Genomic DNA, 57,169 nt, shown 5'->3' on the forward strand with positions numbered 1-57,169 from the left:
CTTCCATGCCGGATTACCTGATTTTAGATGAACCCATTGACGGGCTGGACCCTATTGTCCGCAAGCTGGTGTGGAAGTACATTGTGGAGGATGTGGCAGAACGGGAAATGACTGTGCTGGTATCCTCTCACAATCTAAAAGAACTGGAAGGCATCTGTGATTCCATCGGTATTCTCTCCAAAGGCCATATGGTCATGGAACGGGATTTGGACGAATTGAAATCCGATGTGCACAAGATTCAGGTGGCTTATAAAAACAAACCGTCCGAACCTTACAAGCAATTAAATGTACTTCACCGGGAAGCCCGGGGAACAGTAGACCTGCTCATCGTGCGGGATAAGCGGGAATTTGTGGAGCAAATTATCCTGGCCGGAGAACCGGTACTCTTTGATATGCTGCCCCTGTCCCTGGAGGAAATTTTTATTTACGAATTAGGAGGCGTTGACAATGAAATCCAGAACATCATATTTTAGTGTGTCCATCCCTCTGGTGAAGGAAAATCTTCGGCGGTTCTGGGCTATACCTGCTGTGGGCTTTCTGGCTTACTTTCTATCAGGCATATTTCCTATCCTTATGAGCTATCGGACCATCGACCACATGTATTCCTACATAGATATGTGCCTGAGCAACAGCCAGCCCTTTTTCATGGCGATTCACTTGATGCTGCCCATCATCACGGCGGTGATTATCTTCCGCTATTTGCAGACGTCCAGCTCCGTGACAACTATGCATGCCATGCCCTTTACCAGGGCCCAGCTGTTTAACAGCAGTTTTCTGTCGGGCTTCATTCTGATTCTTTTGCCCTTGCTGGCCAATGAAATCATTTTTCAGCTGATTGTCAAGCCTACCTATGATCCTTACATGTATAAGGACTATCCGAGGATGACCATATTGGATGAAAGTGCGATAAATATTTTCACTCATGCCAATGTGTTCCAGTGGTTCTGGCATTCTCTGCTGATTCTGATGGTAATTTACGCCATCTCCATATTTGCAGGTCTGGTAACAGGAAATTCAGTCATGCATCTGTCTCTGGCTGTAGGTTTTAACTTCCTGGCCCCGGCACTATATCTGACCTTTGTCATGTATTGCTCCAACTACCTGTTTGGATTCACTGCAGAAGGAATTCACGGGAAGATTCTTGCTGGTCTCTCCCCTTTTGTGCAGTCTGCCGTCGGCGGAGGAGAATTTACACCGGCCTTCCAAGTCTATTATCTGCTGCTATTTGTTGGGATTGTCGCCCTGTCCTCCTTCCTATACCAGAAGCGGCAGATGGAAAAAGCCGGAGACCCTATTGTCTTTCACTTTATGATTCCAGCCATCTGCTACTTAATCGCTTACTTCGGCATGTCTCTCATGTCCTATTACTTTACGTCCCTGGCTACTGCCAACAGTGAAGATGGAGGGCAAAATGTCGACGCCTACTTTTATTCCGGCCTGGCCGCTGGTGGAGTAATCTCCTTTATTTTAGGACGGATGATCGTACTGAAGACCCCCCGGATATTTAATAAAAGCAGCTTGAAGAGCTTTGGTATTTTCGCCCTAGGTGCCGCACTCTTTATTTCATCTATCACTCTGGATTTGACCAACTTTGAAGACCGCGTTCCCAAAGAGAGTTCGCTGAAAGGCGTATATTCCAACAGCTTCAAATCTTTCAACAGCGATAGCCGCTATACGGCACATCTGTTTTCCAAACAACCCGGTCAGTATGATAAGACGGCCTTTCGCTTTACTGACCCAAAGAATATTCAGGCGCTGACCAACCTGCACCGGCAAATCGTCAAAGACAAGAAGCAGATTGAAAAGGAGGAAAGCCTCAATGTACAGTCCTACTTGATTGACCTGTTTTATGACATGTCCACCCCTCTGGACCTCCAGCGGGCCTACAACTTGACGTATAAGCGCGTACACGCCAATCCGTATTTTAAACAGGTTTACGAATCTCAGGAGTTCAAGGATTATTTCTCCTTCAACCGCCTGAATCATCAATCGTTTACCAAGATTACCCTGGAAAACAGCTTTTACTATGATGATAGCCTGGCTTCACACCTGCTGATTACAGATCAGAGTAGAATCGGTGAATTGCTGGCAGCCATGGAAACAGACTTCCAAAACAGGACGTATGAACAAGAGGTAAGCAGCCTGCACTCTTATTGTACCCTGTATTTGGACTACACATATCTGAATGAAAAACATAAATTGGAAAGGACTACCTTGGATTTAAGCATTTTATCCACTGACGTTCAGACGATTAAATGGCTGCGAGATAACGGCTACGGAACTTATCTGGAATTCGCTCCGGATCAAATTGCCAGCATCATTTTCACAAAACAGGATGTGAAGAAGAATGAAGAAGAGGCCGCTGAACGGGCTGCCTTGGACACGAAGGAATTCACCACCGCTGAAATGACAGAACAGGCGGCGGCAGAAGAGACTGAAAACCAGTTGATTATCACCGACCCGCAGCAGATTCAGCAGATTTTAAACTCCTTCTCCGGCTGGAATAACAATTACGATCTGTACTATGAGGGAACTATCGTCTTTAAGCCGAGAGATGGTATCCGTAGCGCGTATTCAGACACCATTTTCTACGATCCGGAAAACGTCCCGGCCTTTATCAGCGGGTATTTTGAATAATGGCTTTGATCTATCAAACAATCAAATCAACATAAAAAAGGAGGCAGTCTGCTGGGAACCAATAGGATTTCAGCAGACTGCCTCCTTTTTAATTTTTATTATTCCGCAGGCCTTCCGCCAACGGCCACCTGCCCCGATGGGCTCAAACCCATGACCGTCTGTCCAGCTTCTTTCAGGGCCTTTACGTAAGCGACGGCCTCCGAGCTGATCACCTCTCCCGGGCAAACTAGTGGAATACCCGGCGGATAAGGGATGATGGACAGTGCACAAATCTGCCCTACTGCATCGGACAAAGAGACCAGTTCCTTCCTTTCAGGCAGCGGATACAGCTTTTGTGGCTCAGGAATGGCCCTAGCCAGTTCCATCAGCCGTCCAGCCGGAACCTTAGCGTTTGCTGCTCTTCCATGGTCCCTTTTATGACATAGGTCTTCCAATGTTTGTAGCAATCGGTCGTAGTCCGACTTTACGTTGCCGATGCCACTCATACACATGAGAATATTTCCCGTCACCAGCTCCGCAAAGATGTTCTGTTCCAGAAGCAAAGCCTCCGCTTCATGGCCTGACAGGCCCCAGGCGCTCATATCCAGATTGATCTTGGTCCAGTCCATGGCTGTCCCCTTATCAATCAACCTCAGACCCGGAAGCTGCCGGGCCTCTTTATAGAATGCCAGCAAATGATCCCGCCATTGACCCATGAGCTGAGGCCCTTGCTCTAGCAGCAGGTTCGCATTGATATCCAGCGAGCTCATCAGCAGATAGGAAGGGCTGGTGCTCTCCACTAGCTGCAATTTGTCTTCCAGCAAATCCAAATCAATGCGCTCAGATACTACGTTCAGTACAGCACTCTGGGTAAAAGAAGCAAGGGTTTTGTGAATGCTGTTGATGACCACATCGGCTCCGCATTCCTCTGCTGCTTTTGGCAGCGGGTTTCGGCCGTTTCCCTCGTCTTTTCCCTCTTCGTTGATTGGTGACACCCTTGTCCCAGTACCTGTCTCCTCACCGGAAAATCGGCTGAAGAATTTCAGATGGGCGCCGTGAGCCTGGTCGATAATAAGAATTTTCCCGGCTTTGTGAACCAAGTCCGCAATCTGCTGAATATCGCTGCAAATGCCGTAGTAGTTGGGGCTGGTCAGAATAACCGCCTCCGCATCCGGATGAGCCAGCAGCTGCTGCCGGACCGCCTCTGGCTCCACCTGACCGCTGATGCCAAATTGATCCAGCATTTGCGGGTAGATGTAGGCCGGCTGAATACGTCCTAGGGACATGGCATTAAATACGGACTTATGGCAGTTTCTAGCCAGGAGCAGCTTACCGCCCGGTTTGACGGCAGACAGAATGGCCGCAATCAACCCACCGCTGGTACCGTTTACCAACAAGTAAGATTTTCGCACCTGATAAAGCTCCTCATATTTGGCCATAGTTTCCCGAATGATGCCTTCTGCTTGAAACAAGTTGTCTGCTCCTTGAATTTCCGTAATGTCGCAGTCCATCAAGTGATCTAAAACAGAGTCATAACCAAACTGCCTGTAAAGGCGGGCCCCCTTATGCCCCGGCATGTGAAAGGAAACGGGATTGCCCGACCGGTGTGCCATTAAAAAGCTCGTTATTCCTCTCTGCTCCTTCATGCTTTTACTTCCTTCTTTCCCTGTTTTCTATCATTACGCCTTTTGCGCATATAATTCTAGAATCTTTAGTACCACATCTCTGGATTTTTCCATCGCCTCAACGGAAGCAAATTCTGAAACGCTGTGATAATTATGCCCACCCACGAAAAGATTCGGCGTTGGCAGTCCTCTTCTAGATAAGGTGGAACCGTCTGTGCCCCCTCGCACCGCCACCACACGAGGATTCAGCCCGCACTGCCGATAAGCTTCCAGTGCCGTCTCCGTAATGTGTTCCTGATCTTTCAGGAAATCACTCATATTATGATACTGCATCTTGATGTCGACAGTCACGTAATCCTTTCCCCATCGCTGGTTAATCTGAGCTGCCGTGTCCTTCAGAAAAGCCATCCGCTTCTCCATGCTGTCTTGATCGAAATCTCGCAGAAGCAAATCAATCTTAGCCACATCCGTATCTCCAGATATTTCATAGACGTAATAGAACCCTTCCCGGGCCTCTGTCGTCTCCGGGGCCTCTGTCCTAGGCAAGGCTGATAAAAACTCATTTGCCAAAACGATAGGGTTAACCATCTTGTTCTTGGCCGCTCCCGGATGGATGCAAACTCCGGCACACTCCACATGCGCATCTGCCGCATTGAAGGTCTCACAGTTGAATTCACCTAGTCCATCCCCATCGATGGTAAAGGCGAAATCGGCTCCGAAGCCTTCAATATCAAACAGCTCTGCCCCGCCCTGAACCTCTTCGTCAGGCGTAAAGGCCACGCAGATATCTCCATGCCTGAATGAAGCATCGGCTTTCACATGAGTCAGCATGTCCATGATGATGGCAATACCTGCCTTGTTGTCAGCACCCAACAGCGTAGTTCCGTCTGAGGTGACGATGGTATGACCGACGTAATCCGTCAGTTCTGGGTTGGTGTTCGGACTGATGGAAATCTGCTTTTCCGAATTAATGAGAATCGTACCTCCATCATAATCCGAAAAAATCTGTGGCTTCACATCCTTGCCGGAGCAGTCCGGCGCAGTATCTAAGTGGGCGATAAAACCAATAGCAGGCACGTTCTTTCCCGGCTCCAGATTGCTGGAAACCTTTGCCGTCACACAGGCATGCTGGTCTACTTTGACATTTTCCGCTCCCAGAGCCTTCAATTCTTCAGCCAACTTGTTAGCCAAGTCAAACTGCCCTTTTGTACTAGGAACCGTTCCTGCATCTTCCACCGATTCCGTGTCAATTTTCACATACTGGATAAATCTCTCTAAAATAGGTTTCATGTTTTCTCCTCCCCAAATTTGCTGTAATTATTTTAGCTGCTCTTCCGTCCCGCCGCATAGGCGCTGGACCAAGCAAACTGCAAGTTGTAACCGCCGGTATCACCATCCACATCCAGAACTTCTCCAATGAGGAATAGTCCCGGGTATTTCCTGCATTCCATGTTTTTCAACTGAATCTCTGTCAAAGCTCCTCCGCCTGCTGTAGCCATGGCTGTATTGAAGCCCCCTGTTCCACTGATGGAAAAGGTGTCTCTGGATAAAAGCTCCCCCAGTTTTTTCAGCTGACTGCCGCTCAAGCTGGAAGCTTTCGCCGTGCAAGGCACTCCGGCTCGTTGGCAGATGGTCTCCGCAAAGCGTTTTGACCCGGCTGTCCCTACATATTCTAACAGAAAATGTGCCGCCTGTTTACTACTTTTTGGAACATTCTTCTTTAATCCGGAAATAATTTCCTCTGTGCTTTTTCCCGGGAAATAATTAATTTGTAAAGTCCCTCCTGTTTTTGTATATCGGGATAAATTCAAGATAGACGGACCGGAGAATCCAGTGTGAGTCAACAACAAGCCTCCCTGAATCTCCTTCCCCCCGATTTTGACAACAGCCTGAGTAAAAGAGGTGCCCGACAGATCTCCATAAGGATAGTCCTGTACAAAGATGGGCACCAAAGCCGGTTTGGGCGGCACAATTTCCAGGCCTAGCTGAGCCAGAAGTGGAAAGATGCTGCCGTCGGAGCCAGTAGTGGGATAGGAGCAGCCTCCAGCAGCTACCACCAGTTTGCGACAGCAATAACGGCGTTGAATGTTGCTAGCTTCGTCTTCACAGAAAACAGTATAGCCGCCATCTACTGGCTCTATACGGCAGACCTTTTGCTGGCAAGCCAACTGGAAGCCTTTTTGGCTGCCACAGTCCAGCAGCAGCTTCAGCACATCTTTAGCGGATAATGAACGCGGAAAGACTTTGCCGTCCTCTCGCTCAGCAAGAGGCAGTCCTCTGCTTTCAAAGAAGTCTCGCAGGGCCTGATTATTGAACTTGTATAGAACACTGCGGATCTTTCCACCCTTATCCCCATAGTGGTTCACAAAGTCTTTGATGTCGCCGCCATGGGTCAGATTACACTGCCCGCTGCCAGACATGAGCAATTTTCGTCCGGCAGAAGGCGATTTTTCTAAAATCAGGCCTCTGACTGGCACTTCATATGAAGCGGCACAAAACAGGCCAGCGGCCCCTGCTCCAATAATAATTACGTCGTATGTGTTGTTGTCCTCCATGGTCTTTCTCTCTTTCTAGCTCTCTGCCGTCCATATTTTCGTCAAGGCCTGAATGGTCTCTTCCATCTGGTTCAAAGGAATCTGGTTGTAGTAGAATACCAGGGCTGTAGATTGCCTGCCCGGGGTATCATCTGCATAAATAGACACCGGGGTTGCTGCTACCCCCAGCTGTCGAGCTTCGTTGCACAACTCCTGCGGTTCTTTTTTGCTTTCTACATTGATAATCATGTTAATGCCCGAATAGGTGTTGGTAGGGCGGATCACATCCTTGCCGTACAGATTGATAGCACTGAGCACTCGTTGCAGCTTGCGGGCGTATAGCTGCCTCAGCTTGCGGATGTGAGTCTGATAGAGGCCCTGTTCCATAAACAAAGCCAGCGTAATCTGCTCCGTCTTGGAACAGGTCTGGGTATAGCCGTGGCTGATATCTCTAAAAAATTCTGCCATATATTCCGGCAACACCATGTAGCTGATTTTGATAGAGGCGAACAGCGTAGAGGAAAAAGAGCCCAGATAGACTACGCTGTGGTGACTGTCCAACCCCTGCAAGGCAGGAATAGGCTTTCCGAAATATCGCAGTTCGCTGTCATAGTCATCCTCTACGATAATGCTGTCGTTGTGGGCAGCCCATTCTAACAACTGATATCGCTTGGCGATGGGCATGACAGCTCCAGTGGGAAACTGGTTGGAGGGGCTTACGTAAACCGCTGATTTAATATTAGCCGGCAGCCGATGAATCTGTATGCCGTCTTGGTCTACATCCACCGCCGTCATAACAAATCCCCGGTCCCGAAAAATATTTTTTACCGGCAGATACCCCGGTTCCTCTACCGCCACGTGATTAATGCCCAGTTTAGCCAAAATCAGGCACAGGTGGCTGGTGATCTGCTGTGTTCCAGCACCGATAACAATCTGCTCTGGGCTGCACACGACTCCGCGGGAACGATAAATATATTTGGAAATCTCATACCTCAGCGCTAACTCCCCCTGAGGGTCGCTTTCAAACATCAGCAGCTGGGGATATTCCGTCAGCACTTTGTTCATGCACTTCTTCCATTTATTAAAATCAAAACAAGACAGATCATACTGAAAGACTGCCGACTGATCCCTCTTTTCTACATCCACGGGAAATAAAGAATACTCCTTTCCTTCCCTGGCAACCATTGCGCCTTGACCTTTATGCTCTTCCTTTAGTATGTCACTAAGGCGGGAAATATTGCTTACGTAATATCCTGACTGGGGTTTGCTGTAAATATAGCCTTCCACATTTAGCTGACTGTAGGCCAGGTTTACCGTGGTAATACTCAGCTTTAACTTTTCTGCCAGACTTCGCAGAGAGGGCAGCTTTTCGTCAGGCTTCATCTCATGAACTAAAATTTCTTTCTTGATGTGATCATACAGCTGCAAATAAAGCGGCCGAGATGAACTTTCATCAAGCACCGGAATGATTGCTTTCATACGCCCTCCTACTCCAATAAAAAACGACCGCATATCAGAATGCACCATTCCTTCTATGCAGCCGCCACCATTCAGCCTATTTTTACGCCTATGCGTATATATCTAGATTGAAACCAAGTTCTCCCGGTGCCACTGGCACAGGTTGAACCGTCTCCGGTATATTGGCCAGCATGTCCTCCATAACCTGGCTCTGAGAGCCCATCGCCATATTTAGTACAGACATAGACACTGCCTGCTGGAGCTGCTGAGCCTGCATACCCATATACGAAGATAAAATTCCATCCATTATCAAACACCTTCTTTACACCGCCGCCTGTCGACATCCATTAATTGCGTTGTTTTGCTCTATTCTTATATGATATACTATTTTTCACTCAAAATCAATATCTTCTATGTCACATTCTTCCAAAGGAACGGGTACAATAATGTTTCTGGCATCCTCTAAGGTTGATTCCGGCACATAAATATCGATGGGATAGGCGCTGTTTGCACCCAGCGCAATCTCTAAAAAGTTGCTGGCTCCCTGATACCGTTTTTCACACGGAATATTCTCACTGCGCAGTTTAGATTCTAGTAAGTCCGCTTCAAAACTATCCTTAGCTGTGCACAGATAAACACCGCTGCGCCACTCTTTTTTCTCTTTTTTATTCCACATCCTGCGGCCTCCTCCCCTTTATAAATCGATTATAGCCGGAATGATGATAAATTACAACAAATAAAGCAACAAATATGTGCCGAAAGTCAGGCTGTTTTCAAGCCCTGATTGGCTTCAGAAACACCGTTCTTCCTGCTCTGTCATATATTAAGTAGAGTGGGGTTTTCTTGCTTATAAATAATAAAAGCTGCCTCACAACCTATTATATATAATAAAATATACCTCAAAGGAGGGTTATGATGTTTCTAAATTCTTTCTGCCATGCCAATGGTGATTTGACATACGCACAATTACGAATATCCAATATGAACCGCCAACTTTGGATGGAGCATGTACTTTGGACCCGATTCTTCATCCTCAGCACGGCATTTGGCTTGCCGGATTTACCGTTTGTGACCCAACGACTGCTGCAAAATCCTCAAGATTTTGCCGATGCGCTCCGTCCGCTGTACGGGGAACAAACCGCTGCTCAATTTGCCAATCTCCTCACCGAACATATTATGATTGCCGGACAACTAGTCAATGCGGCCAAAGTTGGCAATAAAGCCGAGGTCGAAAGTCAGAAAAAGAAGTGGTATGCCAATGCGGAAGACATCGCCCATTTTCTAGCCTCTATTAATCCGTTTTGGAAGGAGAAGCTTTGGCAGGATCTGCTCTTTGATCACTTGCACATGACCAAGGAGGAAGCCGTACAGATTCTGACCGGTCAATATGAAGCCGGGGTTGAACAATTCGGCAGCATTCAGGCGGAGGCATTAGCAATGGCCGATTTGATGACTTGCGGGATTCTGAAGCAATCCTGTATCTAATCTTTACACATATCTTTTTTGGCCTGAAAAATCACTGTGCAGCCTTCACCTACATGTAAAAATTCCCAGTTCACCTTTAGGTGTCTGGGAATTTTAGCTTATTCTGCAATCCATTTCAAAAGATAGCCATAACCCTCTTGCTCCATAGCATCTCGAGGGATAAACCTCAGAGATGCACTATTAATGCAGTATCTCAATCCGCCGGTATTCTTCGGTCCATCATTAAATACATGACCTAAATGAACATTGCCGGTACGGCTTCGAACCTCCGTCCGGTACATGCCATGAGAAGTATCTTGCTTTTCCTGAACGACATGTGGATCGATGGGTTTTGAAAAGCTGGGCCAGCCGCAGCCGGATTCAAATTTGTCGCTGGAAGTAAAGAGCGGTTCTCCCGTCGTAATATCTACATAAATCCCCGGCTGGAATCGATCCCAGAATTCATTTTGAAAAGGCGGTTCGGTAGCACTATTTTGTGTCACTTGATACTGGGTTTCTGTCAGGTTTTTACGCAATGTATCCTGCTCTGGCATTTTATAGAGGGTCGGGTTTACAATAGCCTTTGCCGCCATTTCAAACTTTGCCCTTGGAATATGACAATAACCGCCTGGGTTTTTATCTAAGTATTTTTGATGATATTCTTCCCCCGGGGCGAAATTACTCAGCGGCTCTACTTCAATGGCAATCGGTTTGCTGTATCGTTCTTGCAGTTGTGCAATGGCTTGTTCAATCACTGGCAGGTCTTTATCCTCCACATAGTAAATCCCTGTCCGATACTGCATACCCACATCCCCGCCCTGTTGGTTAACGGAGACCGGGTTAACGGATTCAAAATATAACTCCAGTAAAAATGCTAACGGAATGATTTCGGCATCATAAACAACGTACACCGCTTCCGCATGTCCCGTATTTCCCCGGCACACTTCTTCATAGGTAGGGCATTTGGTTTTACCATTTGCATAGCCCACCTGGGTAGACAAAACCCCTGGAATAGATAACAGATATTTTTCGGTTCCCCAAAAGCAACCGCCCGCAAGATAAATTTCTGACATGATACACCTCTTTTCATAATTTATATTTCTTTTATCGCTTTCCCGTCTTTAACACAGGCATATCCGAAGAGTGCAACACGCCTTTTGAGAAAGCAAAGCATACCAAACCGGCGAAGAGCTCCCACAATGCCAGTGCTCCGCATCCAAGCAACACACTGCCTCCACCGGATAGAAAACTGATGACAAAAGCAGCAACTAGTCCGGGCAGCATGATAACAATGACGGCAATCATATAAATAACAATCAACAGCCCCGCACTGATATCCGCTCCCGTAAATCGCAGAGAAAGATAGTTGATGCCTAAAAGCAAAAATGAGAATAATGTGTAGACGGCAATAGCGGTTAAAATCAGTAGAAACGATGCCTTCATGATAAAACCCGCAATGCAGAAAACAAAAATACTTTCCACCAAAACTTTAAACATAATCTCCAGATTGCTCCAGACAATTTTACGGAAAGAGCTATCTGGAATCAAATAGATATAATGCATATAAAGCTCTTTCAAGCCTCGGCCTGTTCCAATCAGAAAAATCTGCATCCACATCAGCACCTGTAGGAGCGTGATCAATCCGCCTCCCTCGCCTCGCAGAAAAAGAGCAAACAAGGCTGCACCAAGTACGGAGAAAACGGACGACAGCCCCCAAAGACCAAATCGATTTGCGCGGAAAGACTCCCGTAAATGCTTATAAAAGATCGTGCTTGCGCCAAAGCCACTGATTCCTGTTTTGGACACCTTCACTTTTCTCGTGGAGGAAGCTTCCGTATTAATCTGCCCTTCAGAGACGACACGCTTTTTCTCAAAGGCTGTTTCCGTAGCAACTAGTACATCTTCGTAATAGTCTGGATTGCTCAAAGCAATATACAAAATCAGCAAGGCACCTGCAACCACCATCAGTCCGAAAAATAATAGCCCGTTTCCCACCTGACCAGAGATCAGTGAAATAGCCCCCTCTGATGCCCAGCCTGCCACCGGCGTCCAAGAAGCAACTGGCGAAAGCAATGTGTTATGAAGAGCCAAAATCAACTTGCCCGTTCTTAAAAACTGCATGCCAAAGTACACGATTAATGGAAGAAAGACCAGCACAGAAATCACCTTCACCAGGAGTTTTCGCCCAGGCTTGCCATTTGTTAAGCTGTAAATTAAAAGCGATAGAATTTGCAACAGGCAAACCGCCAGGATGAATCCCAGCAGCAAAATCAGCACCGATTGAAAACCAATGCCAAAGCTGCTACTTAAAGAATTGCTTTGAAAGAGGATAAAAAAGCCTGCCCAAAACGCCATCTTTGCCATGCGGACAATTCCATACATCAAAATCAAACGAGGACTGACCGGGGAGACAAAGAGTAAATTAACATCACTCATATCAAAGATGACGTCACCATTTGACAACCCTTTTTGTATAGCTAGAACGACAAAAAACATAACAAGTAAGAAAAGAATCCCTTTTAGCCAGAAGATATCAAGGGCATTCCCTCCACTTTCACGGGTAAACGTAGAAAGGACAAGCATCCCGCCAAGCATGGCGATGACAAAGATCCATAGAATCAGCTTCGCCGGTTTTCGCAAAAGCTCCAGAAAGTTATTTTTTACATTCCTTATCAGCAGGAAAAAAAGACTGCTCATCTTGCATCCTCCCTGCCGTTTCCTTCCGTAATGGCAAAATAAACATCCTCCAGGCTTTGGTCTGCATCCAGTTCTCCCCGGCGGCAAACCCGTTCGATTCGGCCTTTAACCATAATATAGGTCACATCCCAGTTGTCTTTCATACTTTCAATCATATGGGTGCTGACCAGCAATGCGCAGCCGCTGTCCCGCAGCTCCGAAATCACCTCTTTCAGTTCACGAATCCCATGGGGATCAAGGCCCACAAGGGGTTCATCCATAATGATGGCCTTCGGCTGAGGAAGAAGGGCGCAGCACACACTTAACTTCTGCTGCATGCCCTTTGACAGCTCTTTGCCTAATTTCTTTTTTTTATCATCCAACTCAAATCGCCGGAGCAATTCTTCCCCCCTGTCCTCCCAGGTGCTTAACCGATATGCTTTCGCGATAAATTCCAAATGCTCCGCCACCGTCAGCATCGGGTAGAGCACCGGGAACTCCGGCACATAGCCCAAAAGCTGCTTTGCCGCAGTGGAATGGTTTTCCTGGCTGTCGATGGTGACAGAGCCATCAAAGCGCAGGAGGCCGCAGATTGATTTAATTAGAGTCGACTTCCCAGCCCCATTTGGCCCAAGAAGCACGGCTACCTCGCCTGCGCCTACCGACAGGTTAATGCCATCGGTGGCGACAAACTTGCCATATTTTTTTGTCATGTCTTTAACGTCAATCATAAAATCTCCCTTATTAAACAGAAAAATATTTTTCTCTATCGTTTAGTATTATATTTATCATTATAATATATCAAAAAAAGTATCTTTAGACAAGCAAGCAGAGGCATAAGCAAAAGAGCTGCACCCAAGCCAGCTTTTAATCGCTTTATGAGGGCAGCTCTTCTTACATCCAATTTTATTATTTCTCATTTAGATAGATTGTGTTTAAATCCAGCCAATAATAGATGTGGTCTTCGACTGGATCCACATTAATTTGTACGGTATTAAAGACAAGCAGCACCGTAATCTCTTCATTTTCAAGGACCAGGCTCATATCGTCCAGTGCTGCTTCTCTGGTATCTGATTGCTGGCCTGGAGGGAACTTGGCGGTTATTTTATCAATATAACTGCTCATGTCATCTTCCAGAATAACTTGATCATTTAATTTAATGCTCAAGAAAGGCAGGCTGTCCTTCGAATCAACTTTCCACTGAATCGTATAAGCTCCTTTCTCTCCTGCAACTCTTGCCTCTTCTCCCTGTAAGTGAATCCCCCATTTGTAATTACTGATATCTACTGCATCTGCTTTTAAATATAAGGAGGTGCCAAAATACCCTCCGGTCCCGTCCTCCTGGTCCGGCCACACCGGTTCAAACCCAAAGGAAGTTTCAAAGATATCCTGTTCATCTAGATTGTTATTGAACCAGGTCGGCCGCTTGCCATCTTCCGTGCTGGCAAGGTAATAAACGGCATCGGTTATCCCTTCCCGCACAGACTTTTCAGGCTCCTGCTTTGCAGGCACCAACTTGCTGTTCTCAAGCATGCCTTGGCTGGTAAGCAGTTTTTCCAGCCGGTTCACTTGAGCTGTTACAGGCAAACTATGATACCCCACCAAAGGCAAGACGGAAAAAGCCGTTATGACACAGATGAAAAGCGCAATCAGAGAATGGGATCTAGCTCGTAAGAAGAGGAGCAGAAGTGCCGCCAGGACAGCAACAACCCAAATGAGCATAAACCAATATTCTGTAACTTTCAGTCCATATTTTCCTAATTGAACAAAAAATGCTGCAGCTTCAAAAACAAGGATAATCAGGGCTGCAAAAGGATAGTACCGCCGATAAAATCCAGCGATCCCCGACTGGTGATGAGTGACCATTACATGAAGCCATAAACCAATGGCAGAATAAGCCGTTGCAATGCCTGCAAGCTGATTAAATGACGGCCACGTACCGGTTAAAATAGTCCGCCCAGACCACAAGAAAAGGACCACCGTCAGGGCGAATAAGATTGGAATAAGAATATAGCTCAGCAACGCTTCAATAAAACGCGGTTGTTTCTGTGCCACTTCACGATGGGAATCCACAACTCCTTTATGGAAATCTGGAAAATATCCCAGAAAAATTGTAAAGGCTAGGAATCCAGCTATAGTCCCTATATACATGTACACTTTTCCACTCATATCATGATAGAGAAGCGCTTCTACTGCACCGGCAACCCCTGAGCCACCAGCCATAATCACCCCACCGTAAATCAAAGCAATAAACAGTGCTTTATGAGTCATGAAAAAGGACCGTGAGAAATCAGACTGCTCTTTTGGATAGCCAGCCATGATAATAAAAACGATAAAGCTAATTAATATGGCAGCATTAACGCGAGCTGCCGCTAAGCTGGAAATAGCTGTGTACCGTGCAGACACAGCCCCTTCTCCAAAAAAGTATAACAATAAGAAGGTTATCAATACTACGGCAGCACTGAGAATGTTTGTAATCAAAAATGCCGACTTATGAAAACGAGTTTGGGCGATGGTTATAGCTGCTAGGCTGAACACCGCACCCAAGGCAAAGGCCCAATGCAGGCAGTTAAACAAAAAGTTATAGGGTTCTTGCTGGGGCCAATTTAGTTGGATTCGAATCATGGTTACAACCGCAAACGCCAGAGCGCTTAAAATAGCACCGGGAAAGGCGATAAAAGCTCTGACCACCCCTTGAAAAAGATTCATCATGGATCGAGTAAAAAAATGCATCCGTTACACCACCTTTCAAATAGAATGTCTTATTCTATTTATAACCGTTATTTTAGCTTATACGCACTATTTTCCATGTTTTGTGAAAATAGGTTTATCTTAAATCAGCAACACAGATATATCATCCGTGCTGCTGATTTAGATCTAGGCTTAAAGCCTCTTTATAAATTGTATTTTTCTTCAAGTTGCTGTAACATCTGAAGATATTTTTTTTGCGTCCCTTTTGCTCCTTCTTCCTGCTCAAAGGAATCACATTCCTTGTCAATCTGAGCCAAGGTCTCCCGTGGCAACTCTCGTTTTGCAAAGGTATAGGCGGCATTATCTTCTTTGTCAATATGCCTTGTTAGAAGGTGAGTATAGGAAATAGCATTGGCAATCACATCTAGTTTCGCCTCCGGATCTCCTGATTTAGCTCTTTCAAGAGCTTCTTTCAAGTCCATCATATACAATCTTCCTAAATCGTGTTCCACAAGCATTCCATACTTGACTAATTTTTCTGCCGCACCGCCAATTTCATCAATCATGCGATTAAATAAGAACTTTTCTTCTTTTCCGTGGTGGTGATTATCTGCATAGTTCTTTACAAAATCCGTCATCTGTGCAAAATCTTCATAATTGATTTCTTGGCCATCTAAAACAGTTAAGCACGCTTTTCGTATTACGGCCAACATTCTTTTTATGTTGCCGTGTTCCTCAATCATGAGAGCGATTCCATCCATATCATTACACCCTTCTTATAGTGTTCATACCATCTGATGCTCTTGCGTAGCTGTAATCCGTTGCCATTACACTTAAAAACCCCTGAATCCAGCTATCTCTAAAGTTATAAAAGTTGTTAACTTCACCACCGCTTTGCTGCCAGTGCTCCTTATGAAGGCATCTGGTTGTCTTCCAAGAAAAAGCATCTTCTGTATTTGCAATAATTTCATGAACATGGTCGCAAGGCATACCTTCCAGCATGTGATCAAATATGAGTGTATACAAATCCTGTGGCGTGTATTCTCCAAGCTCCAGTTCTTTTGCCGCGAGAACCCCGTTCTGATAGAAAATGGCGGAAATTTCCTCTATTGTAATGGCCTCGTTTTTTAATAGCTCCGTGACAATAAAGGCAAGTCTCTTCTCTACACTGTATATCCGCTCTTGCAGCCAGCCATGAATATTAGAATGATTAATCTGATCTTCTAAAGAACCTGTAACCGGTTCACCGTACTTCTCCTGGCTTGCAGCCAAAAGGTCCTCACAAGAATACCCTTTCGCTGTTGCAGCTTTCGCGATCGCATCAATCAACGTTTCGTGCAGTAAAACTTTATCATACAGCCAGAAATGAATCTTTCCTAAAAATGCACTCATATCATTCGACTCCTTATTTTGCTGCTTTATTCAACGCTTCAAGCAATGAATTAATGTCCATGCCATGGACGTGACAAGCATCTTTAATGCTTTCCGCCTGGGACGACGGGCACCCTACACAGCCCATGCCGTGTGCCATTAAAACACTTACTGCTTCCGGATAATTTCTAACTAAATCACCAATAATCATATCTTCTGTTATTTTCATACTCTTTTTCTCCTTATTTTTTTATTCTTATTATGCGCTGTTCTGTATTTTATATTTAAATAATAACATAAACTGGGCAATCTGTTTGTTGTATATACAACGAATTTTAAAAAATTAAAAATATTCTAGTCTGCTAGTCCTTATTTCAAAGCTTACATTCCCCCTATCCAACAAATTATTACACCGATAATTTGCATTTTTTCCTTGCATATTTATGCCTATACCCTTTAAACTATAGCTTGGGAGCTGCTTGACAAGCCTGTTGTCCTATGCTATTCTATTTTAACAAGTTAGCATCGGCTAACAATTGCCAAAATAAAGCATTCTACAATCAATTCTTTATAATTGAAAGGTTGATGTGGCAGCATAAAAGAAAGGATTATAGTATGAGTAATACACATAAAGGTTGTTGCTGCCATGGCAGCGGCGATACAAATCATGAAGACCAGCATAGCTGCGGCGGATGCCATGGTGGTCACCACCAAACAGAAATCCAAGTATCTGATGAAGAAATTGAATTTTTAAAAGAATTAGCACAGACTCCTTACTTACCCTTAGCTCGATTTGTACTGAAGAGCAGCAAATCCAGTCATTTGGAATCCGTGGCATTAGCGCCAGTTTATCTCCATGATATAGATGATTCCATGGAAACCGTGAAGAGCATGGCAGCAGTTTTAGAAGCACTTGAATCCAAGGGCCTTATCACATTGGATTATGAAGAGCCATTAGAAAACGGCAATTACGAGGATTATTCAGGCTCGTCCTTATACGCTTACTTTAAAGAAACTGTAGCTCAAGCCCAAGGCAATGATGATTTTTTATTTGACATTCCCAACTTGGAGTTTGGCAGTATTGCTTTGACCTACCTCGGACAGGCTGCTGTTGAAAGTTTAGATGAACAAGAAGATTTGCTGAATTAGCTATAGAAATACACCATGTAAACCATGGTGTATTTTTTTGCCCTTGGTACTATACGTCTCCCTTCGGAATACGGATTGTAAAGCTGCTGCCTCCACTGGCATCACTCTCAGCAGAAACCGTTCCGGCATGAGCAGCAATGATAGACTTGACAATAGTAAGTCCAATTCCCGCCCCACCCAACTTACGGTTTCGAGATTTATCTGTCCGATAGAATCGCTCAAACACCAGCGGCAGTTCCTGTTCTGGAATGCCTATGCCGGTATCCGTTACCTTCACCACACCGCAGTCTGATTGATCTAGAACCTCAACAGTTACACTGCCGCCTTCTGGTGTATATTTAATAGCATTGGACAATAAGTTGGTGACAACCTGATGCATCCGGGCTTTATCGGCATAAACGACGGAGACCACACCGCTCACCCTTAGAGATAGTTTCTTTTTTTCTGCCTCTGCCTTCATATTCTCCATCACGATGCCGACGACTTCCAATAAATCCATTTTCGTCTTGTCCAACAGCAAGTTTTCATCTTCGATTTTTGCCAGCCGCTCCAAATCGGCCACCAAAGTGCCAAGGCGTTTCACTTCATCATGACAGCTTTTCAGCCTTTCAGGCGTAGCTTCCCAAAGACCTTCAATCATCGCTTCCAAGTGAGAGCCTACAGCAGTCAGGGGTGTGCGTAATTCATGGGCCATATCTGTGGTTAAACGCTTTCGCAAGTTTTCCTGTTTGCTTAAAGCTTCTGCCATATGATTGATTGCGGTGACAAGTTCATTCAGTTCCTGGGTTTTTGTTGCCTGCTCAAAGCGTATTTCATAGTTCCCCTCTGCAATTTGCTTTGCGATATATGCAGTTCGAGTAACCGGCCGAGCAATCCGCCGGGCCAACAGGAAACCCACAAAGACAGAGGCTACGCCAGCCAGAACAGAGGCAACCACAAGCACGGTATTCATGGTCTTCAGAAAGGAAAAATCATGTTCACTTAAAAAGTAAGGGCCGTAATAGGTCACGGAAACATTCCCAACCTTTTGTTCTTCTTGAAAAATAGCATAAGTATGGGTGATAAAGCTCCCCTGCTCTCCGCGGTTTTCCATGCGGGTAGAAACTTCATCCATCACTTTTCCGCAAAGGCTCATATCATGGTTTTCGGCATCCCATATGACCGTCCCCTCCTCATCAGAAACCTTTAAAATATAACCATCATAGAGGGAATACATGCCGATAATATGCACATAGTCCAAATTCCAGCTCTTTTTTAAAGGATCATACTGTCTTCCAAGGTCAACGGAAATGTTCTCACTGCGTATATGCTCCTGTTCCTGAATATATTTAACAAATTCGTGGCTGATAAACCAGTTAGAGGAAAGTCCAATCAGGGCAATGGTCATCAGCAGAATCAGCAAAATAGACAGGGCTAGCTGAGTCTTTAAGCGGTGAATCACCTTATTCACCTCCGAACTTGTACCCGCGTCCGGGGATGGTAAGTACATAAACTGGACTCTTCGGGTCGTCTTCTATTTTTTTGCGGATATTCTTCACATGACTGTCAATAGCTCGGTCATACCCGTCAAAATCTGCACCAAGGGCAAGGGTAATAAGTTCCTCCCTGGTAAACACCTTGCCCGGATGCTTTATCAGCGTGGATAGAATCTTCAACTCACTGGCGGTCAAGGAAAGGGCAACGCCTTTTTTACGTACTTCATCCGTCTCAAAGTCGACCATCAAATCTCCATCCCGCCAGGAATTCCGCACCGCCAATGGTTTCAACTCCCCGGATGCACGACGAAGCACCGATTCCACTCGTGCATATAATTCCTTCAAGCCAAAAGGCTTTGTAATATAATCATCCGCACCAAGGGTCAGACCTTCTACCACATTCTCCTCATCGACCTTGGCTGTCAGCATAATAATAGGGACTCTTGACTTTCTGCGCATGGCTGCGCACACCTCTTCACCAGACATCCCCGGCATCATTAAATCTAACAGCACAAGAGATATATTTTCCTGATTAAAGATTTCCAGTGCCTTTTCCCCGTTTTCTGCGGAAAACACACGAAAGCCACGGCTTTCCAACAAGGCAGAAACAACTTCTACAATCTTTGGTTCATCATCTACTACCAGTATATTTTTATCAGCTTTTATCATACCTCTGCACCTCACCTCCCCTTATTTTATACGCAAAAGTCAGGAACCGCAAGCGTACAGTTCCTGACCTTTCACGTTAGGCTACATCGTAGCCTTGATCTTCGATCTCCGCCTTAATTTTATCCAAGGGGCTTTGTTCTGGATTATGCTCTACGGTGACCGTTCCTGCCTTTAAGTCCACGGCCACACTGCCAATTCCCGGCAGACCATTAACTGCTGTGGTAACAGCTTTAACACAATGTTCACAGGACATGCCCTCTACCTTAATAACTGTTTTTTCCATAATATATACCTCCAATTTTCATTGTTTTAATGACTGATTCTAGATTTGACTACTTGAGGTCAAAAGGTTTTAAGAACTTCCACACCTGTACAGGCTTTCCATCCTCCTCCACTTCAACCTGTGCGTATTTCCAGCCTTGGACCTTTTCAGGATCAACCCCTGCGGCCAGGAGTGGTTCCGGATTGAGAACAAATACAATGTCTTTGTCTTGATTAGACTTGTCAAATGTATTGGTGCTCATATCCTTCGCCCATTCAAACATGTTACCATCACCCAACTTAACCCCATAGTGGTCAAGGGATGCATGGTAGCCGATGGCATCTCGGTATTTGCCCACCAATTGCTCATAAGCGGCCAATGGCGTAACACTACCGTCATAAGTCAGTTCATCAGCTCCTAACTTTCTCCCCACCATCAGCATGGTCCCATCTCCAGATTCGGTTTCATAGACGTTGTAATTATCCGGCAGCTTTTTAGGGTCCAGGCCTGCATCCAGGAACGGCTGTGCATCTAGCTCCAGCATAACATCATGCATAGGGGACTGACTGTAATCCTCGCTCCAAATGAAGCGCACTGATTCATCCGGGGCAACTAGGGACCATCCCCCATTCATTTCATCAGCAGAAACCGCCTCTGGAACAGTCTTTAAGACCTCATCAAAGGTCGTAATGGATTCTTTACCCACCACATCCAGGGATTTTATTTCCCCTGCGCAGGCCGTAAGGGTCAGGGCCACCACCTGCATAACAGCCACCGCCGCAATCAATTTAATCTTCTTTTTCATCATTCTACGATGTCCTTTCTTAGCGTGTTGCCTTAAATCTTTTCAGCCGCAAAGCGTTTGTCAGTACGGACACAGAGCTCAAGCTCATGGCTGCTGCTGCAAAGATGGGGTTTAGCAATGGGCCGCCGAATAGATGGAGAAGTCCGGCTGCAATGGGAATACCCACTACGTTATATCCGAAAGCCCAGAAAAGGTTCTGCTTGATATTACGAATAGTTTGTTTGCTGAGGTGGATAGCCGTAGGAACATCCATCAAATCGGAACGCATGAGGACAATGTCTGCACTCTCCATGGCGACATCTGTACCTGAACCAATGGCAATACCAATATCGGCCTGTGCCAATGCCGGAGCATCGTTGATGCCGTCTCCCACCATGGCGACTTTTTTGCCCTCTGCTTGCAGTGTTTTAACCTGGTTAGATTTATCCTGAGGAAGAACCTCTGCTAAAACTCGGTCAATGCCGACTTCCTTGGCAATAGCAGCGGCGGTCTTTTTGTTGTCTCCCGTAATCATGGCCACCTCAATGCCCATCTTGTGCAGACTCTCAATAGCCGCCTTGCTGGATGCCTTAACGACGTCCGCCACCGCCACGATTCCCGCCAGCTGACCATCGAGGGCCACATACATCGGTGTTTTTCCCTCTTCTGCTAACTGGTCGCTCTGCTGCTCCATGCCTTCCAGGGAAATGCTCCGTTCATCCATCAATTTGCGATTGCCTGCCAGAACAGTCTGGTTAAGAATTTGTGCCTGAATGCCGCGGCCGGTAATGGATTCAAAGGACTGAACCTGGAGCACCTCTAAACTTTTATCTTGTGCTCCTTTGACAATGGCCTGCCCAAGAGGGTGCTCGGAACTCTTTTCTGCTGAAGCTGTAATTTGCAGAAGCGTATCAGCAAGAATGCCACCTGTAGTCAGCACATCCGTCACCGTGGGTTTGCCCTCCGTGATGGTACCCGTCTTGTCAAATACGATGGTCTTAATCTGATGGGCTGTTTCCAAGGCTTCGCCGCCCTTAATGAGAATACCATTCTCGGCTCCCTTGCCTGTGCCCACCATAATGGCTGTCGGGGTTGCCAGGCCCAGTGCACAAGGGCAGGCGATAACCAGAACCGAAATGAAAATGGTCAGTGCAAATTTAAGATCACCGCCCGTTTGGAAGTACCAGGCAATCCCTGCAATCAAGGCAATAACGCAGACAATTGGCACAAACACACCAGAAACCTTGTCAGCCATGGCTGCAATAGGAGCCTTGCTGCCCTGAGCATCCTCCACGAGCTTGATAATCTGTGCCAGAGCCGTCTCCGCACCGACCTTATCTGCCCGGAACTGTAAAGTCCCTGTCGTATTAATGGTTGCAGCATAAACCACGCTGCCCTCTTTTTTATCTACCGGCATACTCTCTCCGGTCAGCATCGATTCGTCGACGGCGGTATGTCCGTTGATGACCGTTCCATCCACCGGAATTTTTGCTCCAGGCTTTACGACGATAATATCCCCAATTTCTACTTCCTCAATAGGAATTTCTTTCTCTTTTCCATCCTGTATAACCAGGGCAGTTTTAGGGGCAAGCCCCATCAGCTTCTTGATAGCCTCACTGGTTTTGCCTTTGGATACAGCCTCCAGAGACTTACCCAACAGAATCAACGTGATAATCACACCCGCTGTTTCAAAGTAGAGGGATTCCACCGCGTGGAAGTTTCCCTGGGCAATTTGCCATGTATTATATATACTGTACAGTACAGCAGCACTGGTGCCGATGGCAATCAGCGAATCCATATTCGGGCTGCCTCGGAACAAAGACTTAAACCCGATGGTGTAGAACTTGTAACCCACCGCCAGCACGGGAAGCGTTAAACAAATTTCTATTAACCCATAGATCAATGGATAGTTCATCGGATCCAACCCAGGCGGATAGGGTAGTCGAATGCCGTATTGTGTCAGCATGGGTACCATGGCGATGTAGAAAAGCGGCACCGTAAACACCGCCGAAACGATAAACTTGGTCCATAGGGTCCTGATTTCTTTTTGCTTGCGCACCTTATCTTCATCGGCAGCATTTGCCTTGTTGATTTCCAAGACCTGATAACCCGTCTTTTCAATGGTTTCCCGTATAGTTGACAATCGCAGAATCTGAGGAGTATAAACCACTGTTGCCTTTTCTGTGGCAAAATTTACCGACACACTGGTCACTCCTTCTAATTTTTTTATGCCCTTTTCTACCCGTTGGGCACAGGCCGCACAGGTCATTCCGCCAATAGGGATGGTCACACTGCTGTCATCACTTTTTTCCACCACCTCGTAGCCAATTTTGGCTACAGCAGCTTTAATAGCCGGAAGTTCCACAGTCTGGTCATCGTACTCCACAAACAGTTTTTCACTAGCTAAATTCACATTTGCCTGTGCTATGCCGGAAATCTTCCTCACGGTCTTTTCAATCCGTTGAGCACAAGCCGCACAAGTCATGCCACGTATGCTAAGTACTTGATTTTCCATATTTAATCACCTCGTTTCATTGTGCTAAACTACTCATTTTATTCAATAGCTCTGTTTCCAGTTTTCAAACGCTGTTTTAGATTCAGAGAGGAAGTCGTAAGAAATGGTAATGGTATCATCCGTAGTCGTTTTATTTTCGTCAAAGATTGGCCATGGATTACAGCCTCGTGACTGAACTTCTACCTGATCAGTACTAAAACGATTACCGCAGTTCTGGCAAACCAAGGTATCCCCTTCCTGCTTATAGTATCCCCTGCCGGAGCCATAGCATACCTCGCAGGTATTGAACGCTGTGCGGATTGTCCCGTCTGCGGCTTTTACTGCCAGAACTTCCATGGCCGTGTCATCAATCTTCAACGGATAGAACGTGGCCGTTTCAGTAATATCGGCAGTCTGAATGGTAAGACTTTCGCCTGTTTTAATCTCCTGGGCGTTATCCTCTTGGGCGGCATCTGACTCAATCTGAACTCGTTCCGCCTCTCCCGCCTCATCATTACCGCCTCCGCCGCTTGCCCCAGCTCCACATCCTGCCAGCACAAGCACCAAGGACATCATCATAGCAGCTGTGACAAAGAATTTTTTAAAGTCTCTCTTTTTCTGTATTTTTCGTAATTTCATCTTATTCTCCTTTAATCTAATCGTTTTTACGTTCCCCTTTATCCCTCATGAAAAACATAGCTGCCGCAATGCCGGCGATTGGCAAAATGCAGTGCCAATGGCTGATTAAAAACCCCATACATATATCCTCCTCTTAATTCTTGTTTCTATTCGGCTTCATTCACCGATTACATCTGCATCCATCTGCTGAGGTGCCTTTTCAATTACGGTAATATTTCCGCGAATCATCCCCATCCAGCAGCTATAGCCAACCGTTCCTGTCTTAGTCGGCGTAAATTCGATAATATTTTCTCCGGTCTGAAAAGAATGTTCCACGCCATAATCCTGAATGAACATGCGGTTGTTACAACCGTTGATGCTGCCCTTTGGCGCATCAATTACCCATTTTACAGGTAAGCCTTCTTGAACCGTGATGTTAGGATAACGGCCGGAAGCAAGGGTGCTGTGAACAATCTGAACACCGTTTTCTATGGTAACACTGTTTTCAGCCGCATCCGTTGTTTGGTCTTGACTGTTAGCAAACAAAGCTGGAAAAGAGAAGCCCGACAGGCTGAATCCTTGTGACAGCATCGCCAGCCCAAGCAATACCACCAGCACCGCTCCCACGGTCATCACTTTGCTGGTGAACTTCTTTCCCAAGGCTGAAACAATGGAACCTAGACCAAGCATCAGCGGTACGGTCCCCAAACTGAACAAGAACATGGACAGCGCACCCGCAAAAGGATTGCCTGAAGCCAAGGCCACAATTTGCATGGATTGAAGCGGACCGCAAGGCATTAAGCCATTGAGAAGCCCCACAATAAGCGGACTTTTGCTGCGAATCTTTCCTTCCTGTACCTTGCGTGCAAAGACTTGCGGCATTCGAGGCGTAAATCTTCGCAGCCATGGAAACAGCCCCAGCATATTGATTCCCATGATGACCATGAAGACACCGGCCACCAGCTTCAGGATTCCTTGCAGAACGGTCGGCAAACCTGCACCGGTTCCGCCGCCAATCAGCAAGCCTACAAAACCTAATATAAAACCGATGACGGTATAAGAAATCACCCGCCCAAGGTTATACAAAAATGCCGGGATAAAGGTAGCTATAGCCCCTTGCCCTCCAGCTCCTCCTTGACTGCGTGGAATGCACTGAGACAAATTAATACCTCCGCACATGGCCACACAGTGAACGGAGGTGACCAAACCAATGATAAACAACATGCCATAGCCCATGCCAGTATCCGCCAGCTGACTAGGTACCAGGAGATTTAAAATCCCAAACTGTTCTAGCAGCCAGTAACAAGATGCAATGATGAGCAGAAATCCGACTGTACGACGAGAATCGGCTGAGGAACGCTCATCCCTTGTCAGAACCTTATAGTCTAGTTTTTCAATAGCGGCAACAATCGTTTTCAGGGAAATAAGATCAACATCATATGTTACATCAGCCGTTCCTGTGCTGTAACTGACCTTTGCAGCCGTAACACCTGCTATATTACGCAACTTCCGTTCTATTTTATTTTGGCAGTTTATACAGGTCATCCCACCAATACGCAGCTTCTTTGTCTTTTTGCCCGTTCCCATATGGCGGCATCCTCCTTTTATTTGTTGTATGCCCCGATTCTATCAGGGAGATGTGTAGATTTTATGTATATAGACACTTTAAAGAAATAAATACAACAAAAAAATGGCTCCGTTTAAACGAAACCATTTAAAAAGTTCATTTCTGTTACTGTGCGCTAATCGTATCGGCAATGGACATGCTGCGAATGCGTTTTGCGGGGCCTCGTATGGCTAAGATGACAGATAAGATGACGATAGCCGTTATAATAATCATTTCCGCAATCGGCGGCCGCCAGGACTCCCCCCAGTGAAAGGTTATCAGCTTCATATACAAAAACTTGTTCAGCATTAATCCCACCATCCCGCCGCAGATACTTCCTGTAACTGCATAGGTTAACGCTTCAGCAATAATCATTCTTATCAGCTGACGATTGCTCAGACCAATGGCACGAAATATACCAAATTCTTTCATCCGAGAGGAAACGCTCATCCCAATGCTGTTTACAATATTGAATATGGTAATTAAAGCAATCAAGACCATAAACCCATAGATAAAGAATCCAAAAGCATAATAGGAGCCGATTACACTGCGATTTCCTAACCGTGCATCAGAAAAGGTAACCCCTGTACCGACGAGTTGATGAATTTCATCCACCTCTGCTTCCGTTGCGTGTTTCGATAGCTGCACATCCATAATTGTATAATCTGTTTGGCCGGTCAGCTGTCGAAAAGTATTTTCAGAACAGATAATCGTGCCGACGCCGGGAGCACTATTAAAGGGACTGGATGAGAGCAACCCGGCGATGTTAATATTGGATGAGTCCTGCCCGATTCGTAGCGCGACCACATCCCCAATCTGTGCCATATTTTGCTGATTGAAGACCATTAGACCAGTATTGTTCTCCTGCTGAACGGCCTTTACTGAACCTCCTAACAAATAATCCTTTGCCCACTGAAATTGGTACTTTTCATAAGAAATTAAGTCAATCCTTTTCTCTTCACCATTTATAGTAGCTGGTATATTATAAGCAAACATACGCCCATATACTCGTTTGACCGACGGGTTCTCTGCCAAATTTGCCAGCAAATCGTTGCTGATAAAGCCACTATTGTCTGTGCTGACAATGGATAAATCCGGTGTCCAGGGTTTTAAAGGTGTAAGGGTATGGTGCATAAAATCAATGGTAACCGAAAAGGAGAGAAAGAGAACAATACTCAATGAAAAGGAACCGACCATCAAGATAAAATTCTTCTTACTCACTTTCGCATGATGAAAACCCAGAGACGTATCTATTTTAAAATGTGCTGTATCGGCGGCTTTGCCCACCGGTTTTAAAGAGTTGGCATTGCCTGATACAGCTGCTAAGGGTGAAACACTGGCGGCTCTCTTAGCCGGGGAACGCGCAGCAAGAAGAACAGTAAAAAGCCCTATGCCGATACCCGCTAGAATACTTGGCAAACTTATGCCAAAGGCAGGCATTCCAATAAAGTACGCTGGGCTGAGATACCGCAGCATCGCGCATAGCACCCAAATCACCAAAACCCCCATGCCAATACCCAAGGGGATAGCAAATTTACACCAACCAAGAGCTTCCTTGTGGACCAACCGCATCACCTGCTTTGGAGTAGCACCGAGGCAACGCATCATACCGAAAAATTCTGTACGCCGGGCGACATTGCTGTTCAAACTGCTGGCAATCATCATCACGCCAGCCAATAAAACCAGCGAAAATAAAACCGCAGCTGAGCCATATATTTGCAACATGAACACGTCGCCACTTTGGCCAAGTAAACCAAGCAGCTCTGTGTTTTCTGAAACTTGTTTATCTGAAAGTTCAAGCTGAGACTTCAGATCACGGATGGTCTCTTGGATGGGCGCCTGAGCAGAAAATTGTATATAATAAAGGCTGTTATAGTCAGCTGGTTGACCATTGGTGACTCCGGGATAAATAGAACGAAATTCCTTCGTCGTTAAAAAAATACCATATGAATCCTCTTTCATTATCTTTGAAAAATTATTTGAAAACCCAGAGATTATAAACTCAAGCTTTGATCCCTCCGGAGTATCTACTAAAATCGAATCTCCGATTTGCAGCCCCAGGGCGGTCTTTGCATTTTCGGTTATCACGGCCTCCTGATCTTTTTGAGGGAAGGCTCCCTCCTGAATAACATCTGTTTGCATGTCTGTAATCCAGCTTTCTTCACTGCCACAGATAGCCACCTCTTTGCCGGATAAGGTATATCCCTGATCCCCTCTAAAATTAAGAACGCCATACCAGGAAGAAGCTGTTACCTCTGGACGTACAGAAATTATTTTTGCTTGTTCTTCGCTTATATCCCGAACTGCTATATGCCAGTCACCATATTCCATACGTGCCTGCATAATTTGACTGCGGATAAACATATCGGCCATGCCGAAAATAGCTGTAACTAGAAATACAGCTAAAACAATGCAAAATACAGACATTCTATTTTGTCTTTGATGGACTTTAGCTGAAATAGGGACCAAATCAAGATAACTTTTCATTCTCTTTGCCTCCTAAATCGGTCAGTATACCATCAGAAACCCGCAGCACACGATCTACAGCAGCAGTCAAATTATTATTATGTGTAATCATTAGAATGGACTGCTGGTAGTGGCGTGACGCATTGACCAGTAAGTCGATTACATCTTGGCTGTTTTTACTGTCCAGATTTCCGGTGGGCTCGTCAGCCAGTATTAATTTGGGTCTGGTGATAAGGGCCCGTCCAATAGCAACACGCTGTTGCTGTCCACCAGATAATTGGCTTGGCAAGTGATGACGGCGTTCTTTCAGCCCTAAGACCTCTAAAATCTCATTTACAGCCGAGGGCTCTGGCTTGCGGTAATCCAGAAGGATTGGAAACATAATATTCTGCTCAACCGTCAGTTCTGTCACCAACTGAAAAGACTGAAATACAAAACCAATATTACGTCGCCTGAAAATGGTCCGCTGCTCTTCCTTCATGGAAAAAAGGTCATTCCCGTCGATATAAATGCTGCCAGCCGTAGGGGGCTCTAGGGCTCCGATGCAATTTAACAAGGTGCTTTTGCCAGAACCCGATTCACCAACTACCGCTGCAAATTCCCCTTGTTCCAATGTAAAAGAAACATCCTTTAGGGCCTGAACCGATGTTTCTCCTTTTCCGTAAGTTTTGGATATATGCTGTACTGTTAAGATTTTCATATGTCAAGTACCTCCTTTTCTTAAAAGGATAACCGGCCTACCTTACAATCAGGTGAATAACAGCTTACATTTCTGTAAGGAAAGAAAGAGTAAAGACGGTGCCCTCATGCAAGGTGCTTTGAACCGAAAGTGTACCGTTCTGCCCTTCAACAATAGATTTTGTCAGAGATAATCCCAGACCTGCGCCCTGGGTATCCAGTGATTTTTTACTGCGGTAAAAACGCTTAAAAATATGATGTAAATCCTCTGGCGCAATGCCCGTACCATTATCAGATATGATCAGGCGAATCATTGCCGGGGTTCGCTTCCAAGTAATATGGATTTTTCCACCTGGGACGGTATGATCTAAGGCATTTTTTACAATATTGCCAACAGCTTCGCTTGTCCATTGCCAATCGCAGAGGATTGTTTCTTCTGGTGCTTGGTCGACTATAATTTCTTTTCCTTCCCTGGCCGCCCGTGTTGTTAATTCACAAATTCCTTGGGCAACTAATTCTGATATGCAGCAGCTTTCCTTTTCAAAGACAATGCTGCCAGCATCTAAACGGGTGATTTTCAGCAGGGCTTGAATGAGTTCTTCCATACGCTTTAAGGCCAAGCCCGTTTTTTGAGCATATGCGCTCACGGTTTCAAGCTGGTCTGGTTCCGCGGAAATGATTTCATGGTACATCATAAGTGCCGCAAGAGGTGTTTTCAGCTGATGAGATATATCTGAAATGGTATTTTTCAAAAACTCTTTAGCTTTATGTTCCGTTTCATTTTTTGACTGCAATATGGTTGCAAGCTGGTCTACCGAAGCAAAGAGACAATAGATTGTCCCTTCGTTTCTTTGGGGCAAGTGGTAAGAAAAATCTCCTTCTGTAAAGCGGGTAATAACTTTTAACCCTTGTTGATAAAGCTGATCTCTTTTCCATAAGAACAAATATGTTCCGCCGAAAAGAAATAGGGTCAGGCCTGCTCCTACAAGCATCATCATATACCTGGATACTTGTTGAAATTCCGCAATAAAAGGGAGAAACCTGATGGCGGTATCTTCGGTTACACCGATATAAACAAGCAAATCCTCTCCTTCTTGGTTACTGACTGTATTTGTAACAGCTTTGGCAATCACCTCTTTGGAAACGCCCTGCTCTAACAGAGACGTTGCAATAGCTCGATCATGGGATAAGAATAAATTTTTCACTTCCTCTTCTTGCACAAGGTTTAATCCTATCCCAGAGAAGAACGTCAACAACATAAACAAAAGAAGAAAAAGTCCAAAAAACTTTATTTGTTTGTCACGAAACAGTCTCATAGCGATACCTCATTCCATTGATAACCGAACCCCCGAACCGTTATCAAATGCTCCGGGTGAGAGGGATCTACTTCAATTTTTTCACGGAGCCGTCGCACATAAACAGAAAGCGTATTGTCGTCTACAAAGTCCCCTGTGCTATCCCATAGCTCATTCAAAATGCTGCTGCGAGTTATCACCCGCTGAACATTATTGACGAGTAAGCAGATAAGACGATATTCTGCACTCGTTAAATCTAAGGTTCTTCCTCTCAATACCACTCGACTTGCCAACAAATCAATGGCAATATCACCACACGCTATAACCGAGTTCTTATTTTGCTTGACCGCACCGGTTCGGCGCAGCAATGCGCGAATCCGGGAGCACAATTCACCTAATTTAAACGGCTTTGTGATGTAATCATCGCCGCCGCTGTCTAATCCTCTGATAATATGAACCTCTTCATCGGAAGCCGTTAAAAATATAATGGGTATCTGCTGATCCTGTTTTCTAACCTTTTCGCAGACTTCAAAGCCTGTCCCATCTGGTAAAGTCACATCAAGAAGCAGTAAGTCATAGGCGCTAATATTTGACAGATGGCTCTCTGCTTCTTGTACTGTGCGAACCAGTTCAACATCAAAACCATTTCGCGTTAACGCGTATTTTAAACCATCCACTAAACTGATATCATCTTCTAAAAGTAAAATTTTATTTCTCACGGTGCCTTTTCCCCTTTCGCAGATCCGTCTTTTCTACACTCTCTGACTTCCCATCAGTCAAAAGCCTGCTGTACGAGTCTATAAACAAGCAGTTGTGCTCTTCCACCCGGTATCATACTACTATTATATACGCAAAAACCAATAGGAACAACCAGCGGGCTTTTAGATATCTATAGGTAATATAGGATTACAATACTGCTGTAACATGGGTTGGACAAACCCATATGAGGATAATATTAACAAAATTTATAACCTTGCTTTTCTTTTAGTAACGTGGTATACTATACCTATTGCAAAAGGAACTAACTATTTATTGACGCGTGCTATTTAATGAATTGATTAAGATATTGTGGACTACTCTTGTGATTTTACGGCAAGAGTTTTTTATTGTTTATTAAAGGCATCAGAAGGAGACGTAATGAGAACTGCACTTGGTTTATTAAATGAAATCACTGGACTAGGATATGATCAGCACAAGACTTTGATATATATTGATAAGAAGTTAGATAAAGTATTGGGTATAGAAGAACGTAAACCACTGGCAAATGAAACGTTATCCGACGCCATTTATGACGATATACTAGTCACCTTCGTGGAACAAAATGGATTAAAATGATGCTTACGGATTGGTATTATCTTTCTTGCAATAATAATTAAGAGAGAAAGAGGGATTAGAATGAAAGATCAAAAAAACACGGAATTTGTGCTTACAGCAGAAGTCATCGATGAATGCTTAAAGCTGATATAAATTCTATGGGGATTTGTAAAAACAAAGAAAACCTTACAGTTTGAATGCTGTAAGGTTTTTCTTTTTAGCTTGATCAAGTTAAAGGTTTCATTTTGATGCAGGATTGAGGTATAATAAATTATATAAAGATATTAATGACAGATTTCGCATCAATTCGGATGGCACAAAAGGAAAACACGTTTTAACAGAATATAGGGGGATTAATTTATGAAGTGTCCTTATTGTAACAATGAAATGGAACAGGGCTTATTGCAGGGAATGCGTCGAATTGCTTGGGTAAAAAAACAGCACAAACTATCTTTGCTCCCTGAGCAAGATGAAATTATGTTGGAGAATAATTCATTCAGTGACTTCACCCTTTCCGCCTCTATTTGTAAGAAATGTAAAAAGATTGTTGTGGATTATGGAGATAAAGACATTCAAGAAGGGTAATTTATGGAGCATTATAAATCCTGGGCAGGACTCAAAAAACAATTAAGCGAAAACTTGTGTGACGCGTTGAAAGACCGAGTCACCTATTTTCTCACTCGCTATCATGATGTACACAATTCTTATGGCCGAGCAGCGATTCTGCTGGATGGAAAAGAATTAGTCTGTTTTTCGTGGATCGAAATGTATTATCAGGAGAAAGATATTTCACCTTTATATGACGAAAACCCCAATGCGGTATACGAAGAATTAGTTGCAAAAATGAAGCCAAAATGGGATGTCAATTGCACTTATTGTGAAATGGATTTCTTAGAAGCGGTACTTCAGTTTCGCAATCTGCCGATTCAAGCAGCTCTTGAATCAGAAAACTATATTATAAAAGTCTTGGCGATTATGGACCGGCGCGTGGGGAAAAGAACACGATTACAACTTCGAACAGATGCAACATATCTGACTTTTCCTGATTGGGTACGTCAATTTTATGAATTGCGTTTAGGCCAAGTAGATTAAAGGTTCAAGCAAAATTAAAAGATGTGAATATTGGAGAAAATAATGTAATGATGAAGGAGATTTATAAATGAATAAGATTACTTGTATCTGCCTCGGTGTGAGAGACATGGAAAAAGCCCTTTATTTTTATAGGGACAAGTTAGGCTTCCAGACAGAGGAAAAAGACAATAATCCCGGTGTTGTATTCTTTAATACACCTGGCACAAAGTTTGAACTTTATCCTTTAGGCTTATTGGCAGAAGATATTAGCAAGGAAGCACCGCCTGCTATTTCCAGCGGATTTGGTGGCATCACATTAGCTTATAATGTGGAGCACAAGGAAGACGTGAATAAGGTCATTGAATTGGCCAGAAATGCCGGAGCTAAAATTGTCAAAGAACCCCAGGAAGTTTTTTGGGGTGGATATCATGCCTATTTTTCTGATTTGGACGGCTATTATTGGGAAGTTGCTTGGGGACCTGATTTTAAATTTGATACCAACGGCATGTTGGTACTTTAACAAAAGGGAGAAGCAGGAAAGAGAAAAAGATGATTATTAAAGAAATTACACAGCCCTCTGACGATATAATAAACAACTTATTTGACCTTTGGGCGTGTTCAGTACGTGCTACCCATTTATTCCTTTCCGAAAATGACTTGCAGCAAATTTCTGAGTATATTCCCAATGCTTTGCTGCAAGTTCCTCATTTAATTGTTATTCAAAACACAGATGGCAAATTTCTCGGATTCATGGGCATCGCTGATACAAAATTAGAAATGCTGTTTATCTCTCCCGAGGCAAGAGGCCGGGGAGCAGGAAAGCAGCTGGTAACCTATGGCATCGAAAACTATTCTGTTAACGAAGTTTGCGTGAATGAGCAAAATCCACAAGCAGTTGGCTTTTATAGACACTTGGGCTTTGTCGTGTACAAACGCACCGAACGGGATGAACAAGGCAATCCCTTCCCTTTGCTGTTCATGAATTATAGCTATACCCGGAAGGTTTGCTTGTGATGTGCTCCACTTCTCCAATACATGATAAGAACAATCACAAAGGAAGCTGTCTGTGCAATTGAAATACGGAGGACCTGCCATTCGTCGACACCTGACAGGGTCACGACATGAAGAAGGTTAATAACTGTATTATTAAAAAAGTGATCAGCCATAGGCATCCATAAAGAACCGGTGATTTTAGTCAGCAAACAGAATTTTGCGCCAGTGATACCCGTTGTCACAATCAGCATGAGTATAGACATCACTGCTCCCATGGGACTAATTTGTCCGTCCAGTAGATTTCGTACAGGTGCAATCACGTGCCAAAAGCCAAAAAGAACGGAGGACAGAAGAACTGCCTTAAGAAAGGCATATTTAGTTTCCAACAACTTTATAAACAAGCCTCGAAATACCCCCTCTTCCATCATCACATTGATTATATTTCCGATGATACAAAAAGCAAAAAACATAAGACCGGCTTGTTGTCCAATATTGCCGCCCACGGCATAGCTTGTCACATATAGCTGCAAGGTCGGTTGATTTCCTTTTGAAAACTGTAAAAGATACTCGACTGCATAAGCCATCCCAAACACGAAGCAGCCTAGCATCAAACCATAGAAGATATTTCTTAGGACTGATTTGCCGGAAAAACCGATGTCTGCTGGTCTTAGCGAAAAATACCGCATTGCCCAAAACAACACGGCAATCCCGGCCAATTTATGTACAAAGGCTTCACCAAAAAAGCTTTGATCCGTTCGAAGACCCATGTACTCTATGATTCGGAATAAAGCACATATTACATAAATTATCATTATGGCTTTCATTGGGTTAAGACGTCTATTTTCTATCATACTAATTTCCTTATAATACTGTTATAGGATGGCTTGATATATTCTTGAGCTTTCACCCCAAGGATGATATCCCTGTCCTATATAATCAAAGCCATACTGTTCATAGTAACCAACATGATCCGTACAAAGATACAAATGAGAAAATCCATTTTTCTTTGTATCTGCTTTAATGTGGTCTATGAGCAATGATCCATGAGAACGTCCTCGATACTCCGGCTCAACATATAGTGCACATAACCACGGATATAAATCCATTCTACTGATAAAATCATTTGTGATCAGCCCGGCACAGCCTATGATGGTTTGTCCATCACAAAGCAAATACCACTGGGGCAATGGCGAAGTTGCTTGAAGGCAGCTTTCTATGCAATCTTCATAAACTTTTTCACTATCTTCTGTTGCCCAATGCTTTTTAAAATATTCTATAGCCTCTTTGGCATAATGAGGCTGTTGTCTTACTGAGATAATATTCATATCATTCTCCTTCATCGGCAAGTCCATCTATATGTTGTACGTTTCTATAACAATCCAAAATGAGCACTCTCCATCATTGACTTCATCTGGCATAAGCAAAAAGGGTGACCTGCGGGGTCAAACATAACTCTCCAGTCATCGGAAAATTGCTCTTCTGCAATTCTTGCTCCACAATGGAGGGCATGTTGAACTGCTTTTTCTAAATCGTTGACGGCAAAGTCTAGATGGGCCATTTGTTGCTGCGCTCCGGGCTCTTCCGGCCACACAGGCGGTTTATACTCCGGATTGCCTTGAAACAAGATGGAAGGATAGGTGCCTTGATTGGTTCCTGGTGCGTATACGCAGGCCCATCCTTCATCGATGTCCAGCATGTCCCACTTGAGTAATGCCCCATAAAAGCTTGCTAATTCATGCGGCTCTTTACAATCAACCGTAAGGGAATACATTTTAATTTTTAATTCATCATGATCCATAACGCTATTACCCCTTCATATAAATAACTTTCACTATAACTTTTTGGCGGCTAATGCCATATCTCTGAAGCCATCCCATCATATTTTTACATATAGAAAGAAAATTGACAAGCTTTTACAAAAAACTTGTCAACTTGGCTTTTAGAATATATGCGATTCTTTGGTTTAAGCGCTGACCGGTGTTCCACAATAATCACATTCTGAAACGCTGCCAACGGAAACAACATTATTTGCGCCGCAACCTGGGCACCGAACTGCAATCTTCTGCACGTCGGCCCGCTGGTGGGTGGATTCTTGAGTATAGGATATCGGTTCAATCTGTTTAAATACCAGCTCTCGAGCCTCTCGATCTATATAAGCATCCTTTAAATAGCCGATATTAATCATATCCTGCAAATTTCTTACTACAAGTTCATAAGGTAAGCCAATAGACGCGGCAATGTTATCGATACCACGAACATTTTGATTTACAGCCAACTCTATGTACTTCTTATATCTAGCGGCTGTTCTTTTTGTCTTGGAAACCTTACGCAATACTAAAATACCGCCGATAATCATCGCAGGTCCTATAATGATTCCAAGCACTGCATCAGAGCTAGAAGTGTCGAATGCCGCCACAATACCCAAAATGCCAAAGATTATAAAGAACCACCCAACAGCTGAAATTATACCGGTTTTCCCGCTCATCAAGGCGGATTTATCATTGGCTAGTTTATTAACTAACAAAGCAAGACCCACTGGCCAGAAAATAATCAGCCAAAAAACAATCCATCCCCAACTCGTTCCTTTTTTTTCCATTCTTAAATTCCTCCTCTTTTCGGTCTATTATGTTCTCCATTTTGTATGTCGTCATAGGTCTTTATCTTGTTATCGTGTACTTGAGCTGATACGTTAACAATAACCACAGCAACAATAAAGAACACGGCGTTTATGGCGATTTGAAGGAATACAAATCGAAATAAATGCTCTGCAAACCACCCCGTAAAGAACATGCTGATAATGACCACAAGCTCATAAAGCCAAATCGCACTGACCAACCCCGTAGAATAATAAATGCGGTCTCGGTTTCCCTTTGGCGTAACCAGGGCAAGCGTTACGAGCAAAGAAACGACTAGAGATAAGAGCAAGAAGCCAAACGCCCAGAAGTTTAGGGCAATCTGTTCAATATCCAGCAGAAAGAATCCGACGATAACGACCAAAATTGCAATCGTATAACTAACGATAGCGGTTAAAGACCCTCTACTCATTCCTTTCACCCTCTACTTTCTTTCCGCATTCCGGACAGAACTTCAAGTTGTCCCCTAATTCACTGCCACAGGAATCACATTTTTTTACCAGAGGATTCCCGCAATGAGGACAGAATTTTTGCTTATCATCAACGGATTCACCGCATTTCGGGCAGCTTTTTATCAGGCTATTTCCGCATTGTCCGCAGAACTTTAATCCGTTATGATTGCTGGCTCCGCATTTCGGACAAACTTTTTGATCCATAGTAGGATTCGTATCTTTACCGCAAAATGGACAGAAATTATATTCCAAACCAATTTGCTTACGGCAATGAGGACACTCTTTCAGTGGATTTGTTTGTAGGTTTTTACCCATTTCGCCAAGTGCACCGCCGAAGTTCCCTCCTAATCCAACGCCCATGCCAAGGCCTAATCCCGCCCCCATAAGAGGAGCTGACCCCGAACCTGGGTTTGTTGCCGCGCCTTCCAAGGTGTCAAAGGAGCGCTCTTGCGTATAAGAATAACCGAGAATATCCATTTCTGCTTTCTTTGCCAGCGCCGCTTTCAGTTTAACGACCGCCGAGTCCTCTTCAGGAACACTGATATCGTTTACATAGAAATTTACCAGTTCAATACCAAACTCAGAAAAATTCGGCAGAATGCTTTCCATCAAGGATTCGGATATTTCACTGATATAGGCGTTGATCTCTAATACGGATATCTTTTTATTAATAATGTATTCAGATATATCGTCCTTAACTTTTGTTAAGTATATCCCTCTAAAATACTTTACAATATCGGCTGAGGAGAATCCGGGGAGTGTGCCCACCAGCTTTGTCAGAAACAGTTTAGCATCTGAAATTTTAATTCCAAATTGCCCAAAGGCTCTAATTGGTACAAACACATTGTATTTCGGGTCTTGCAGTTGAATTGGCGTCGGTGTTCCCCATTTGACATCAAGGGAATTAACTTTATTTACATACCATACTTCCGCCGAAAAAGGAGAACGGCCCCCAAAAGGCAAATTTACCAGATTGTTCAAGATGGGTATATTGGCTGTATCCAAGGTATGGCGTCCAGGTCCAAACCAATCCAGTGCCTGCCCACCCTTATACAGCACCGCCTCTTGTGATTCATTAACGATTACCTGCGTCCAAGTACCAAGTTCCGCATTGGGAAACTTCCACGCAAGCACATTCGGCGAACCATCATATTTTACTACCTCAACAATTGCCATTACTACACCATCCTTATATTTTTTCTCGTTTTTTTATAATACTATTGTTCGTTTTTGTTTTTAGACCAAAGGTTTCTTCAAGCACCTTTCCAACAGATGCCTGAACATTACAGCCATTTACATTTTACGACAAATATTCCAAAACTTCAATCTTAATTATTAAAAACTTGTCCAGCATCCTGAGTATTAGGTTAAATACCACCTAGTTCTTTCATATAAAGGAAATGCTCCATATCTTTGCCGTTATAATATTTTGAGAAAACCCCTTGTCTTCTAAAACCAGACTTTTCCGCTACAGCAATAGAGGGCTGATTGTTGGATTTGATTTGGGCATAGAGTACATTTAAACTAAGTTTATGACAGGCATATTCTGAAAAGATAGCTACGCTCTCTGTCGCATATCCCTTGTGCCAGTATTGCGGCAGCAGCATATAGCACACCTCGAACCCGTTTAAATTGTCCAGTTCAAAACGGTGCAAACCTGCTTGACCAATAAAATTACCCGAGCTTTTTTCATAGGCAGCAAAGTAGCCAACGCCATCCTGTGCATAAAAGCTTAATTGCTTTTGAGTCCAGTTCTCCACTTGCTCATCAGAAAAAGGATGCTCCCACGCATACATGACCGCCAAATTGCCCATTAATGCTTTAAGCTCGTCAACGTGTTCTGGCACTAGTTTTCGGAATATTAACCGTCCTTTTTCTAAAAAGGGAATTTCTTTGCTATCGTGCTCACCCTTTTTCAAAACAGAATCCCCCTTCCCCCAATATAAAAACACAAATTACTGCTATTGTTTATTCGGCTTTCCAAAGCAGCTTTCCATCAGCCGCATAGATCTGCTCCTCATCAAACCGCGGACCCCGCTGGTCGTCAGCTCCCGCTCTCCAATATTCAACGGTATAGCGATGTTCAAGGCCTATACTATCAGTAGCGATCACCATCATGATGCAAGTCTGGCCTTTCTTTAGCTGGATACTTTTATCCACTTGCCAACCGCCAGAAAAGGCATCGCTAGGAATAACCTCGTTCGAAATAACTTTTTTATCTACTTTGATGACAAAGCGCATGTCTGTGAAGGCTATTCCTGATTCTGCATTTTTAACATCGGCATAAAGAGTTTTTTTGCATTGATATGTATCTCTGCTATAGGAGGTTTCGCCTATGAATTGCGGAGACAAGATGGGCAAAATCAAGTCTTTCATACTCTCAACGACAATTCGGTCATCTTGCGTGGTTTTCTTTACGCCGCTTTCATCAATCACAATCATAGGGGACACCTTGCCAAAAATACCCCGGGAAACAGTTGTGGAAAAAGTGGTGCCATTTCTAGTCATCGGATTCAGTTGGCCATCAATTTCAAGACTGACAGCGGTATTCGCGCTGACTTCCTTCGGGGTAATGGCAAATGTAATCGGAGCCGTAAAGTTCTCGGTGTCAAGGTCCCCTACTTTAATTGACGCGGTTTCAATCAAACTCGCTTCTTTTTTCAGCATTTCATCCACATTAGCATATATTTCGTTTATTTCACTCCTTGTGTTGTCATCCTGAGTGCTTATTTCAGCCCGTGCATTGTCAACTTGCTGTTGCAGGCTGCTGATTTTCATAATTGATACAAACTGAGCGACAACAAGTACCACAATAATAAGGGGCAATATATTCTTTTTCACACTGAACCTCCATTATATAAGATATAAATACTGTGCTTTATTTTCCCCCTAGTCTCTGTCAGAATATTTTTTACTATTTCCGGTAAGCTATGACTGTTAGGAGGTGATCCCATGAATATGGTCTTTGATGCGGTATATTATGAGCCAGATGTGCTTAATTATAAGCTGGGGCAAATGTTGCAGCACAAATACGCAGCCCTTCCATGGAAGCCAATCGAAACGCACAACCGCATAGTGGAAATGACCACCGCAGCTAACCGGGACTTCCCCAAGCTAAAAAAGCACTTGATTATCGGCACCAGAAAGACACACCGATATGTACCAAATCAGAAGGTTTCTGACTGGCTGGTACCCTATACCTCCTCTGGTTGCAGTGCGATGTGCCTGTACTGCTATCTGGTATGCAACTACAATAAATGCGCCTATCTTCGTCTCTTTGTTAACCGGGAGCAAATGCTGGACAAGCTGCTAAAAAAAGATGCCGCAGCTCCCGTACCGCAAACCTTTGAGATTGGCAGCAACAGTGATTTGGTGCTGGAAAACACCATAACCGATAATTTACTCTATACCATTGAACGTTTTGCCCAAGAAGGCCGAGGCAGTCTGACGTTTCCAACAAAATTTGATATGGTAACGCCGCTGCTCAGCCTGGATCACCGGGAGAAGATTATATTTCGCATGAGCATGAACCCTCAGGAAATAATAACTCGCATAGAATTGGGCACGTCCCCTTTATCTGCAAGAATTCGTGCCTTAAACGACATGGCGGAGGCGGGCTATCCGGTAGGATTATTAATTGCTCCCGTAATTCTTCTGCCCAACTGGAAGCAGTTATACGGTGAACTGATCGATCGTCTGGCAGAGGAACTGAGCGATAAGGTTCGGAAAAATGGCTTTATAGAAATTATATTAATGACTTATAGTTTCGTACAAAATGCCATTAACACAGAGGCCTTCCCAAATGCCGTTCAGCTTTTTGACCGAGAAACCATGACCGGACGCGGACGGGGCAAATACTCCTATCGAAATCCTATTCGTGCAGAGGCAGAGGCCTTTTTACGAGAAAAGCTTTCCCAGCGCTTAGGCAGTATGCCAATACTGTATATTTCCTAAGACTTTTCATAGGCAGTCATGTCAAAGAAAAAACTTAACCTATAGCGGTTTTCTTCCGTTCATCTTTATAGAAGACGGCAATCACCAGCCCCACCAGAGTTCCTGCCAGCATCGGGATGACCCAGCCCATGCCTAATGTAAAGAACGGAACATGAGCTTCATAGAAGGCAAGGATTTGACTTACTGGAGCCGAGTTCCGAAGTCCTTCCGGCATGGCATTCAGTCCATCCGCCAGACTTACCAGCATGGTGAATATGGTTGCAGAAAGGTAAACGCATCTGCGTCCCTTAAAAAGATGTGAACCTAACGTCAAAATAATCAACGCAATAGCAAGGGGATAGATAAACATCAGCACTGGAATCGAAAGCGTGATGAGCTGTGTCAATCCAATATTGGAAACAATACAAGAAAATGCGGTAAATAATATGACGTATGATTTGTAGCTAAGGGAGCGGGGAAATATCTGCCGGAAAGTTTCGGAACAGGCGACAATTAACCCGATTGCCGTCTTTAGACAAGCCAGGGTGACGATAATAGCCAAGAGGACACTCCCTAAATCTCCAAAGAAATGATTGGCAATCTTGGCAAGAGCAATCCCCCCATTTTCTGCAGGTTCCATAATGCGAAGGCTGGTCGCTCCCATAATTGCCAAAAATGTATAGATTGAACTCATTAAAATGACGGTAACAATTCCGGCTTTCACGGTTCCGTAGGCAATATCCCTCGGTTCCTCTATGCCCTGCTCTTTAATATTTTGAACTATAATAATTCCGAAAGCCAGCGCAGCAAGAGCATCCATCGTATTATACCCTTCCGTAAACCCTTTAAAGAAGGCCGCATGGAGGTAGGCTTCCTGCACGGGTGCCTGTGCGTAATCTCCCATGGGAGAAACAAAACTAGCGATAACTAAAATGCTGAGAAAAACTAAAAAAAGAGGATTTAGTACTTTTCCTACCCAGGTTAATATTTTACTAGGCCTCATGGCAAAGAAAAGGGCTGCACCGAAGAAACAAATCGTAAAGATTGCCAAGACTACTGTCTTATATTGCTCCGGAATGTAAGAGGAGACCCCAATCTCAAAGGAAACATTGCCCAGTCTCGGCAAAGCAAAGAAAGGCCCTATGGTGAGGTATAAAAGAATAGTGAAGCCATACGCATAGTATGGATGGACCCTGCTGGACAGATCAAAAAGGCCATCACTTCTAGATAGTCCCATGGCTACAATTCCCAGGAAAGGCAGGCCAACAGCGGTCATAATGAAACCCGCAGTGGCGATAAATACCGCTTGTCCAGAAAGTTGTCCCATATAAACGGGAAAAATTAAATTTCCCGCACCGAAAAAAAGCCCGAAAAGCAACGAGCCGACAGCTAGATTGGATGAAAAAGATAAAGTTCGCTTCAATGTATTGTCTCCTTTCAAATTACGGTAATCTTTTCTTGGTTAGGGATATGCGGCGACGCCATATGCTCTGCATAACCCAACAAAACACCCATACCGCATTCATAGCCCTCTGGAAACTTAAGTCTGCGTTTAAAGTCTGCCGCCTTATTCCCGGCAAAGGCTACCCCCACAAAACCACAATGAAGATTTGCGATTCCAAGAGATGTCGCAGCAAGGGCTATGTTTTGAGCAAGAATACCACAATCAATCCATTCAGCTCCTTTTGGAAAAGCTTCCTTTACTGCAATGACAATCATACACGGTGCATTGTAAAATAGTCTGCCTCCACGAGACATAATGCGCTCATACATGGATTTATCCTCCAGGGCTGACAATATGCTCATTCCTTCTGTTTCCATTTCCTCTATGAGGGCTTTATCCTTCACAAGGATTACGTGCCAGCCTTGGCGATTCATGCCGCTGGGAGCCTGTATTGCCGCTTGTGCAATCGCCATCAGGTCTTCTTGCTCTGGTAATCTACCCGTAAAACTTCGGCAGGAAAATCGTTCCGCTATTGTTTTTAACGTGCTATTCATAATAAAAATCCTTTCTGACATACCTTTATTTATCCCTTTATGTTTACGGATTACACCTGCTGCAAGGGGTCTTGCCTAAATTAATCGCGTCTGATTTAGACACAGATATTTTGCTTTGCCTTAAGTATTGGCAACCATCCCTATGATATTTTTCTCCGGTCTCCGTAATATAAACGGTGTAATTGTCTTGAACTTGAACAGTTTCCAGTTCAGCGCTCTCTTGTTTTTCTGCTGCTGCCTGCTGAATGGCCAATTCTTGTTCTGCTTTGGCTTGAGCCTGAACAGCTGCTTCCTTATCCCTCTCTGCTTGAAGGCTTACTAATTTCTCTTCCGCCCAATTTAAGGAGGTGAGGTTTGTTACAAAACTTTTTTGCTCAGAATCCAAAAGTTCATAAGCTGCCCTTACCGCTTTAACATCCTCAGATTGCTCTAATGTGATGGCATTGATGTCTCCCAGCGCCTCGATCTTTGAAATCACCATTGCTACGCTTTGATCTTTATTATCTGTAGCTTTTTCAGCAGTAATTCCTGATGGGACGTGTTTATCTTGTTCTATATTTTGATCTGAGTTCCCTGAAAAAACACCCGTTAAAACAAAAAACAACAACATACCAATCCCATAGTATTTCAGAACATTTTTCCTTGTTTTCTCTTCTTGAGTACCCCATCTGACGACTACATTAGGACTTATTAAACCAATAATTACCGCAATTAAACAAATAACGAATAATAATATGAACAACCCCTCCATCTAAAGCCTCCTTCTGTCAAATAGCTTAATCATTTGATTTCAATATTCATGCTTTTGAAATAAGAATACCATATTTATCGAGATTTGGGCATATTTTCCGTGAATTAGAGTAAATCATATTTTTCTTTTAGGGACAAAATCCGTAATACACTTTCGTCAACCCGCTTTTCACTTATAGTTCCGGCTTTAACTGCATCATAGACACCATGATAAGCTTCTGCAAAATTTTCAGGCATTAGGACAATATCAGCTCCTGCTAAAATAGCTTTAACCGCCCCTTCACTAGATGTATACTCCTGTGCAATCGCTCCCATTGCCATGGAATCTGTGATAACCACACCGTTATATGCCAACTCTTTTCGCAATTTCCCCTCAATCATTTCAGAGGAAAGGGAAGATGGAAGTCCATCGGCGGTTATATTGGGAACTGTAATATGAGAAATCATAACCATGTCCGTCTGTTTAGACGCCTTAATAAATGGAATTAGCTCACATTCCTTTAGTTCTTCCCAGGTTTTTTCCATAGAAACAAAACCTCTATGGGTATCCCCTTTTGTATCTCCATGGCCAGGGAAATGCTTTACACAGCTCATAATACCGGCCTCATGAAGCCCATCGATTTCTGCTGTTACCATCTTTGCCACCAGGGCAGGATCGCTGCCAAAAGAACGATTGCCAATTACCACATTTTCCGGGTTTGTATTAACGTCGGCTACCGGAGCAAAATCTACATTAAAACCATACTTCTTTAAATAGGAACCAATTGTAAAACCAACTTGTTGGGCATTTTCACGCTCTCCAGTCTGACCTATGGATTCCATACTCTCGTACGTTGTTACATCAAATCCTTTTGAATTTGCAATTCTGGATACGGGACCTCCTTCTTCATCAATGCTTACAAATAGCGGCGTTTTGCTTTGCTGATTCATTTCATTAATAAAGTCCGTCAGCTGTGCAGGAGATAGAATGTTTTTTTGAAAGATTACAATACCGCCAATTGGATATTGCTTTAATGATTCCATTATTTGACTGTCCGCTTCTGTGATGCCATAATCTTTTGAGCTGCTGATTTGCTCCGCAGTCAGGCTAAAATCAAGGGACTCTGGACGAATGATAAAAAGCTGTCCAATTTTTTCCTCTAAAGTCATCCTGTTCAGTAATTGCTCCGCTTTTGATAGCGTTTGACTAGGGGGTGTATTGTTTACCGAATCCGGCTTGTCTACATTTGATGCACTGCATGAAGTAAGAAGGAATAGGATGGCAAATGCGCATGCATTTAAAAATATCTTTCTCATCTTTATCTCCTCATTAGAATTCGTTATTTTGCAATCCGAGTGGTTTTACCATACAAAAAATAGAGGGAGAATCCTCCCTCTGCCTTTGGTGTACGGATTGCACCTCACAGGGCTTCCAGAATCTCATGGATATCCGGCAGCTCTCCCAGGGGATAAACCTTCACCCATTTAACGATTCCTTCCCCATCGATGAGGATATTGGCTCGACCAGAGAAGCCGTGGTTTTCCATAAAAACACCGTAATCCTGTGCGACCTTACCCTGCGGCCAGAAGTCGCTGACAAGAGGGGTTTTCTCTATGGATAGAACGGTAGCCCACGCTTTCTTGCTGGGAGCAGCGTCGACGCTCAGACCAATGGCAACAGTGTTCTTCGCAGCAAATGCGTCGAAATGCACCTCTAGTGCACGCATCTGGTCCGTACACACGCTGGTCCAGGCCAGCGGATGCCAAGACAACAGCACTTGCTTGCCACAATAGTCGGACAACCGTATTTCCTTGCCGAATCCATCTTGCAGGATGAAATCAGGAGCCTTTGAACCTACCTGAATTGCTTTCATATTTTGTTCCCTCCTATATCTGAATGTGGAGAAGCAAGACCAACCTAAGCGGACCTGCTTCGATGCTTTTATTATACTATAAGAGTTTGCTTCTTTCTACCAAATTTATACAAGTATTCCTGACGAATCCTTCGAAGCATACTTAAAATCCGGCATTTTAGTTTTTTGAGGGAATTCAATCAGAATAAAAGGCTTCAATTGCCTGGGCGAAAAATTGTGCTGCCCCCTCTCCATACTGTTGATCGATTGCCTGCTGACACGGCTTATTTCTATATGACTGAGCAACCGCTAACATCAACGGCTTTTCTTCTTTCATTTGGCAAAACTGTTTCATAACAAAACCATATTCACCGATAATTTTTTTCACTTCAACAGACTGGAAGTCACAATTGCGTTTTTCCAGCAGCTTTTGGCGAATTGCCTCCTCCCGTTTTTTATAGCTTTCGGCAACTTCCTTGCTAATTGGCTTCTCGAGGGTAGATAAATAAGCATCCTTACCCCCGTACCATTCCACTACTTTTGCATAACGTCTTTGTACCTCTTCTGATGCTACCACCTCCAGATAATGTTGCTTCCACTGTTCTGCACTTCCAAATTCACCAATGGCCGTTTGACGCATTTCCTCTGGCATGTTAATAAACATGAGATGAAACATTTTCTCCACCTCTGTTTTAGTGAAAAGTGAAAAATCCATCCGATTGTCTCCTTTCAAAACATCATCCACACTGGCAATCAGGTGTTCCAAACGTTCCTTTTTTGCAACCAGCATTTCTCTCTGCATTTGCAGAATTTGGTTTCTATCCAGAGACGAATTTTTGATAATGGCTTTGATTTCTTTTAGCGGAATATCAAACTCGCGAAAAAACAGAATCTGTTGTAAAATCTCTAAGGCTTTATCATCATACAGCCGATATCCTGTTTCACTTTTGCTGGTGGGCGAAAACAATCCAATCTCATCATAATAGTGAAGTGTGCGCACACTAACGCCGGTAAGCTCTGCTACCTCTTTTATGGTTCTCATACAATCTGACCTCCTCCCGTGATAGGTCAACTATACGCTATGACGTCCCGTGAGAGTCAAGGTCAATCCAAACAATTTATTCTCAGCCACTTCTTCCACATGAATAACATCCGAAATACCCAACAGACCATTTCTTAAATCCATAGTTGCCATGCGCTTTGCCGCTTCGGCAGCAATTAACCCGGTAAATCTACCCTCGTCATGCCCCCATGCATGGATAATCTTTTCCCCTGCTTGCACGGCCACCATAAAGATATCGGTTCCTAACTTTGGTTTTTTTAAAATAGCCTCTGCCATGCGATAAATCGGCTTGTATTTTAGCGATCCCAATAAGCCCAGCTTGTTGGCTCTATAAATGAAATCCGTTACAATTGACTGGTCAAAACCCAAGTACGTTGTAAAAGTCCGGTCTTTGTATTTTAAATTTAGCATATGCTGATCCACAAAATTAAAATTATAGGTTTTCAGGCTTTTCTGCTCCATATGAATTGTGCTTTTTTGTGTAAAAGGCCGAATATAGCCCAAAGTCTTATGACTGTAGCTTTTCAAAAAATTATCCAGAGTCCACTGAATGGCCGCATCCCCGTGCTTTTCGCCCAAACCTAAAATAACCTCAATATTTATTTCGTCTGCCAGCGGATGCATCAGAACAAATTTTTCTGCCAAAAGATTGGTAAGTCCAGGAGCCAACCCAATCCCCAGCAAAATTTTGCTTGTTCCTCGAAGTTTTAATTGCTGAATTTTCTCTAGGTACTCAGAGTTTGCCGTTACATCCATATAATCAATTCCATGGATATCACAAAATTCTACCAACTCGGTATTCTCCTGATCTACACAAACAATAACCCAGCCAACACCATCCAGTTTTGTAAAATCGATATGATGAACATCCATAGAGCAGATTTCAGCCTGGATTTTTTCCTTTTTCAAGAAGTGCTGGATTTTATCTTTGTTCCGTCCAACCAGCATTAAATTGTAGTCTTTCAGTTCTCTGGTAATATACTGCCCGACTTTGCCATGTCCCCCTATAATCATAATCTTACTTTTCGTATTCATTTATATTCTCCTGTATGTTGGCCTTGTCGAGGCTTATGAGTGGTGTTCAATTAAACTAATGGCATGGTCCAAAAATCCCTTCATAGCGGCTAATTTATCACCCGAAGTATCCCCTAGAAAATCAAAGAGTGCTTTATCGTATTCGTCATGATATTTTTTATGAGCATGATAGGCGGTCTGTCCTTTTTCCGTCAAATAAAGCAAATAGCGTTTTTTATCCTCCGGGTCATCTTGCTTGACAATCAGACCTCGTTCGCTTAGTTTTTGTAAGGTCTTGTGAACCACCGGTCTGGTAATGCCATATTTTCGTGCAAGTTCAGCGCTGTGTATGCCCGGATAATCGCCAATTGTTTTGATCATGTGGATTTCTCCACGGTAAAAAGTCATCTCTTCACTGCCAAAATCAAGTACATTTGTTTTGCTGTTTGCAATTCTTTCTGTCAGCATGATGAAAGAATCAATGACTTCACTAGAAGGTACAGAAAGATTTCTGCGATCTTTTTGGTAAAGGTGCCCTTCAAACAGGGATACTTTTATCCGCTCCGCCAAGTTAAAGCCAGATTTTTGCAAAACTGTTTCAATTTCTTTCGCACTGGGCGGCAAAGGAATGCCCTCCAAAAATCCGGATAACCAGCTTATCATATTTGCGGGAACACTGTTTTTATCCTCTGCAAATTGCCCAATAATAAACAGATACCCGCCATCTTTTAACGCGTCGGAGAGCTTTTCCATAAAGACAGATAAGTCACCCTCGACAAAATTTAATATGCCAGAGGCAATAATAAAATCATAAGGGCCATCCAATGGGTCCGAATTAAAGTCGCCTGAAATCACGTCAATCTTTTGCTGCATGTGGTGCTGCTGTACAATCTCTCTTGTTACCTTAGAAACTTCCGGGGTTTCCAGTATGGTTGCTTTGCTGTTTGGAAACTGTTTTATGAACTCGATATCCAAAATACCAGCTCCGCCCCCCAAATCCAAAATATGAAGTGTATCGCTGTTATTGGGATACAACTTGCCTATTTTATCCATAAACACCTGCACTCGCCCCGTATACATTTCTGGGATGGTTAAACGAGCGAGTTCTGAGAAATCATAGCTAGGTCCATTCCCAGCAGGGGGAGCCTTTACCTTTTCTTCCAAAAGGGACAGGGACGTCATCTTTTCACGGAATAAAAGGGTATCGCCCAGAAAGACTTTGCTGTTCCGAGATAAAAAAGACTTTGTTTCGGATGCGTTTATATAAAAATCTCCCTGCTTATGAACAAACCCACAAGAAACCAGGGATAAAAGCATGAAATCCATTTGTATTTTGTCGCAACCAGTTGCCTCTGCAATTTCTTCTGCCCTTTGGGGCGTATCAAGAAAAGAGAAAAGATCCAAGCGAATTGCTGCAAATAGCAACTGACCTTCTTGATAATGGCGCATGATTTGATAATACCGGCTTGGGCTATCTTCTATCGCATACATATACGAAACATCTCCTTTTTGTATTTAGAAATAGTTAAAGAAAATAATTTATATCGTTATCATAGCATACATTCATTTAGTTTGCAATCATAACAATTCTCCAAACAGATACAACCCTACATTCATTTACATGCCCAAATACTTGATGTACTCCCTTATAGGCATCAGTTCCATATTTAGTTTATTTTTCGTGTCTGCGGTTACTTCTCCGTATTTTTGCAATTCAAAACCTGCGCGTTCTACCTGCTTCAAATATTCCTCAACAACAGGACGCACCGCTTGTTCTTTGCTCTTTAGCAATTTACCGCAGTTTCGGTAAATTTCAAGACAGGGGTTGCAGGACGACATAACGGCCTTTAAGGTTTCGAAATTATTATTGCCTGGAAAGCCACAGTTGGAAATTACAACGAATTTCTGTGTTTTGGGCTTGGCATCTGCAAGATCAAAATTGTCAGTTTGCTGTACAATAAGCGGTGACTTCAATGGTGCCAGACGGTCAACAAAGGCTTTTAAGGCCGCTGTCATATTCCAGGTGTATACCGGGGTTGCAAAACAAACGATATCGGCTCGGTTATATTCTTGCAAAAGCTCTGTCATATCGTCAGAAAGCACACACTTACCGGGCGTTTGGAACCAACAGGTGAAGCAGCCTCTGCAAAAATCAAATTGCTTCTCTGCTAAAAAAACATTTTTGACCTCAGCGCCTGCTTGTTCTGCACCATTTAAAAAAGCCTTGCTGATTACATGGGTATTACTATTTTGTCCTGCGGGACTTCCGTTAAAAACAATGAATTTCATATACTATTTCTCCTTCTGCTTTTCTAAATAGTATCAAATTCTATCTGCAGCTTCAATCAACGATCCGTAGAGTTGAAAAATGAACTTCGTTAAACTGTGATACAGATTTATGTTAAAATTGGAGATTGGCATGCATCCCATAACAGGAACCATCGACATTGCCAAAAGTTACGGCATGACTGAGGAATCTTTCAATCGGCTTTTACACGTGTTGAGAAACCATAGCAAACAATCGCTGGCCACTGTGCCAGCCTTCTCTAACTCTGTTAGTGAGGGTTCTTAGTTGTATATGCTTTTGTTTAACTAGAGAAAAGTTTTTCTTTTATAATGGTTTCCTAAAGCTATGAGCGGTATTAGGGTTATCATAAAATGCAAGTTTTGCATCAACGAGCTTCAAGCTTTCCTGCATTTGTTCAATTTGCTGCGATATAAAAGCTCTATGGTTGATAAATATATTTTTTCTTTGCTCTACTGTTTCCTCACCAATCTGGCACAATTCCATATACTGCCTTATTTCCTTGATTTTCATTCCGGTGTTCTTCAGACAGCAGACCAGCTTAACCCACTCCAAATCTGATTCGGTGAATTCGCGGTTGCCAGCTTTATTTCTGGACAAAAAAGGAAAAAGTCCCTCTTTATCATAAAAGCGAATGGTGTGCTCCGATATTTGAAAATGCTTTGCTACGTCATGAATAGAATAAGCCATCTTGTTCCCTCCAAAAAATATTTTTAAAATGCCTTGACTTAGATATAACTCTAAGTGGTATTGTATATTTTATACTGCACTCCTTTACTTTTCAAGAGCTTCTCATTATAAAGAGAACCTATAAGAATGTAGCAGAATAAAAACTTGTACTTACCTCCAGCACAAGCCGAGGAATCGGCATTATGATTCCGTTTTTAGAAGCAGCCTAACAGCTATTTATTGAATCAGTTGTGGCCCATCTATGCAGTCCCAAAATGGCATGGATGACCAAGCAGCAAATCGAGTCCTTTTGGGGAGTGCTGTTGTAACATTATGAAAGGTGGAATAAGATAAATGGAAACCAGAACATGGGATAAACTTGGAGTAAAAACCGCACTGCTTGGCTTTGGATGCATGCGGTTTCCTATTACCTCCGAAGGTAAAATTGATGAGCCGCTGTCTACAAAAATGCTTGAAAAAGCTTATGCAGCAGGTGTGAACTACTATGACACAGCCTATATGTATCATAATGGAGATAGCGAAGCTTTTGTAGGCAACTGGCTGAATACGAAAGACAGGGATAACTATTTTCTTACCACCAATCTTCCTGTTGTTATGATTAACAGTCTAGAGCAAGCAAAGGCCATTTTTGAAGAGCAAAGAGAAAAACTGAATAAAGAGTATTTTGATTTCTATCTACTCCACGCTTTGAATAAGCACACTTTCAAAAAATCCGTAGAGCTTGGAATTGTGCAGTATTGTGAGGATCTGAAGGCGCAGGGAAAAATTAAACACCTTGGTTTTTCCTTTCATGATGATTACAATACCTTTGAAGAAATCTTGCAATACCGTAATTGGGACTTATGCCAGATCCAACTCAATTATACCGACACAGAGGAACAGGCCGGGCTTCGGGGATATACTTTAGCCGAAAAAGCAGGCATTCCTATTGTTGTTATGGAGCCGGTCAAGGGCGGTTCACTTGCCAATCTGCCGGAGACAGTCGCAGGCGAAATGACAAGCATGCATCCTGATTGGACGCTGTCCTCCTGGGCATACCGATGGGTCGGTAGCCTGCCAAATGTCAAGGTCATTTTAAGCGGTATGTCCACCATGGCACAGGTAGAAGATAATATAAAGACGTTTCAGCATTTTAAGCCTATCTCTTCTGAAGATCAGGGCATAATCGATCGTGCAGTTGAAAAAATCAGAGCAAGGGTAAAAAATAGCTGTACATTCTGCCGGTACTGCATGCCTTGCCCTGCAGGTGTTAATATCCCCGAAAATTTTGCCGCATGGAATGGATATGGCATGTATGAAAATCCCAACGACATATATTTCAAATGGGGAATTATGATTTCTGACGCTGAAAAGGCGAAAAACTGTGTCCATTGCGGTGCCTGTGAAAAAAAATGTCCTCAGAAAATCGCTATACGGGACAATCTCGCAACGCTACAAACAGAATTGGATACAATTTATCAAAACAGATAAATACGGTCGTTGTAAGAAAGTAAGTGTTTTTCAATTTAAATAGGGGGTATTGGGCTAATGTACTCCCTTAATAAATCGCTAGCGGACCATAAGGGCTCCTAATAATCTCAATTTTGGTTTCAAAAATATCAGTCAAAAGTTTCGGATTCATAATGTCATCCACTGTTCCAAAAGCAGCAACTTGTCCATCCTTCATTACACAAATCCGATCCGAGTATTTGGCCGCAAAATTGATATCATGTATAACGGCCAGGATTGTTCGTCCAAATTCATTAGCCACATGCCTCAAATGCTTCATCATTTGAACAGACCGCGCGACATCGAGATTATTTAAAGGCTCGTCCAAAAGTACATATTCCGTCTCTTGGCACAAAACCATTGCTACATATGCCCTTTGCCTTTGGCCGCCAGAAAGCTCATCTAAATACCTGTTTTCTAAATCAGTTAAATCTAAAAAATCGATATATTTAGAAATAATTAACTCATCAGCCTTTGTTAATCTGCCTTTGGAATGAGGGAACCGCCCAAACCCGGCTAGCTGCCTAACAGTCAGTCTCGTTACGAAATGGTTTTCTTGTCGTAAAATCGTTAAGATTTTTGCTAAATCTTCTGATTTAGATTCAGAAACATCCATATTGGCTACTTTTATTTGCCCTTCGTCCATATTCAAAAGCCTTCCAATCATTAAAAGTGCCGTAGACTTTCCAGCACCATTTGGCCCAATTAAAGAAGTTAGTCCGGCTTTGGGTATTTGAATATTTAAAGGTCCTATTTTCACCTCATCCGTATACATTTTTCTAGCATTAAGAATATTTATCATAAAGTTCCCTTTCTTAGCAGTACAATTAGAAATGCTATGCCGCCAAACAGTTCAATAATAACGGAAACAACACCTTGCGCTCTAAATACATGATACATAAAAAAGTACGATCCTGTTAATATCAAAAAACCTATCGCAAGAGTCATTGGAAAAACGTATCGGTGATCATAAGTCGGCGCAGCCTGATAAGTCATAGTAGCTACTAAAAATCCATAGAAAGTTAGTGGCCCGACCAAAGCGGTGGAAACTGACATCAGAACTGAAACCAATATAAGCGTATATATTACGCCAAACCGATGATTAACCCCCAAAGAGGTGCTAGCGCTCTTTCCAAGAGACAATACATTTAGTTTTTTAGAATAAGCAAGGATAAGTAATGCCGCAATAATCACAAGGGGAACGGCAACCGGAAAGTAAGCAGCATCTGCATTATTGACAGAGCCAAACAACCTCGCCTGCAAAATGTCAAATTCAGACGGTGCTAAAAGTCTTCTCATAAAGGACGACACGGATTTCAGACCGGTGCCCATAATGACCCCGACCAAAAGCATAAGTTGTAAATTTCCATATTTTCCAGAAAGAAGCCAGCCATAAAGTATCAAACACATCAGAACCATTGCGACAACTTGAAAAAGAAAGGGCCCAATGCCGCTAAATTTCAGGAATGCACTGGTACCGAAAAAAAACATCGCACTTGTATGTATTGTCGAGTATAAAGCTTCAAATCCTAAAAGAGAAGGCGTAATAATCCGGTTATTGGTGCTTGACTGGAAGGCGACAGTAGACAGGCTCTGGCAAACCGCAGCAATAACCATGGCAAAAAGAGCCACTGTCCTTCTTTTAACAACTGGGATAAAAGAAGGGGACCCTACAGAAACAGGATTGTTATAGACCAAAAGCCCATAAGAAGCAAGTGCGCCTAAAACAATCAAGGCTATCAGTAAAGTCCAATAGCGTTTCTCCTCTTTCTTCGTACGAAAAGCTCTGGCTGATCTGTTTTCATAATCAAGGTCGGTATTGCTCTTCACATTCTCCTTATTATATATAAATTCACTCATCTTCGCTTCCTTTGTTTTAATAAGATAACAATAAATATAACAGCGCCTACAGTTCCAAGTATCAAAGAAACGGGCACTTCAAAAGGCATTATAATGGTTCTGGAAAGGAGATCACAAAGAGTAATCGCCCCCATTCCTAATACACATACCCAAGGCAAGTTGCTCTTTAAGTCATCGCCTCTATACATTGAAACAATATTGGGCACAATTAAACCTAAAAATGGCAAGTTTCCGATTACAGCAGCAACAATACCAACTGCAACAGAAATAAGTCCGGTGCCCAAAAGAACAATTTTATTATAATTTACGCCAAGGCTTGTTGCTACATCCTCACCCAATCCTGCTAAAGTTAATCGATCCGCATAAATAAAAATAAAAATATTAACAATTACGATGAGCCATAAATATTCATAGCGTCCAATTTGAACTGGAGCAAAAGAACCTACAAACCAAGTTTCAATGCTTTGCGTCATTTGAAAAACAAGTCCAATAAAAGTAGAGATGGCGGAAATAACTGCTCCAAGCATCATTCCAATAACGGGGACAATTAATGACGAGCGAAGTTTAACCTTTCTTAAAAAGAAGAAGAAGATCATAGTTCCTATAAAAGAAAAAAGAATCGCGCCCGTCATTCTCAGCATTAAAGGAGGTGCAGGAAATATTAAATAAACAAAAACAAGTCCTAAACCCGCCCATTCAATCGTTCCTGTTGTGGTAGGCTCAACCATGCGATTCTGTGTAATCAGCTGTGTTACCAGCCCCGACATGGACATGGCTGCACCGGTAAGCATGAGTGCCGCAGTTCTTGGAACACGAGTGATAAAAAACATATTCCAGCCATCTTCTTGTCCGTGTATATCGTAAACTCCTGTAAACAGTGATACAATTCCTAAAACAGAAACAACAAACACTGCTACTATAAAGGGTTTTGTCCATATTTTATGTTGACTAAAAAGGTGGGGCTGAGAAACCTCAGCCCCTGTAATACTACGTGTCGTGCATTTTGGCATGTTAATATACATCCTTTATCCTATTTGGAAAAAGCACTTGCAATATCTTCAAACAACTCCAGATAGGTTTGTATGGATTCATTTGTGTAAGTATCATCTGGTGCGTAAACAATATGCTCTTTCGATATAGCGGTTATATTTTTCAGGGCAGGTGAATTATTGATAACATCCATGGCAGGGACTTTCTTTTCGTCAGAAGAGAAGGAAGCGTCGCGATCCAATACCATAATCCAATCAGGATTGCTTTGAGCAATAGCTTCCACAGAAATATCATCACCCTTATGATCAGAAGAAGTACCATCAATTTCTAATGCCGACTCCCATCCGAACATTTCATACATAGGTCCCCAAACACGTCCGGAATAAGGTGCTGAAAAACCAATTTCTCCGCCAGAGACCACGACGCTCATGATTTTGTCCGTTCCATTATAGGCATCTTTAGCTATTTGAATGGCCTTATCAAAATCATCATTCAGTTTCTGAGCCTCATCATTTTTGTCAAAAATTTTCCCCAAGGTAATAGTGGACTCCTTTAGACCGTTAACCAAACTGTCCCCAGATTTCCCTGCTTCCTCCGAAAGCTCGAAATTTAAGTCAACGACAGCCGCATTTGGAACCAGAGCTTTTATGTCTTCATAATAATCTGCAAATCTTTGCCCAACAATGACGAGCTCAGGGTCTACCGCCGCGATGACTTCCAGGTTGGGTTCACGGTGATCCCCAATATCTTGGACAGCAGCATCTAAGTAATATGGAGAATCTGGCGGCATTACGCCCTTAGGAACCGCTACCAATTCAACGCCCCAATTAGATAAGGTCTCAAATGTTCTATTATCCAAAGATACTACTTTTTGGGGATTGACAGGAACAGTAACAGTTCCATGAACATCTGTGATTTCAATGGTTGTGTCCTTCACGTCCCCACTTGTTTCGGAAGTAGAAGCATTCTTACTTGGATTTGAACAACCAGTTAGCATTAAAGCAAAAACTACGGTAAAAATAATTAATTTTGGTAAATAGAACTTTTTCATATGTATCCTCCTAAAGTGGTGTTTTAATAAGCAAATAATTAAATTGCCATGTTCCTATGGTAAGTTAGATAAGCGTTGTTACTATAAACGTTAAAAAATATACCTCCCCCTTTCTACTTTTATGAACTTAATGTGAAATCGCACATCGGTTAGCAATAACTAACTAATGTGTAAAAAATAAGAGATCAGCCTACAGCTGATCTCTTATCCAACATACTTTCGCATATCCTCCGAGACGGAATCTATTTTATGAGATTCATTATAACTCACTGTCCTTTTTATGTCAATAAATTATAAAACCTGCTATAAAAGTCTTGCCTTTTATAGCAAGTTTTATTGCCCATAGAACAAACCGTTCTGTTCTATTGTAGCATAGGGTTTCTTAGTTCAGAGCTTCCACACGCACTGCAATGGATGCGGCTTCTGCTCTTGTCATTCCAGCCTTAGGTGCCAAGGTATCTGCTGATTTTCCTTGCAAAAGTCCCTTAGAAACAGCCCAAGACAGGTTCTCATATGCATAGCTTGAGATTTCGTCTCTATCTGAAAATTGATTGACATCACTTCTGCTGGAGGTATCATACCCCTTCAAGACATTGCATCTATAAATCAATGCGATCATCTCTTCTCTGGTAATGTCCTTTTCTGGTGATAAATTGTTGTCTCCGGTACCACTGACAATGCCGTTTTGAGATGCCCATGCAATAGCATCCTTATAGGCATTGTCAGAAGAAACATCCTGGAACAGGTTTTCTGCTCCGTTACCTTCTGTTTTTTCACCATAAAGCACATACAAAATTCGGATGGCTTCTTCTCTGGTTAACGTCTTATTTGGTGCAAATTCTGTTTTTGTCACCCCTTGAATCAAGCCCTTTTCAATAGCATTCGAAATGGCGTCATGTGCCCAATGCTCCTTAATATCATTAAAGTCCCCGGTGGAAGCTTTCACCGTTTCAACCACAATCGCAATCTCATCCGTAGGCTTCAAATTCTCAAGTTCCTCCACAGGCCCTACAGATACACCGTTCACAAGAACATCTGTTACAACATAGCCTTTCTCTGCAACGATTTTTGCAGATTTGCCATCGTTACTGATGGATACCTTGCTGCCATCTGACCCTTTAACACTAGGTGCTGTGGTTTCTTTTTTTGTTGTGTCGGTTTTAGATTTGGAAGATTTACTGCCGGAACTGCCCCCAGATGTTTTTTTGTTGGATATTGCTGTAGTTAATTCATTGACTACCGTGTTAAATTCCGCTACAGTTATTTCTTCCGCGTTTTCTAATGTTGCTTTTGCCTTGCTCAGCTTTTCTTGCAAGTTTGCATAGTTTTCTTCCGTATATTGGCTGGCGGAAGAACTTTCTGCAGTTGTAATTAAGCTTTCCAGCGTTTCAAGCGCAATAACTTTTTCCCCTTTAATTTTTCCGCTTGCGACTAACTCTGCCTTTACTGCATTTTTCTGAACAACAAATACAGCATCGGTTGAAATTCCATAAAACGCATTTGTTCCCAATTTAGATAATGCAGCAGACTGAATCACGATTTTCTTTAATGCCGTGCAATCAAAGAAGGTATTCTTTCCAATATAAGTTACACTTTCGGGAAGCACAATTTTTTCAAGAGCTACGCAACCTTCAAAGATTCCCTTGAAATCCTCTTCCGCATCCGTGGTCAATGTCGCACCCAAGGATAGAATGCCATTGCCAAAAATAACTTCATTTAAGGCAGAGCAGCCGTAGAATGCACCATTTTCCAGTTCCGTCAAACCATCTGATAAGATAACCTTTTCAATTTTTGCGCAGCC

General features: G+C 43.3%; 59 protein-coding genes (2 of these 59 running past the window's edge). 12 read left to right on the top strand and 47 right to left on the bottom strand.

Annotated elements, in window-relative coordinates:
* Together Ami103574_RS10100 and Ami103574_RS10105 are read left to right on the top strand one after the other, a co-directional pair.
* Positions 1-473, top strand: the 3' portion of a protein-coding gene (locus Ami103574_RS10100; RefSeq protein ID WP_163066896.1) for an ABC transporter ATP-binding protein. Its footprint begins 424 nt before the window's first position; the window shows 473 of its 897 coding nt (coding positions 425-897); the start codon falls outside the window, past its left edge; the stop codon is at positions 471-473.
* A complete protein-coding gene (locus tag Ami103574_RS10105) occupies positions 448-2,637 on the top strand; it encodes a hypothetical protein (RefSeq protein WP_163066897.1) in 2,190 nt (729 codons plus the stop codon). Before Ami103574_RS10100 ends, Ami103574_RS10105 begins: the two co-directional genes overlap by 26 nt.
* A 98-nt stretch (positions 2,638-2,735) precedes the next feature.
* Here the strand turns inward: Ami103574_RS10105 and Ami103574_RS10110 are convergent, their stop codons facing one another.
* The 6 genes from Ami103574_RS10110 to Ami103574_RS10135 form a co-directional block, all read right to left on the bottom strand.
* Positions 2,736-4,262 (bottom strand): aminotransferase class I/II-fold pyridoxal phosphate-dependent enzyme, encoded by a 1,527-nt coding sequence (locus Ami103574_RS10110; protein ID WP_163066898.1) that lies wholly within the window; start codon positions 4,260-4,262, stop codon positions 2,736-2,738.
* A 33-nt stretch (positions 4,263-4,295) separates the two neighbouring features.
* Positions 4,296-5,531: a peptidase T gene (gene pepT / locus Ami103574_RS10115; protein WP_163066899.1), complete on the bottom strand. Its 1,236-nt coding sequence runs from the start codon at positions 5,529-5,531 to the stop codon at positions 4,296-4,298.
* Between the two features lie 32 nt (positions 5,532-5,563).
* Positions 5,564-6,796: a BaiN/RdsA family NAD(P)/FAD-dependent oxidoreductase gene (locus Ami103574_RS10120; RefSeq protein ID WP_163066900.1), complete on the bottom strand. Its 1,233-nt coding sequence runs from the start codon at positions 6,794-6,796 to the stop codon at positions 5,564-5,566.
* 15 nt (positions 6,797-6,811) lie between these two features.
* Positions 6,812-8,254 (bottom strand): MocR-like pyridoxine biosynthesis transcription factor PdxR, encoded by a 1,443-nt coding sequence (gene pdxR, locus Ami103574_RS10125; protein WP_163066901.1) that lies wholly within the window; start codon positions 8,252-8,254, stop codon positions 6,812-6,814.
* Between the two features lie 88 nt (positions 8,255-8,342).
* A complete protein-coding gene (locus Ami103574_RS10130) occupies positions 8,343-8,540 on the bottom strand; it encodes a YjfB family protein (RefSeq protein WP_163066902.1) in 198 nt (65 codons plus the stop codon).
* A gap of 84 nt (positions 8,541-8,624) precedes the next feature.
* The gene (locus Ami103574_RS10135; protein WP_163066903.1) at positions 8,625-8,909 is read right to left on the bottom strand and encodes a putative signal transducing protein; all 285 of its coding nucleotides are present in this window, start codon (positions 8,907-8,909) and stop codon (positions 8,625-8,627) included.
* A 236-nt stretch (positions 8,910-9,145) separates the two neighbouring features.
* Here Ami103574_RS10135 and Ami103574_RS10140 point away from each other — a divergent pair, with 236 nt between their 5' ends.
* A complete protein-coding gene (locus tag Ami103574_RS10140; protein WP_246213125.1) occupies positions 9,146-9,718 on the top strand; it encodes an acetylglutamate kinase in 573 nt (190 codons plus the stop codon).
* 98 nt (positions 9,719-9,816) lie between these two features.
* Here the strand turns inward: Ami103574_RS10140 and msrB are convergent, their stop codons facing one another.
* From msrB to Ami103574_RS10175, 7 genes are all read right to left on the bottom strand, one after another.
* Complete coding sequence (msrB, locus tag Ami103574_RS10145; RefSeq protein WP_163066904.1) at positions 9,817-10,770, bottom strand: peptide-methionine (R)-S-oxide reductase MsrB; 954 nt, start codon at positions 10,768-10,770, stop codon at positions 9,817-9,819.
* Between the two features lie 31 nt (positions 10,771-10,801).
* Positions 10,802-12,394, bottom strand: a complete 1,593-nt coding sequence (locus tag Ami103574_RS10150; RefSeq protein ID WP_163066905.1) for a putative ABC exporter domain-containing protein — start codon at positions 12,392-12,394, stop codon at positions 10,802-10,804.
* Positions 12,391-13,104 (bottom strand): ABC transporter ATP-binding protein, encoded by a 714-nt coding sequence (locus tag Ami103574_RS10155; RefSeq protein ID WP_163066906.1) that lies wholly within the window; start codon positions 13,102-13,104, stop codon positions 12,391-12,393. The genes Ami103574_RS10150 and Ami103574_RS10155 overlap by 4 nt, the downstream gene beginning before the upstream one ends.
* Before the next feature lie 178 nt (positions 13,105-13,282).
* Positions 13,283-15,106 carry a DUF4153 domain-containing protein gene (locus Ami103574_RS10160; RefSeq protein ID WP_163066907.1) on the bottom strand — a complete coding sequence of 608 codons (1,824 nt, stop codon included), beginning with the start codon at positions 15,104-15,106 and terminating at the stop codon, positions 13,283-13,285.
* Between the two features lie 161 nt (positions 15,107-15,267).
* A complete protein-coding gene (locus Ami103574_RS10165; protein ID WP_163066908.1) occupies positions 15,268-15,825 on the bottom strand; it encodes a hemerythrin domain-containing protein in 558 nt (185 codons plus the stop codon).
* A 4-nt stretch (positions 15,826-15,829) separates the two neighbouring features.
* Entirely contained in the window at positions 15,830-16,456 is a 627-nt protein-coding gene (locus Ami103574_RS10170) for a hypothetical protein (RefSeq protein WP_163066909.1), read from the bottom strand.
* A gap of 13 nt (positions 16,457-16,469) precedes the next feature.
* Positions 16,470-16,664 (bottom strand): DUF1858 domain-containing protein, encoded by a 195-nt coding sequence (locus Ami103574_RS10175; protein WP_163066910.1) that lies wholly within the window; start codon positions 16,662-16,664, stop codon positions 16,470-16,472.
* A gap of 386 nt (positions 16,665-17,050) precedes the next feature.
* Here Ami103574_RS10175 and Ami103574_RS10180 point away from each other — a divergent pair, with 386 nt between their 5' ends.
* Positions 17,051-17,584 (top strand): Abi-alpha family protein, encoded by a 534-nt coding sequence (locus Ami103574_RS10180; protein WP_163066911.1) that lies wholly within the window; start codon positions 17,051-17,053, stop codon positions 17,582-17,584.
* A 49-nt stretch (positions 17,585-17,633) separates the two neighbouring features.
* On the opposite strand, the gene Ami103574_RS10185 is transcribed toward Ami103574_RS10180, so the two are convergent.
* The 11 genes from Ami103574_RS10185 to Ami103574_RS10235 form a co-directional block, all read right to left on the bottom strand.
* A complete protein-coding gene (locus tag Ami103574_RS10185) occupies positions 17,634-19,073 on the bottom strand; it encodes a sensor histidine kinase (protein WP_163066912.1) in 1,440 nt (479 codons plus the stop codon).
* Complete coding sequence (locus Ami103574_RS10190) at positions 19,027-19,728, bottom strand: response regulator transcription factor (protein ID WP_163066913.1); 702 nt, start codon at positions 19,726-19,728, stop codon at positions 19,027-19,029. The genes Ami103574_RS10185 and Ami103574_RS10190 overlap by 47 nt, the downstream gene beginning before the upstream one ends.
* Positions 19,729-19,804: 76 nt before the next feature.
* Complete coding sequence (gene copZ, locus Ami103574_RS10195) at positions 19,805-20,011, bottom strand: copper chaperone CopZ (RefSeq protein ID WP_163066914.1); 207 nt, start codon at positions 20,009-20,011, stop codon at positions 19,805-19,807.
* 49 nt (positions 20,012-20,060) lie between these two features.
* Positions 20,061-20,798 carry a hypothetical protein gene (locus Ami103574_RS10200; protein ID WP_246213126.1) on the bottom strand — a complete coding sequence of 246 codons (738 nt, stop codon included), beginning with the start codon at positions 20,796-20,798 and terminating at the stop codon, positions 20,061-20,063.
* 16 nt (positions 20,799-20,814) lie between these two features.
* Positions 20,815-23,289, bottom strand: a complete 2,475-nt coding sequence (locus Ami103574_RS10205; RefSeq protein WP_163066915.1) for a heavy metal translocating P-type ATPase — start codon at positions 23,287-23,289, stop codon at positions 20,815-20,817.
* Positions 23,290-23,331: 42 nt separating this feature from the next.
* Entirely contained in the window at positions 23,332-23,907 is a 576-nt protein-coding gene (locus tag Ami103574_RS10210; protein WP_246213127.1) for a DUF2318 domain-containing protein, read from the bottom strand.
* A gap of 156 nt (positions 23,908-24,063) precedes the next feature.
* Positions 24,064-25,473, bottom strand: a complete 1,410-nt coding sequence (locus Ami103574_RS10215; RefSeq protein WP_163066916.1) for an urease accessory protein UreH domain-containing protein — start codon at positions 25,471-25,473, stop codon at positions 24,064-24,066.
* Positions 25,474-25,618: 145 nt separating this feature from the next.
* Positions 25,619-27,979, bottom strand: coding sequence for an ABC transporter permease (locus Ami103574_RS10220; protein WP_163066917.1), 2,361 nt, complete (start codon positions 27,977-27,979; stop codon positions 25,619-25,621).
* Complete coding sequence (locus Ami103574_RS10225; protein ID WP_163066918.1) at positions 27,963-28,658, bottom strand: ABC transporter ATP-binding protein; 696 nt, start codon at positions 28,656-28,658, stop codon at positions 27,963-27,965. The genes Ami103574_RS10220 and Ami103574_RS10225 overlap by 17 nt, the downstream gene beginning before the upstream one ends.
* A 64-nt stretch (positions 28,659-28,722) precedes the next feature.
* On the bottom strand, positions 28,723-29,952 hold the full coding sequence (locus Ami103574_RS10230) for a sensor histidine kinase (protein WP_163066919.1): 1,230 nt from the start codon (positions 29,950-29,952) through the stop codon (positions 28,723-28,725).
* A complete protein-coding gene (locus Ami103574_RS10235) occupies positions 29,949-30,650 on the bottom strand; it encodes a response regulator transcription factor (protein WP_163066920.1) in 702 nt (233 codons plus the stop codon). Before Ami103574_RS10235 ends, Ami103574_RS10230 begins: the two co-directional genes overlap by 4 nt.
* 418 nt (positions 30,651-31,068) lie before the next feature.
* Here Ami103574_RS10235 and Ami103574_RS10240 point away from each other — a divergent pair, with 418 nt between their 5' ends.
* The 5 genes from Ami103574_RS10240 (at position 31,069) to Ami103574_RS10260 (ending at position 33,330) form a co-directional block, all read left to right on the top strand.
* A complete protein-coding gene (locus tag Ami103574_RS10240; RefSeq protein WP_163066921.1) occupies positions 31,069-31,266 on the top strand; it encodes a hypothetical protein in 198 nt (65 codons plus the stop codon).
* 339 nt (positions 31,267-31,605) lie between these two features.
* Positions 31,606-31,830, top strand: a complete 225-nt coding sequence (locus Ami103574_RS10245) for a PF20097 family protein (protein WP_163066922.1) — start codon at positions 31,606-31,608, stop codon at positions 31,828-31,830.
* 3 nt (positions 31,831-31,833) lie between these two features.
* Positions 31,834-32,337 (top strand): SF0329 family protein, encoded by a 504-nt coding sequence (locus Ami103574_RS10250; protein WP_163066923.1) that lies wholly within the window; start codon positions 31,834-31,836, stop codon positions 32,335-32,337.
* A 67-nt stretch (positions 32,338-32,404) separates the two neighbouring features.
* Positions 32,405-32,836, top strand: a complete 432-nt coding sequence (locus Ami103574_RS10255; RefSeq protein WP_163066924.1) for a VOC family protein — start codon at positions 32,405-32,407, stop codon at positions 32,834-32,836.
* Positions 32,837-32,865: 29 nt separating this feature from the next.
* On the top strand, positions 32,866-33,330 hold the full coding sequence (locus tag Ami103574_RS10260; protein WP_163066925.1) for a GNAT family N-acetyltransferase: 465 nt from the start codon (positions 32,866-32,868) through the stop codon (positions 33,328-33,330).
* Here the strand turns inward: Ami103574_RS10260 and Ami103574_RS10265 are convergent.
* The 8 genes from Ami103574_RS10265 to Ami103574_RS10300 form a co-directional block, all read right to left on the bottom strand.
* Positions 33,306-34,160, bottom strand: a complete 855-nt coding sequence (locus Ami103574_RS10265; protein ID WP_163066926.1) for a CPBP family intramembrane glutamic endopeptidase — start codon at positions 34,158-34,160, stop codon at positions 33,306-33,308. The two genes, Ami103574_RS10260 and Ami103574_RS10265, sit on opposite strands and share 25 nt — an antisense overlap.
* Positions 34,161-34,181: 21 nt before the next feature.
* Positions 34,182-34,634, bottom strand: coding sequence for a GNAT family N-acetyltransferase (locus tag Ami103574_RS10270; RefSeq protein ID WP_163066927.1), 453 nt, complete (start codon positions 34,632-34,634; stop codon positions 34,182-34,184).
* Between the two features lie 44 nt (positions 34,635-34,678).
* The gene (locus Ami103574_RS10275) at positions 34,679-35,107 is read right to left on the bottom strand and encodes a VOC family protein (RefSeq protein WP_163066928.1); all 429 of its coding nucleotides are present in this window, start codon (positions 35,105-35,107) and stop codon (positions 34,679-34,681) included.
* 165 nt (positions 35,108-35,272) lie between these two features.
* Positions 35,273-35,905: a hypothetical protein gene (locus Ami103574_RS10280; protein WP_163066929.1), complete on the bottom strand. Its 633-nt coding sequence runs from the start codon at positions 35,903-35,905 to the stop codon at positions 35,273-35,275.
* A gap of 2 nt (positions 35,906-35,907) precedes the next feature.
* On the bottom strand, positions 35,908-36,354 hold the full coding sequence (locus Ami103574_RS10285) for a hypothetical protein (RefSeq protein WP_163066930.1): 447 nt from the start codon (positions 36,352-36,354) through the stop codon (positions 35,908-35,910).
* Complete coding sequence (locus Ami103574_RS10290; protein ID WP_163066931.1) at positions 36,347-37,570, bottom strand: SPFH domain-containing protein; 1,224 nt, start codon at positions 37,568-37,570, stop codon at positions 36,347-36,349. The genes Ami103574_RS10285 and Ami103574_RS10290 overlap by 8 nt, the downstream gene beginning before the upstream one ends.
* 191 nt (positions 37,571-37,761) lie before the next feature.
* Complete coding sequence (locus tag Ami103574_RS10295) at positions 37,762-38,313, bottom strand: GNAT family N-acetyltransferase (protein WP_163066932.1); 552 nt, start codon at positions 38,311-38,313, stop codon at positions 37,762-37,764.
* A gap of 49 nt (positions 38,314-38,362) precedes the next feature.
* A complete protein-coding gene (locus Ami103574_RS10300) occupies positions 38,363-39,235 on the bottom strand; it encodes a hypothetical protein (protein WP_163066933.1) in 873 nt (290 codons plus the stop codon).
* A gap of 111 nt (positions 39,236-39,346) precedes the next feature.
* Here Ami103574_RS10300 and Ami103574_RS10305 point away from each other — a divergent pair, with 111 nt between their 5' ends.
* On the top strand, positions 39,347-40,348 hold the full coding sequence (locus Ami103574_RS10305; protein WP_330587016.1) for an SPL family radical SAM protein: 1,002 nt from the start codon (positions 39,347-39,349) through the stop codon (positions 40,346-40,348).
* Between the two features lie 34 nt (positions 40,349-40,382).
* On the opposite strand, the gene brnQ is transcribed toward Ami103574_RS10305, so the two are convergent.
* The 9 genes from brnQ to Ami103574_RS10350 all read right to left on the bottom strand — a co-directional run bounded on the left by brnQ (position 40,383) and on the right by Ami103574_RS10350 (position 49,273).
* The gene (gene brnQ / locus Ami103574_RS10310; protein ID WP_163066934.1) at positions 40,383-41,750 is read right to left on the bottom strand and encodes a branched-chain amino acid transport system II carrier protein; all 1,368 of its coding nucleotides are present in this window, start codon (positions 41,748-41,750) and stop codon (positions 40,383-40,385) included.
* Between the two features lie 14 nt (positions 41,751-41,764).
* Complete coding sequence (locus tag Ami103574_RS10315; protein WP_163066935.1) at positions 41,765-42,325, bottom strand: nitroreductase family protein; 561 nt, start codon at positions 42,323-42,325, stop codon at positions 41,765-41,767.
* Positions 42,326-42,368: 43 nt separating this feature from the next.
* Positions 42,369-43,076, bottom strand: coding sequence for a hypothetical protein (locus Ami103574_RS15850; RefSeq protein WP_163064717.1), 708 nt, complete (start codon positions 43,074-43,076; stop codon positions 42,369-42,371).
* A gap of 104 nt (positions 43,077-43,180) precedes the next feature.
* The gene (locus Ami103574_RS10325) at positions 43,181-44,371 is read right to left on the bottom strand and encodes a glycoside hydrolase family 3 protein (RefSeq protein ID WP_163066936.1); all 1,191 of its coding nucleotides are present in this window, start codon (positions 44,369-44,371) and stop codon (positions 43,181-43,183) included.
* Between the two features lie 104 nt (positions 44,372-44,475).
* A complete protein-coding gene (locus tag Ami103574_RS10330; protein ID WP_163066937.1) occupies positions 44,476-44,928 on the bottom strand; it encodes a redoxin domain-containing protein in 453 nt (150 codons plus the stop codon).
* A 175-nt stretch (positions 44,929-45,103) separates the two neighbouring features.
* On the bottom strand, positions 45,104-45,949 hold the full coding sequence (locus Ami103574_RS10335) for a MerR family transcriptional regulator (RefSeq protein ID WP_163066938.1): 846 nt from the start codon (positions 45,947-45,949) through the stop codon (positions 45,104-45,106).
* A 30-nt stretch (positions 45,950-45,979) separates the two neighbouring features.
* Positions 45,980-47,005 carry a saccharopine dehydrogenase NADP-binding domain-containing protein gene (locus Ami103574_RS10340; RefSeq protein ID WP_163066939.1) on the bottom strand — a complete coding sequence of 342 codons (1,026 nt, stop codon included), beginning with the start codon at positions 47,003-47,005 and terminating at the stop codon, positions 45,980-45,982.
* 33 nt (positions 47,006-47,038) lie between these two features.
* Positions 47,039-48,475, bottom strand: coding sequence for a methyltransferase domain-containing protein (locus Ami103574_RS10345; RefSeq protein WP_163066940.1), 1,437 nt, complete (start codon positions 48,473-48,475; stop codon positions 47,039-47,041).
* Positions 48,476-48,601: 126 nt separating this feature from the next.
* Positions 48,602-49,273 (bottom strand): flavodoxin family protein, encoded by a 672-nt coding sequence (locus Ami103574_RS10350; RefSeq protein ID WP_163066941.1) that lies wholly within the window; start codon positions 49,271-49,273, stop codon positions 48,602-48,604.
* 130 nt (positions 49,274-49,403) lie between these two features.
* Between Ami103574_RS10350 and Ami103574_RS10355 the strand changes: the two genes are divergently transcribed.
* Entirely contained in the window at positions 49,404-49,556 is a 153-nt protein-coding gene (locus Ami103574_RS10355) for a hypothetical protein (RefSeq protein ID WP_163066942.1), read from the top strand.
* Positions 49,557-49,595: 39 nt separating this feature from the next.
* On the opposite strand, the gene Ami103574_RS10360 is transcribed toward Ami103574_RS10355, so the two are convergent.
* A complete protein-coding gene (locus tag Ami103574_RS10360; RefSeq protein ID WP_163066943.1) occupies positions 49,596-49,979 on the bottom strand; it encodes a MerR family transcriptional regulator in 384 nt (127 codons plus the stop codon).
* Positions 49,980-50,312: 333 nt separating this feature from the next.
* Here Ami103574_RS10360 and Ami103574_RS10365 point away from each other — a divergent pair, with 333 nt between their 5' ends.
* Positions 50,313-51,449, top strand: coding sequence for an aldo/keto reductase (locus Ami103574_RS10365; protein ID WP_163066944.1), 1,137 nt, complete (start codon positions 50,313-50,315; stop codon positions 51,447-51,449).
* 67 nt (positions 51,450-51,516) lie between these two features.
* Here the strand turns inward: Ami103574_RS10365 and Ami103574_RS10370 are convergent, their stop codons facing one another.
* From Ami103574_RS10370 to Ami103574_RS10390, 5 genes are all read right to left on the bottom strand, one after another.
* A complete protein-coding gene (locus tag Ami103574_RS10370; protein WP_163066945.1) occupies positions 51,517-52,269 on the bottom strand; it encodes an iron ABC transporter ATP-binding protein in 753 nt (250 codons plus the stop codon).
* The gene (locus tag Ami103574_RS10375) at positions 52,266-53,327 is read right to left on the bottom strand and encodes an iron chelate uptake ABC transporter family permease subunit (protein WP_163066946.1); all 1,062 of its coding nucleotides are present in this window, start codon (positions 53,325-53,327) and stop codon (positions 52,266-52,268) included. The genes Ami103574_RS10370 and Ami103574_RS10375 overlap by 4 nt, the downstream gene beginning before the upstream one ends.
* Positions 53,324-54,337 (bottom strand): ABC transporter permease, encoded by a 1,014-nt coding sequence (locus Ami103574_RS10380; protein ID WP_163066947.1) that lies wholly within the window; start codon positions 54,335-54,337, stop codon positions 53,324-53,326. The genes Ami103574_RS10375 and Ami103574_RS10380 overlap by 4 nt, the downstream gene beginning before the upstream one ends.
* A gap of 20 nt (positions 54,338-54,357) precedes the next feature.
* Positions 54,358-55,368 (bottom strand): siderophore ABC transporter substrate-binding protein, encoded by a 1,011-nt coding sequence (locus Ami103574_RS10385; RefSeq protein ID WP_163066948.1) that lies wholly within the window; start codon positions 55,366-55,368, stop codon positions 54,358-54,360.
* A gap of 382 nt (positions 55,369-55,750) precedes the next feature.
* Positions 55,751-57,169: the end of a leucine-rich repeat protein gene (locus Ami103574_RS10390; RefSeq protein WP_163066949.1), read on the bottom strand. 3,798 nt of this gene lie beyond the right edge of the window; only the last 1,419 of its 5,217 coding nucleotides appear in the window; its start codon lies off the right edge, out of view; the stop codon is at positions 55,751-55,753.

Origin of the sequence: Aminipila butyrica (assembly GCF_010669305.1) — a bacterium.
GTDB classification, from domain to species: Bacteria; Bacillota; Clostridia; order Peptostreptococcales; family Anaerovoracaceae; genus Aminipila; species Aminipila butyrica.

Excerpts from the sequence above, each read along its gene's own strand:
- Ami103574_RS10105 (WP_163066897.1), top strand. The coding sequence starts at position 448 with ATGAAATCCAGAACATCATATTTTAGTGTGTCCATCCCTCTGGTGAAG.
- Ami103574_RS10110 (WP_163066898.1), bottom strand. The coding sequence starts at position 4,262 with ATGAAGGAGCAGAGAGGAATAACGAGCTTTTTAATGGCACACCGGTCG.
- pepT (WP_163066899.1), bottom strand. The coding sequence starts at position 5,531 with ATGAAACCTATTTTAGAGAGATTTATCCAGTATGTGAAAATTGACACG.
- Ami103574_RS10120 (WP_163066900.1), bottom strand. The coding sequence starts at position 6,796 with ATGGAGGACAACAACACATACGACGTAATTATTATTGGAGCAGGGGCC.
- pdxR (WP_163066901.1), bottom strand. The coding sequence starts at position 8,254 with ATGAAAGCAATCATTCCGGTGCTTGATGAAAGTTCATCTCGGCCGCTT.
- Ami103574_RS10130 (WP_163066902.1), bottom strand. The coding sequence starts at position 8,540 with ATGGATGGAATTTTATCTTCGTATATGGGTATGCAGGCTCAGCAGCTC.
- Ami103574_RS10135 (WP_163066903.1), bottom strand. The coding sequence starts at position 8,909 with ATGTGGAATAAAAAAGAGAAAAAAGAGTGGCGCAGCGGTGTTTATCTG.
- Ami103574_RS10140 (WP_246213125.1), top strand. The coding sequence starts at position 9,146 with ATGATGTTTCTAAATTCTTTCTGCCATGCCAATGGTGATTTGACATAC.
- msrB (WP_163066904.1), bottom strand. The coding sequence starts at position 10,770 with ATGTCAGAAATTTATCTTGCGGGCGGTTGCTTTTGGGGAACCGAAAAA.
- Ami103574_RS10150 (WP_163066905.1), bottom strand. The coding sequence starts at position 12,394 with ATGAGCAGTCTTTTTTTCCTGCTGATAAGGAATGTAAAAAATAACTTT.
- Ami103574_RS10155 (WP_163066906.1), bottom strand. The coding sequence starts at position 13,104 with ATGATTGACGTTAAAGACATGACAAAAAAATATGGCAAGTTTGTCGCC.
- Ami103574_RS10160 (WP_163066907.1), bottom strand. The coding sequence starts at position 15,106 with ATGCATTTTTTTACTCGATCCATGATGAATCTTTTTCAAGGGGTGGTC.
- Ami103574_RS10165 (WP_163066908.1), bottom strand. The coding sequence starts at position 15,825 with ATGGATGGAATCGCTCTCATGATTGAGGAACACGGCAACATAAAAAGA.
- Ami103574_RS10170 (WP_163066909.1), bottom strand. The coding sequence starts at position 16,456 with ATGAGTGCATTTTTAGGAAAGATTCATTTCTGGCTGTATGATAAAGTT.
- Ami103574_RS10175 (WP_163066910.1), bottom strand. The coding sequence starts at position 16,664 with ATGAAAATAACAGAAGATATGATTATTGGTGATTTAGTTAGAAATTAT.
- Ami103574_RS10180 (WP_163066911.1), top strand. The coding sequence starts at position 17,051 with ATGAGTAATACACATAAAGGTTGTTGCTGCCATGGCAGCGGCGATACA.
- Ami103574_RS10185 (WP_163066912.1), bottom strand. The coding sequence starts at position 19,073 with ATGTACTTACCATCCCCGGACGCGGGTACAAGTTCGGAGGTGAATAAG.
- Ami103574_RS10190 (WP_163066913.1), bottom strand. The coding sequence starts at position 19,728 with ATGATAAAAGCTGATAAAAATATACTGGTAGTAGATGATGAACCAAAG.
- copZ (WP_163066914.1), bottom strand. The coding sequence starts at position 20,011 with ATGGAAAAAACAGTTATTAAGGTAGAGGGCATGTCCTGTGAACATTGT.
- Ami103574_RS10200 (WP_246213126.1), bottom strand. The coding sequence starts at position 20,798 with ATGATGAAAAAGAAGATTAAATTGATTGCGGCGGTGGCTGTTATGCAG.
- Ami103574_RS10205 (WP_163066915.1), bottom strand. The coding sequence starts at position 23,289 with ATGGAAAATCAAGTACTTAGCATACGTGGCATGACTTGTGCGGCTTGT.
- Ami103574_RS10210 (WP_246213127.1), bottom strand. The coding sequence starts at position 23,907 with ATGAAATTACGAAAAATACAGAAAAAGAGAGACTTTAAAAAATTCTTT.
- Ami103574_RS10215 (WP_163066916.1), bottom strand. The coding sequence starts at position 25,473 with ATGGGAACGGGCAAAAAGACAAAGAAGCTGCGTATTGGTGGGATGACC.
- Ami103574_RS10220 (WP_163066917.1), bottom strand. The coding sequence starts at position 27,979 with ATGAAAAGTTATCTTGATTTGGTCCCTATTTCAGCTAAAGTCCATCAA.
- Ami103574_RS10225 (WP_163066918.1), bottom strand. The coding sequence starts at position 28,658 with ATGAAAATCTTAACAGTACAGCATATATCCAAAACTTACGGAAAAGGA.
- Ami103574_RS10230 (WP_163066919.1), bottom strand. The coding sequence starts at position 29,952 with ATGAGACTGTTTCGTGACAAACAAATAAAGTTTTTTGGACTTTTTCTT.
- Ami103574_RS10240 (WP_163066921.1), top strand. The coding sequence starts at position 31,069 with ATGAGAACTGCACTTGGTTTATTAAATGAAATCACTGGACTAGGATAT.
- Ami103574_RS10245 (WP_163066922.1), top strand. The coding sequence starts at position 31,606 with ATGAAGTGTCCTTATTGTAACAATGAAATGGAACAGGGCTTATTGCAG.
- Ami103574_RS10250 (WP_163066923.1), top strand. The coding sequence starts at position 31,834 with ATGGAGCATTATAAATCCTGGGCAGGACTCAAAAAACAATTAAGCGAA.
- Ami103574_RS10255 (WP_163066924.1), top strand. The coding sequence starts at position 32,405 with ATGAATAAGATTACTTGTATCTGCCTCGGTGTGAGAGACATGGAAAAA.
- Ami103574_RS10260 (WP_163066925.1), top strand. The coding sequence starts at position 32,866 with ATGATTATTAAAGAAATTACACAGCCCTCTGACGATATAATAAACAAC.
- Ami103574_RS10265 (WP_163066926.1), bottom strand. The coding sequence starts at position 34,160 with ATGATAGAAAATAGACGTCTTAACCCAATGAAAGCCATAATGATAATT.
- Ami103574_RS10270 (WP_163066927.1), bottom strand. The coding sequence starts at position 34,634 with ATGAATATTATCTCAGTAAGACAACAGCCTCATTATGCCAAAGAGGCT.
- Ami103574_RS10275 (WP_163066928.1), bottom strand. The coding sequence starts at position 35,107 with ATGGATCATGATGAATTAAAAATTAAAATGTATTCCCTTACGGTTGAT.
- Ami103574_RS10280 (WP_163066929.1), bottom strand. The coding sequence starts at position 35,905 with ATGGAAAAAAAAGGAACGAGTTGGGGATGGATTGTTTTTTGGCTGATT.
- Ami103574_RS10285 (WP_163066930.1), bottom strand. The coding sequence starts at position 36,354 with ATGAGTAGAGGGTCTTTAACCGCTATCGTTAGTTATACGATTGCAATT.
- Ami103574_RS10290 (WP_163066931.1), bottom strand. The coding sequence starts at position 37,570 with ATGGCAATTGTTGAGGTAGTAAAATATGATGGTTCGCCGAATGTGCTT.
- Ami103574_RS10305 (WP_330587016.1), top strand. The coding sequence starts at position 39,347 with ATGAATATGGTCTTTGATGCGGTATATTATGAGCCAGATGTGCTTAAT.
- Ami103574_RS10315 (WP_163066935.1), bottom strand. The coding sequence starts at position 42,325 with ATGAATAGCACGTTAAAAACAATAGCGGAACGATTTTCCTGCCGAAGT.
- Ami103574_RS15850 (WP_163064717.1), bottom strand. The coding sequence starts at position 43,076 with ATGGAGGGGTTGTTCATATTATTATTCGTTATTTGTTTAATTGCGGTA.
- Ami103574_RS10325 (WP_163066936.1), bottom strand. The coding sequence starts at position 44,371 with ATGAGAAAGATATTTTTAAATGCATGCGCATTTGCCATCCTATTCCTT.
- Ami103574_RS10330 (WP_163066937.1), bottom strand. The coding sequence starts at position 44,928 with ATGAAAGCAATTCAGGTAGGTTCAAAGGCTCCTGATTTCATCCTGCAA.
- Ami103574_RS10335 (WP_163066938.1), bottom strand. The coding sequence starts at position 45,949 with ATGAGAACCATAAAAGAGGTAGCAGAGCTTACCGGCGTTAGTGTGCGC.
- Ami103574_RS10340 (WP_163066939.1), bottom strand. The coding sequence starts at position 47,005 with ATGAATACGAAAAGTAAGATTATGATTATAGGGGGACATGGCAAAGTC.
- Ami103574_RS10345 (WP_163066940.1), bottom strand. The coding sequence starts at position 48,475 with ATGTATGCGATAGAAGATAGCCCAAGCCGGTATTATCAAATCATGCGC.
- Ami103574_RS10350 (WP_163066941.1), bottom strand. The coding sequence starts at position 49,273 with ATGAAATTCATTGTTTTTAACGGAAGTCCCGCAGGACAAAATAGTAAT.
- Ami103574_RS10355 (WP_163066942.1), top strand. The coding sequence starts at position 49,404 with ATGCATCCCATAACAGGAACCATCGACATTGCCAAAAGTTACGGCATG.
- Ami103574_RS10360 (WP_163066943.1), bottom strand. The coding sequence starts at position 49,979 with ATGGCTTATTCTATTCATGACGTAGCAAAGCATTTTCAAATATCGGAG.
- Ami103574_RS10365 (WP_163066944.1), top strand. The coding sequence starts at position 50,313 with ATGGAAACCAGAACATGGGATAAACTTGGAGTAAAAACCGCACTGCTT.
- Ami103574_RS10370 (WP_163066945.1), bottom strand. The coding sequence starts at position 52,269 with ATGATAAATATTCTTAATGCTAGAAAAATGTATACGGATGAGGTGAAA.
- Ami103574_RS10375 (WP_163066946.1), bottom strand. The coding sequence starts at position 53,327 with ATGAGTGAATTTATATATAATAAGGAGAATGTGAAGAGCAATACCGAC.
- Ami103574_RS10380 (WP_163066947.1), bottom strand. The coding sequence starts at position 54,337 with ATGCCAAAATGCACGACACGTAGTATTACAGGGGCTGAGGTTTCTCAG.
- Ami103574_RS10385 (WP_163066948.1), bottom strand. The coding sequence starts at position 55,368 with ATGAAAAAGTTCTATTTACCAAAATTAATTATTTTTACCGTAGTTTTT.